General features: G+C 52.5%; 38 protein-coding genes. 25 read left to right on the forward strand and 13 right to left on the reverse strand.

Going from position 1 to position 44,124, the window contains the following annotated elements; all coding sequences use genetic code 11:
- The first annotated feature begins 210 nt into the window (after nt 1–210).
- Both NNO04_RS15600 and NNO04_RS15605 read left to right on the forward strand, forming a co-directional pair.
- Nucleotides 211–996, forward strand: a complete 786-nt coding sequence (locus NNO04_RS15600) for a hypothetical protein (RefSeq protein WP_271445464.1) — start codon at nt 211–213, stop codon at nt 994–996.
- 53 nt (nt 997–1,049) lie between these two features.
- Complete coding sequence (locus NNO04_RS15605; RefSeq protein ID WP_271445465.1) at nt 1,050–1,598, forward strand: NUDIX hydrolase; 549 nt, start codon at nt 1,050–1,052, stop codon at nt 1,596–1,598.
- An 87-nt stretch (nt 1,599–1,685) separates the two neighbouring features.
- Here NNO04_RS15605 and ypfH read toward each other — a convergent pair whose 3' ends face one another.
- From ypfH to dapA, 6 genes are all read right to left on the reverse strand, one after another.
- Nucleotides 1,686–2,384, reverse strand: a complete 699-nt coding sequence (gene ypfH, locus NNO04_RS15610) for an esterase (protein ID WP_271445466.1) — start codon at nt 2,382–2,384, stop codon at nt 1,686–1,688.
- A gap of 72 nt (nt 2,385–2,456) precedes the next feature.
- Complete coding sequence (locus tag NNO04_RS15615) at nt 2,457–4,472, reverse strand: tRNA(Met) cytidine acetyltransferase TmcA (protein ID WP_271445467.1); 2,016 nt, start codon at nt 4,470–4,472, stop codon at nt 2,457–2,459.
- A gap of 15 nt (nt 4,473–4,487) precedes the next feature.
- The gene (gene ypfJ / locus NNO04_RS15620; protein WP_271445468.1) at nt 4,488–5,354 is read right to left on the reverse strand and encodes a KPN_02809 family neutral zinc metallopeptidase; all 867 of its coding nucleotides are present in this window, start codon (nt 5,352–5,354) and stop codon (nt 4,488–4,490) included.
- A gap of 137 nt (nt 5,355–5,491) precedes the next feature.
- The gene (gene purC / locus NNO04_RS15625) at nt 5,492–6,205 is read right to left on the reverse strand and encodes a phosphoribosylaminoimidazolesuccinocarboxamide synthase (RefSeq protein WP_162379056.1); all 714 of its coding nucleotides are present in this window, start codon (nt 6,203–6,205) and stop codon (nt 5,492–5,494) included.
- A 110-nt stretch (nt 6,206–6,315) separates the two neighbouring features.
- Nucleotides 6,316–7,350, reverse strand: coding sequence for an outer membrane protein assembly factor BamC (gene bamC, locus NNO04_RS15630; protein WP_271445469.1), 1,035 nt, complete (start codon nt 7,348–7,350; stop codon nt 6,316–6,318).
- A gap of 16 nt (nt 7,351–7,366) precedes the next feature.
- A complete protein-coding gene (gene dapA / locus NNO04_RS15635; protein ID WP_162379058.1) occupies nt 7,367–8,245 on the reverse strand; it encodes a 4-hydroxy-tetrahydrodipicolinate synthase in 879 nt (292 codons plus the stop codon).
- 145 nt (nt 8,246–8,390) lie between these two features.
- Between dapA and NNO04_RS15640 the strand changes: the two genes are divergently transcribed.
- From NNO04_RS15640 to focA, 14 genes are all read left to right on the forward strand, one after another.
- Entirely contained in the window at nt 8,391–8,963 is a 573-nt protein-coding gene (locus tag NNO04_RS15640) for a glycine cleavage system transcriptional repressor (protein ID WP_202882566.1), read from the forward strand.
- On the forward strand, nt 8,963–9,433 hold the full coding sequence (gene bcp, locus NNO04_RS15645; RefSeq protein ID WP_162379060.1) for a thioredoxin-dependent thiol peroxidase: 471 nt from the start codon (nt 8,963–8,965) through the stop codon (nt 9,431–9,433). The genes NNO04_RS15640 and bcp overlap by 1 nt, the downstream gene beginning before the upstream one ends.
- 260 nt (nt 9,434–9,693) lie before the next feature.
- Nucleotides 9,694–10,311, forward strand: a complete 618-nt coding sequence (locus NNO04_RS15650) for a 4Fe-4S dicluster domain-containing protein (protein WP_271445470.1) — start codon at nt 9,694–9,696, stop codon at nt 10,309–10,311.
- Nucleotides 10,311–12,332 (forward strand): hydrogenase 4 subunit B, encoded by a 2,022-nt coding sequence (gene hyfB / locus NNO04_RS15655; RefSeq protein WP_271445471.1) that lies wholly within the window; start codon nt 10,311–10,313, stop codon nt 12,330–12,332. The genes NNO04_RS15650 and hyfB overlap by 1 nt, the downstream gene beginning before the upstream one ends.
- A gap of 10 nt (nt 12,333–12,342) precedes the next feature.
- Nucleotides 12,343–13,290 carry a respiratory chain complex I subunit 1 family protein gene (locus NNO04_RS15660; RefSeq protein ID WP_271445472.1) on the forward strand — a complete coding sequence of 316 codons (948 nt, stop codon included), beginning with the start codon at nt 12,343–12,345 and terminating at the stop codon, nt 13,288–13,290.
- Nucleotides 13,291–13,306: 16 nt separating this feature from the next.
- Nucleotides 13,307–14,746 (forward strand): hydrogenase 4 subunit D, encoded by a 1,440-nt coding sequence (locus tag NNO04_RS15665; protein WP_271445473.1) that lies wholly within the window; start codon nt 13,307–13,309, stop codon nt 14,744–14,746.
- A gap of 11 nt (nt 14,747–14,757) precedes the next feature.
- Entirely contained in the window at nt 14,758–15,408 is a 651-nt protein-coding gene (gene hyfE / locus NNO04_RS15670) for a hydrogenase 4 membrane subunit (protein WP_271445474.1), read from the forward strand.
- Between the two features lie 4 nt (nt 15,409–15,412).
- Nucleotides 15,413–17,005 carry a hydrogenase 4 subunit F gene (hyfF, locus tag NNO04_RS15675; RefSeq protein ID WP_271445475.1) on the forward strand — a complete coding sequence of 531 codons (1,593 nt, stop codon included), beginning with the start codon at nt 15,413–15,415 and terminating at the stop codon, nt 17,003–17,005.
- Complete coding sequence (locus tag NNO04_RS15680; RefSeq protein WP_271445476.1) at nt 16,983–18,710, forward strand: hydrogenase large subunit; 1,728 nt, start codon at nt 16,983–16,985, stop codon at nt 18,708–18,710. Before hyfF ends, NNO04_RS15680 begins: the two co-directional genes overlap by 23 nt.
- Before the next feature lie 10 nt (nt 18,711–18,720).
- The gene (hyfH, locus tag NNO04_RS15685) at nt 18,721–19,269 is read left to right on the forward strand and encodes a hydrogenase 4 subunit H (protein WP_271445477.1); all 549 of its coding nucleotides are present in this window, start codon (nt 18,721–18,723) and stop codon (nt 19,267–19,269) included.
- Entirely contained in the window at nt 19,266–20,033 is a 768-nt protein-coding gene (locus NNO04_RS15690; protein ID WP_271445478.1) for an NADH-quinone oxidoreductase subunit B family protein, read from the forward strand. The genes hyfH and NNO04_RS15690 overlap by 4 nt, the downstream gene beginning before the upstream one ends.
- Complete coding sequence (locus NNO04_RS15695) at nt 20,026–20,439, forward strand: formate hydrogenlyase maturation HycH family protein (protein ID WP_271445479.1); 414 nt, start codon at nt 20,026–20,028, stop codon at nt 20,437–20,439. The genes NNO04_RS15690 and NNO04_RS15695 overlap by 8 nt, the downstream gene beginning before the upstream one ends.
- Nucleotides 20,440–20,548: 109 nt before the next feature.
- Nucleotides 20,549–22,564 carry a sigma-54-dependent Fis family transcriptional regulator gene (locus NNO04_RS15700; RefSeq protein WP_271445480.1) on the forward strand — a complete coding sequence of 672 codons (2,016 nt, stop codon included), beginning with the start codon at nt 20,549–20,551 and terminating at the stop codon, nt 22,562–22,564.
- A 124-nt stretch (nt 22,565–22,688) separates the two neighbouring features.
- Entirely contained in the window at nt 22,689–23,537 is an 849-nt protein-coding gene (focA, locus tag NNO04_RS15705) for a formate transporter FocA (protein WP_271445481.1), read from the forward strand.
- 61 nt (nt 23,538–23,598) lie between these two features.
- Here the strand turns inward: focA and NNO04_RS15710 are convergent, their stop codons facing one another.
- Complete coding sequence (locus NNO04_RS15710) at nt 23,599–24,663, reverse strand: AI-2E family transporter (protein ID WP_271445482.1); 1,065 nt, start codon at nt 24,661–24,663, stop codon at nt 23,599–23,601.
- Between the two features lie 224 nt (nt 24,664–24,887).
- Between NNO04_RS15710 and bepA the strand changes: the two genes are divergently transcribed.
- Both bepA and arsC read left to right on the forward strand, forming a co-directional pair.
- The gene (gene bepA, locus NNO04_RS15715; RefSeq protein ID WP_271445483.1) at nt 24,888–26,351 is read left to right on the forward strand and encodes a beta-barrel assembly-enhancing protease; all 1,464 of its coding nucleotides are present in this window, start codon (nt 24,888–24,890) and stop codon (nt 26,349–26,351) included.
- Nucleotides 26,352–26,362: 11 nt separating this feature from the next.
- A complete protein-coding gene (gene arsC, locus NNO04_RS15720) occupies nt 26,363–26,722 on the forward strand; it encodes an arsenate reductase (glutaredoxin) (RefSeq protein ID WP_271445484.1) in 360 nt (119 codons plus the stop codon).
- On the opposite strand, the gene NNO04_RS15725 is transcribed toward arsC, so the two are convergent.
- Nucleotides 26,719–27,564 (reverse strand): XRE family transcriptional regulator, encoded by an 846-nt coding sequence (locus NNO04_RS15725; RefSeq protein WP_271445485.1) that lies wholly within the window; start codon nt 27,562–27,564, stop codon nt 26,719–26,721. The genes arsC and NNO04_RS15725 overlap by 4 nt on opposite strands.
- Before the next feature lie 155 nt (nt 27,565–27,719).
- Between NNO04_RS15725 and celB the strand changes: the two genes are divergently transcribed.
- Genes celB through NNO04_RS15740 form a run of 3 tightly spaced genes read left to right on the forward strand, consistent with a single transcriptional unit; the run spans nt 27,720 to nt 31,429 of the window.
- Nucleotides 27,720–29,039: a PTS cellobiose transporter subunit IIC gene (celB, locus tag NNO04_RS15730; protein ID WP_271445486.1), complete on the forward strand. Its 1,320-nt coding sequence runs from the start codon at nt 27,720–27,722 to the stop codon at nt 29,037–29,039.
- Nucleotides 29,040–29,042: 3 nt separating this feature from the next.
- Nucleotides 29,043–29,999, forward strand: coding sequence for a N(4)-(beta-N-acetylglucosaminyl)-L-asparaginase (locus NNO04_RS15735; RefSeq protein WP_271445487.1), 957 nt, complete (start codon nt 29,043–29,045; stop codon nt 29,997–29,999).
- Nucleotides 29,999–31,429, forward strand: a complete 1,431-nt coding sequence (locus tag NNO04_RS15740; protein ID WP_271445488.1) for a leucyl aminopeptidase family protein — start codon at nt 29,999–30,001, stop codon at nt 31,427–31,429. The genes NNO04_RS15735 and NNO04_RS15740 overlap by 1 nt, the downstream gene beginning before the upstream one ends.
- A 43-nt stretch (nt 31,430–31,472) precedes the next feature.
- On the opposite strand, the gene NNO04_RS15745 is transcribed toward NNO04_RS15740, so the two are convergent.
- The 4 genes from NNO04_RS15745 to NNO04_RS15760 form a co-directional block, all read right to left on the reverse strand.
- Complete coding sequence (locus tag NNO04_RS15745; RefSeq protein WP_193568552.1) at nt 31,473–32,174, reverse strand: DnaA inactivator Hda; 702 nt, start codon at nt 32,172–32,174, stop codon at nt 31,473–31,475.
- A 95-nt stretch (nt 32,175–32,269) separates the two neighbouring features.
- Nucleotides 32,270–33,559, reverse strand: coding sequence for a uracil permease (gene uraA, locus NNO04_RS15750; RefSeq protein ID WP_192613048.1), 1,290 nt, complete (start codon nt 33,557–33,559; stop codon nt 32,270–32,272).
- Nucleotides 33,560–33,645: 86 nt separating this feature from the next.
- Nucleotides 33,646–34,272, reverse strand: coding sequence for a uracil phosphoribosyltransferase (gene upp / locus NNO04_RS15755; RefSeq protein WP_162379081.1), 627 nt, complete (start codon nt 34,270–34,272; stop codon nt 33,646–33,648).
- A gap of 212 nt (nt 34,273–34,484) precedes the next feature.
- Complete coding sequence (locus NNO04_RS15760) at nt 34,485–35,915, reverse strand: 6-phospho-beta-glucosidase (RefSeq protein ID WP_271445489.1); 1,431 nt, start codon at nt 35,913–35,915, stop codon at nt 34,485–34,487.
- Between the two features lie 287 nt (nt 35,916–36,202).
- Between NNO04_RS15760 and purM the strand changes: the two genes are divergently transcribed.
- The 4 genes from purM to ppx all read left to right on the forward strand — a co-directional run bounded on the left by purM (nt 36,203) and on the right by ppx (nt 41,705).
- Nucleotides 36,203–37,240: a phosphoribosylformylglycinamidine cyclo-ligase gene (gene purM, locus NNO04_RS15765; protein WP_271445490.1), complete on the forward strand. Its 1,038-nt coding sequence runs from the start codon at nt 36,203–36,205 to the stop codon at nt 37,238–37,240.
- Nucleotides 37,240–37,878, forward strand: a complete 639-nt coding sequence (gene purN, locus NNO04_RS15770; protein ID WP_271445494.1) for a phosphoribosylglycinamide formyltransferase — start codon at nt 37,240–37,242, stop codon at nt 37,876–37,878. The genes purM and purN overlap by 1 nt, the downstream gene beginning before the upstream one ends.
- Before the next feature lie 211 nt (nt 37,879–38,089).
- Entirely contained in the window at nt 38,090–40,156 is a 2,067-nt protein-coding gene (gene ppk1 / locus NNO04_RS15775) for a polyphosphate kinase 1 (RefSeq protein ID WP_271445491.1), read from the forward strand.
- 4 nt (nt 40,157–40,160) lie between these two features.
- Nucleotides 40,161–41,705: an exopolyphosphatase gene (gene ppx, locus NNO04_RS15780; protein ID WP_271445492.1), complete on the forward strand. Its 1,545-nt coding sequence runs from the start codon at nt 40,161–40,163 to the stop codon at nt 41,703–41,705.
- Between the two features lie 3 nt (nt 41,706–41,708).
- Here ppx and NNO04_RS15785 read toward each other — a convergent pair whose 3' ends face one another.
- Nucleotides 41,709–43,952, reverse strand: a complete 2,244-nt coding sequence (locus tag NNO04_RS15785) for a bifunctional diguanylate cyclase/phosphodiesterase (protein ID WP_271445493.1) — start codon at nt 43,950–43,952, stop codon at nt 41,709–41,711.
- Between the last annotated feature and the right edge of the window lie 172 nt (nt 43,953–44,124).

The raw sequence follows: 44,124 nt of genomic DNA on the forward strand, positions 1-44,124 counted from the left end.
AATAAGTAATGACGACTAACATCAGCGATGCAGATAAGTCCATCTTAATTAAATCATTTTCTCAGATGTATCATGCAATTACTTCCGCCCATTACACTCTCAATGGTACATTATTAGGTTCAGCCACTGCCACTTCAATTTTGGGCGACCCCCCCCGCAGGCACGCCTTCCCCGGATTCATTAAATGACATTCTGAATAATGCAATAAAAGTGCCTTCCACAACATCTATTGTTGCTGTTCCATCTTCAGTAACGAACCCCAGTTCTCCACCTGATACTGTATTACTTAAAATGCTCAGTCAGGTGAGAACACTCGAATCATATATTTCGACACTCACTGCTTTTTGTATTTATAATGAACACCCTGCGCCTTATGATATAACCAAACCCGATCAGGCCAGCGCATTTGCTGTGGCCATGACAAAATGGCGGAGTTACGTCATTACCGGCGGTGCCGTTAAGGCAATGGCGGCATATTTACCGGTAACCAGTCTGGTCGCTCAAAACTTTTCGAAAAATGTCACCAGTGCCGATTTACATCTGGGATTCCTGACCCAGTTGTTCGGTGGTTTCGGTCTCCCCGGCGCAGCAATAAAGCAACTCGACAGTATACTGACTGGCGTTGTCGATCAGTTGAAGCAGGTACAATTGTCTTTTCAAACACAGTCCTCAAGCCTCGATCATTTCCTTACTTATTATTACTTTGCCACCGTTCAGGGGACAGGGGGAGATTCAGGTATCCCAGCGATGTACGACTGTAAAGTAAGAACCATGTTTTTACATATCGATCAGTCTTCCTGGAAAGCCGCTATTGGGAAATCGTCAATTAATCATTTTACTTTCAATATGAACTACTTTGATATGGATACGACGATGGGGGATCTCACTGACGATGTTTCCGCTATCAATGCCTCCATTAAGCAGCTAACAGGTAAATCGGATGTGGAAATCAGCGCAATCATGTCCCCAAAAGCGATTACTGCCGATCCTCAGTAATTAATTCAACATCGTAATATACAAATCCCAACTAATTAATCAGGAGTCTAACCATGTGTGCAGACTATGTTTATGCGTGCGTCCTCTCTGAGGATAAAAAAAGCTTTCTGGTTGCCAGAAAAAAACAGTACGGATATTTCTTTCAATATAAAAGTGTACCAAGGAAAGTTCTGAATTTCTCGGGACAGGATGTATTACCTGGCGGTGGATTACCTTCTAATTACACTCCGGAAATTGGCGCATTAAAGGAGTTTCAGGAAGAGACTGGTATTAATATCAAATCCCCACAAATAAACGCCACCACTCTCGGCCAGTGTGAATTTGATTATGAACATGAAGGTCAGACAGGTAAGTATTACGGTGTATTTTTTACCGTCCCGGATCTGGTTAGCCTGCGCAACCAGATTAACAGGAATCTGGAAATGGACGTCAGTGAAAAAGTAAAATATGTTGAAGATGATGAGCTTAACAATATAGAAATCTATAACTTCGACACTGCAATGAAAATGCTGAGTACATTTAACCCGACTCAAGCTGCCCCTGGTTATAATAAGCAGACAGATAAAAGTTGGTTTGCTAACATTTTGAATCAACTAAAATAGTTGATATTCAAAATATTATATCCTTTGATAAGCAGATAATAATAAGTACCGCGACCTTGCGGTACTTATTTTGCTGCGTACTGAATGCTAGATCATCTCAATCACATCATCATCATGGGGCGTACCGCCACTCAGCGCTTCATCGAAGTAATGCTTCGGTACGGTATAGCGCAAATGATCGAGTGCAAACTGCATACTGCGGCCATCAATGGCGTGACCTAAATCGTCCACAATATCCAGCGTGACATCGCCACCCGCCCGCAATAAAGCTTCCTGGGCCGCCACCGCATGCGATAACTCAATCACCCGATCCTCACCGCCGTGAATCAAATGCACAGTCGTCGCGGTTGTCGCCGTTTCCGGCAGGCTGGCGTAGCGACCATTAAACGCAATCACTCTGGAAGCCAGGCCCGAATGCGCTTTCACGCTTTCGAGCGACATAATCGCGCCTTGTGAAAAGCCAATCAGCGCCGTGGCTTTCGCGCCTACCCCGCTCTGCTGTTGCCAGTAGCGAATAGTTTCAACGAATACCGGCATGATAGCGTCTACCCGCGCCTGACGATTTTCTTCCGTCACGCCCTGCACGGAAAACCACTGGCGTCCCGGTGCCGGACCACAGGGTTCTGCACCCCCAATGCTGACGATCAGCGCATCCGGGAACAGAGGAATAAACCAGCGCCCCAGTTCTCCCATCGCAACCGGATTGTCCCCCACGCCATGAAACAGCAGCAACAACTGTTGCGCGGGTTGGGCAGGACTTTGAACAACAAAGTGGTCATGTTTCATGGCAATCTCCTTAACTGATGGGTCGATTCTACGCCGCTTAATCACAATGACCATGCCAGGAAATTGAAGGAGTTAGTGAAAAAATTGCCATTGCAAAATACGATCATGTAACCGCTGTGCACGTCCGGCATCCAGGGTTGCCAGCGCCTGCGCCACTTCCGTTCTCTGCATGGCCAGTAGCGCCTTGCGCCCTGGCAGATCCAGTCTGGCGCACAATTGCATTTCACTGTCTTTGTCCTGCAGACGTCCGCGTAACGCAGGAAGCGGGAGATTGCAGGTTTCCAGCAGACGGCGAAGGCAGCCTACCGACGTCAGCAGCGGGCGATGGGCAAAAGCAAAACCTGCCAGCGCCAGCCAGTCATCATCATTAAGCGTAGACTCTTTCAGCGGGATAACCGGAACCGCTTCACCGTTCCAGTGAGCCAACGCCACCGCATCTCGTCGCAGCCGGTGATGTTCACGCTCTGCCAGTTGTTTTCCCGCCTCGCTGATCGGGAAAATAGCCATCGCCGTAAAACACCCACTACTCGCTTCCCGATGATTACCCATCCGAACCAGTATGAATCCACAACGTCGCCAGAAGCGCCACAATGTCGCCGTGAAACCAAAGCTGACGGAGAGATAATCCAGGTTCGATGCGTCGGCACAGGCCCGAGCGATCAACTGTTGACCGAGGCCTTCACGTTGCCTTGTGGGATGTACGGCAATGCGACTCACACGTCTCCCCGTCAGCGTTGCTGCCAGCGGACAACCTCCATGCGCCGCCAGCGACTGAGCAACCAGATTGCCTCTGGGTCGGCGATAGCCCGCCCAGACAGCCTGACTCAAACGGGCGGATAATCCGCCTTCATCCACCAGCCAGACGGCACCCGCCACACGGTCGGTCCCCGAGGCCTGAAGAAAATGCTGACCGGGAGCATCCATCATGCGGCGTAGATCCAGTGGCGATGTGCGATAGTGCGCACCAGAGAGTAATCGATATACCGCCAGCGGCAGTTCCGGGTTTGTGTGCCAGGCGTCCTGTTCAAACGCCGATATGCGGATATCACCACGAGGGGTCTGCACGAACGTTTCGTCATCAAAAACCAGTGCGTCGCTGACTGTTTTTTCCAACGGGCATCCTTGCGCCCAGCGGATCGGCTGTCGCAGCTCAAAACGCTGCAGATGCGCAAAGTGAGCGCAAAACTTCAGTAAAAAGCCGCGGCCAGTGCCTTCGTAACCCTGAACGGTGGTGGTCAACAGCGTGCGCGGAAACCGCGCAACCAGGCGATGAAGTAGCGGAGCGGGAAGTGCCGCGGCTTCATCAACAATCAGCCAGTCTGCGGACTCAGCGCCCGCCAGTAACGCATCCGGCGCAATAAAACGAAATTTGTCACCCGCGAACTGCGCCAGCACGTCCGTTGCCGCTTTCGCCGGTGCTGTCACAATCGCCGTACCGCCGATTCGCCTGATCAACTGCCCTGCCAGCGCTGATTTTCCCCGACCACGCGCAGCGGTGACCGTGGCCACACCGGAATGCATTTGCAACAACTGCTGCAAAATTTCGGCTTGTTCAGGCTGCGGCTCACCCGATGCGGGTCGCCAGTTGTCACGAGCAGGAAAGTGCGGCCACGAGAAGGGCTGATGTTGTTGCCAGTGCAGCACTTGCTCATCGCAAGCGATGCATCGCATAAAATGTTGGACAAAGTGGGGAGTGGGAATCGGTTGTGGGCAGTCGCTCCAGCGCAGTGAATCTTCATCAGGGTGATTTTCCCAGGTCGCATAGGCTGGCGTCAGCAATACCAGCCAGCTTCCCGCCTGCAGCGTACCACTCAACGCGGCAAACGCGGCGGCATCAAATCCCTGGTGCGCATCAAATACCGCATGACGAAACTCTCGCCCCAGCAATGTTTGCAGCGCCTGAGGCCGACAATACGGCTCAACAGGCGCTTCAGATGCGACCCACAACCAGTCGCCCGGTAACGCGTCACGAAGCATGAGCGCCTGTTCAGCACACCAGCGTTCATCACCACTGAGTACCAATAGACGGCGTATTCCCTGCTGCGTCATTTGCGCAGTTAAGGCACTCAGCACATTGTTTTCCGACATCCCTGCCCCGGTCGTTTAGAAGCCTTTGCCAAAGGTATTACATTGTGCTGGGTCTCCGCTATCAAATCCGCGTTTAAACCAGGTGTAACGTTGCTCAGAGGTTCCGTGCGTGAAGCTATCCGGGACAATACGTCCCTGCCCCTGCTGTTGCAGACGATCATCGCCAATCGCCTGAGCGGCATTCAGCGCTTCTTCCAGATCACCCGATTCCAGCACGCCCTGATGTTTCATGCTGTTGCCCCAGACTCCGGCAAAACAATCCGCCTGTAATTCCATGCGTACAGAAAGCTGGTTTGCTTCTGTTTGCGTTGCGTTCTGCTGCAACTGACGCACTTTCGGTTCAATACCCAGCAGTTTTTGCACATGGTGTCCCACTTCGTGGGCAATCACATAACCCTGAGCGAAATCGCCATCGGCGCCCAGTTTGTTCTTCATGTCATCATAGAACGAGAGATCGATGTAGACGGTACCGTCCGCCGGGCAGTAAAACGGCCCCATCACCGACTGGCCCGCGCCGCACCCTGTACGCGTCGCGCCACGGTACATTACCAGCTTCGGTTGCTGGTAGATTTTCCCCATTTTTTCAAACTGTTGCCCCCAGGTATCTTCTGTTGTTGCTAGGATCACCGAGGTAAATTTTGCCGCTTCATCATCATTTGGGCTGATAGAACGTGTCGATTGTTGCTGTGAGACCGGCTCACCGGTCATTAACCCGGTTAAATCCACACCGTAATAACCCGCCACCAGCACCACAATCAGTAGAACGATGCCGCCTTTGCCACCCGGTAAACGAAAGCCAGGACCGCCCATAGAGGGGCCACCACCGGTGCTATTACGCCTGTCTTCCACATTGTCACTTTCACGACGCCCTTGCCAGCGCATAGTCATACCTCATCAATATATTCGTTATAGTGATGATCGTAGGCGCTCAGGGAGAGGATTACCATAGGAAACAGCTACCAGAATCGGCTGTTCGGGAAAACCGGAGAGTTTTTACCTCTCCGGTTTAAGAGAAGATGTTAGTCTAACTTTACACCCAGGCGGTGTGCGACGGCTTCATAGGCTTCGATCAGGCCGCCAAGACTCTGACGAAAACGGTCTTTATCCATTTTATCCAGCGTCTCTTTATCCCACAGACGACTGCCGTCCGGAGAGAACTCATCACCCAGTACCACTTCGCCTTTGTACAGACCGAATTCCAGTTTGAAGTCGACCAGAATCAGGCCAGCGTCATCAAACAGTTTTTTCAGCACATCGTTGGCTTTGTAGGTTAACTCTTTCATCCGTGCCAGATTCTCTTTGCTCACCCAGCCAAAGGTTTCGCAGTAGGATTCGTTAACCATCGGGTCATGCATCGCGTCGTTTTTCAGGAACAGGTCGAACAACGGTGGGTTCAACTCAATGCCTTCCTCTACGCCTAAGCGTTTTACCAGAGAGCCTGCCGCGCGATTACGTACCACGCACTCTACCGGCACCATATCCAGTTTTTTCACCAGACACTCGGTGTCAGAAAGCAGTCGTTCCATCTGGGTCGGGATACCCGCTTCTGCCAGTTTGGTCATAATGAAATGGTTGAATTTGTTGTTCACCATCCCTTTGCGATCAAATTGTTCAATGCGCGCGCCATCCCCTGCTGACGTATCATTGCGGAATTCGAGCACCAACAGGTCCGGGTTTTCCGTGCTGTATACGGTTTTCGCTTTACCACGATACAACTCAGCTTGCTTTTGCATCTTTAACACTCCTGGGTGTGAATTAACGATAAAAATTGCGTTTTTCTGCCGACGCACACGTTTGCGTATCATATCAGAAAAAAGGGCCGGATATCTCCAGCCCTGTTTTATTACTTACTGAATGCAGCCTGGAAGACAGCAACCAGGGCATCGTTTTGCGATTGCGTCAGGGTATGCCCCTTTGGATCGATAAACTGCAAGCTACTACGGTTATCTAAATCACCGACCTGCAATTTATAATCGCCGGAAACCAGTCCCGGATCGCTTGCGCCCAGTTCCTGCCAGTCGCTGTCAGAAAGGGGTTTATAGGTCACGGCGAGGCTACCCTTCGAGCGCGTGCTGTCGGTCACTTTCATGCCCACTTTTTCAAGCGCTGCCGGCAGACGCTGCCAGACGATGTTAAACGGACCGCGTACTACCAGCATCGGCAGACCGGTGTCGTCGGCCGCGCTCTGTACGTCCATGGTCGCAGCAGAACGATTCTGCGCCGCATTCGCCGCGTCAGTGGCCGTCTTATCGAGGCCCGCAGAGATGACGTTCATCATTTCCGCGCTATAACGCTGCAACGACGCTGCATCGGCAACCGGTTTACCCGCCTGTTCCAGGTTAACCAGTTTCACTGAGACAGCCTGTTGATAACCTTGCGGTTTAACAGAGATTTGATAGCGTCCGCGATACTGCTCGTCTTCATCCAGACGGTTCCAGTCAACCCAACCGGTCGTCAGCGTCTGAGTGGCGTCGTCACGTTTGTCAATCGGGTAGTTTTTAGACTGAATCAGACTAACAACCTGCGGCCACAACGTGTTGCCACGACCATTTTCCACCAGCAGGGTTGCGGTATCGCCAGTAAACTGGGTCCGCGCGCCGCTGACCAGCGCTAACGGCTGAGCGGGCGGGCGAATGTCCAGCGCTTTACCCACTGCACCGCTGCCGTTGGTCACCGGAATGTTATAGTCGCCTGCTTGCACCGGCAGAATCATCCCTGCAGGAGCATGAAGTTCAGCAAGCGGCGCTGCATCCAGATAGGATTCATCACCACTCACCTGGCGCTTGTAGCGCGAGTCAGAACTACAGGCAGCGAGCAGCATAACAAGCGAAACACCCGCAACCTTGGCCAGGCGCGACTTTTGTACTGAGTAAGCCATCAAATCTCCCTAAACTTTACAGCAAACCGGCATGCTTAAGCGCCGCTTTGACAATCTCACGACCATTATCCGTGATTGGCGTCATTGGCAGGCGCAGCGTATCGGTCGCCACAAGACCCAACTCCTTACATGCCCATTTCACCGGGATAGGATTGGGTTCGACAAATAGTTTGTTGTGTAACGGCATCAGACGCTGGTTGATCACGCGCGCCTCAGCAAAACGCCCTTCTGCCGCCAGTTTGCACATTTCAGCCATATCGCGCGCTGCAACGTTAGTCGTTACAGAAATCACGCCATGACCACCGAGCTGCATAAAGTCCATCGCGGTCGCATCATCGCCGCTAAGCAGCGCGAACTCATCTGAAACCAGCTCTTTGATCTGGTGAACGCGACTTAAGTTCCCTGTCGCCTCTTTAATAGCGACAATATTTTTCACCTTCGCCAGGCGACCAACGGTTTCCGGCAGCATATCGCAGCCAGTACGGGATGGCACATTATACAGAATCTGCGGCAAGTCGGTGTGCTCAGCGATGGCTTTGAAATGCTGGAACAGCCCTTCCTGCGTTGGACGGTTGTAGTACGGCGTCACCGTCAGGCAACCGACAATACCGCTGTCGTTGAAACGCTGAGTCAGGCTAATGGCTTCCGCAGTCGCATTGGCGCCCGTTCCGGCGATCACCGGAATACGCCCATCCGCCAGATCCAGCGTCATCATCACCACGTCGCCATGCTCATCATGACTCAACGTGGCAGACTCGCCGGTGGTGCCAACAGAAACAATCGCCGAAGTGCCGCTAGCGACATGATAATCAATCAGTTTTTTAAGGCTTGACCGGCAGACATTACCTTTTTCATCCATCGGTGTAACAAGCGCGACAATACTTCCCGTGAACATGGGCCATCCTCTGTGCAAACAAGTGTCTCAATGGTACGTTTGGTACGACAATAAAAGCAAGTGACCAGAGCCGTTCTGATTGTTGTATGCAGGTTTTTTTTATGCTTTCCTTATGATTACCTCACCTCTCAAAGGAAGAACAGGATTGACATCGTCATCGCAACATTATCTGGTCATCACTGCGCTGGGTGCCGATCGCCCGGGAATTGTGAACACTATCACCCGCCATGTCAGCAGTTGCGGCTGTAATATCGAAGACAGTCGACTGGCGATGCTGGGGGATGAGTTTACGTTTATTATGTTGTTATCGGGTTCCTGGAACGCCATCACCCTGATTGAATCGACCTTGCCGTTGAAAGGCGCAGAGCTGGATTTATTGATTGTGATGAAGCGCACGACCGCCCGTCCTCGCCCGGCAATGCCCGCCACGGTGTGGGTGCAGGTCGACGTGCCAGACTCTCCACATTTGATTGAGCGTTTTACCGCCCTGTTCGACAACCACCAAATGAACATCGCCGAGCTGGTTTCACGCACTCAACCCGCCGAAAACGAAAAAGCGGCGCAACTTTTTATTCAAATTACCGCACATAGCCCGGCATCGCAGGTTTCGGTAAATATTGAACAAGCGTTTAAAGCACTATGTACAGAACTCAATGCGCAAGGCAGTATAAACGTTGTCAATTACTCACAACATGATGAACAGGATGGAGTTAAGTAATGAACCCACTGAAAGCCGGTGATACCGCACCGAAATTTAGCTTGCCGGATCAAGACGGAGAACAAGTAAATTTAACCGACTTCCAGGGACAGCGAGTTTTGGTTTATTTCTACCCTAAAGCCATGACGCCCGGCTGTACCGTTCAAGCCTGTGGCTTACGCGATAACATGGACGAGTTAAAAAAAGCAGGTGTTGAAGTGCTGGGGATCAGCACCGATAAACCTGAGAAGCTCTCCCGATTTGCTGAGAAAGAAGTCCTTAACTTCACGCTGCTGTCAGATGAAGATCATAAGGTATGCGAGCAATTTGGCATCTGGGGTGAAAAATCCTTTATGGGCAAAACCTACGATGGCATCCATCGCATCAGTTTCCTGGTCGATCCCGACGGGAAAATTGAGCATGTGTTCGATGACTTTAAAACCAGCAATCACCACGACGTGGTGCTGAACTGGTTAAAAGAAAACGCGTAACTCCTCTTCCCGGCGCTGGCGGCAAGGTGTCGCCAGCGCCGTTTTTCTCTGCGCAACACCCCCCAATGTGACTAATATCACAGTGTTATTTGCCCTGCCGACACTAATGCCGACACACGAAATAGCGGACGGTATTGACCATCACTTTTGTTCTGCATTGGCGATGAAAACCACATAACCAATTGATTTTAAGATAATTTAAAAGATGGCATCCTTTGTGCATAAGAGGCGTAACGTTTTGTTTTGTCTCAAGGAGCCACATGAACCGCTTTGTGATAGCCGATCCTCAGTGGTGTATTGGATGCAATACCTGTCTTGCTGCGTGTTCGGACGTACATAAAAAGCAAGGCTTGCAGCAACATCCACGACTTGCTCTGGTGCGAACCCCCACACAAACCGCGCCAGTGCTTTGTCGTCACTGCGAAGACGCCCCCTGCAAGCAGGTGTGTCCCGTTAATGCGATCACGCGCCATGATGACGCCATTCAGCTCAATGAAAGCCTTTGCATTGGCTGTAAACTTTGCGGCCTTGTCTGCCCGTTTGGCGCCATTGTCCCTTCCGGCAGTCGTCCTGTTGACGTTCCCACTCAGTTTGCCCATCAGGCACAAGGACAACTCAATGACGTGCCAGAAAGCGCTCCGGCGCTCAGCCCCTTCTTACGCTGGGATGCGGGGGTACAAGCCATCGCCGTTAAGTGCGACCTCTGCTATTTCCTCCCCGAAGGTCCGGCGTGCGTCTCCACCTGCGTCACGCAGGCGTTGCACCTGGTCACCGATGATGTCCTGCACCAGCAAACCAGACTAAAACAGCAACTGGCTGTCGACGCGATGCAGGACCTCGCGCTGGATCCTCTTTCATTGGCTCAGGAGCAACGTTAATGGATGCCCTGCAATTATTGATGTGGTCGCTGGCGCTCTATGTCGCTGGTGGCGTGATGTCATTGCTATCCTCAGGACGCGATCGGGCAGCGATTAATATCGCCGGTTTATCGGGCGTTTTAGGGGGACTTACCGGTATCAGCAGTGCGATAGCGCAGCTAAAAACCGGCGCGACGCTCACCTGGGCGATTCAGACCCCCTTCTCATTTGCTGCGCTGTCGGTTCGAATGGACAGTCTGTCCGCCTTTATGGTGCTGGTGATTTCACTGCTGGTCACCGTCTGTGCGCTCTACTCTTTGGCCTACATGCGCGAATACGTCGGTAAGGGCGCAGCCGCGATGGGGTTCTTTATGAACCTCTTTATCGCCTCGATGGTCGGTTTACTGGTGATGGACAACGCCTTCTGGTTTATTGTGCTGTTCGAAATCATGTCGCTGGCCTCATGGTTCCTGGTGATTGCCGAACAGGATGAAGAGTCCGTCAGCGCGGGCATGCTCTATTTCTTCATTGCCCACGCCGGTTCAATTCTGATAATGATCGCCTTCTTCCTGATGTGGCGACAAAGCGGCAGCCTCGACTTCGCCAGCTTCCGGGAATTGTCACTCTCGCCCGGTCTGGCTTCTGCCGTCTTCCTGCTGGCATTTTTTGGCTTTGGCGCAAAAGCCGGGATGCTACCACTGCACAGTTGGTTACCCCGCGCTCACCCTGCCGCACCGTCACATGCTTCCGCGCTGATGTCAGGTGTGATGGTGAAGATCGGTATTTTCGGCATTCTCAAAGTCGGTATCGATCTCCTCGCGCATAGCGGCATTCCGCTGTGGTGGGGCATCGTCGTGCTGGCGTTTGGCGCCGTGTCTGCCGTGCTCGGCGTACTTTATGCCCTGGCGGAGCATGACATTAAGCGCCTGCTGGCCTGGCACACGGTTGAGAACATCGGCATTATTTTGCTCGGGGTCGGGGTCGGTATGATTGGCCTGTCGATACACCAGCCCATCCTGGCGGCGGTCGGTCTGCTGGGCGCCCTCTTTCACCTGCTCAATCACGCCTTGTTCAAAGGGCTGCTGTTTCTTGGCGCCGGGGCCATCATCTGGCGTTTACACACCCGCGATATGGAAAAAATGGGTGCGCTGGCAAAACGGATGCCCTGGACTGCAGGCGCGTTTCTGATTGGCTGTCTGGCCATTTCGGCGATGCCGCCGCTGAATGGGTTTATCAGCGAGTGGTACACCTATCAGTCTTTATTCGCCATGACCCGGTTTGACGATGTGGCATTACGCCTGGCGGGTCCCATCGCCATCGTGATGCTCGCCATTACAGGTGCGTTGGCCGCTATGTGTTTCGTTAAAGTCTACGGAATCAGTTTCTGCGGCGCGCCGCGCAGCGAAAAAGCAGAGCAGGCGCAGGAAGCGCCCTGGCAGATGGTGGCGGCAATGGCTGTACTCGCCGCGCTGTGTGTCTTTACCGGCGTCGGCGCAAGCAGGGTCGCACCGCAAATCATGCAGATTGTGCTCTCGTTTACGGCAGCCAGCACCGCGCCTGTCGCAGAGGGACTTTCGCTGATCCCAGGAGAAATGCATGAAACCTTGATGACCCCATCAACCGTTTTCCTGTTGCTGCTCGCCTTGCCTCTCCTACCGGGTCTGTACTGGTGGATCTATCGCTCCAGACGCGGCACGTTTCGCCGCGCCGGGGATGCCTGGGCCTGCGGCTACGGCTGGGAAAGTGCGATGGCGCCTTCTGCGGGCAGCTTCACTCAGCCGTTGCGGGTGATGTTCTCCACACTCTATCGGTTACGCAAACAGCTCGATCCGTCACCACCGCTCGCCAGTGGCTTACTCCACGCCACGGCCGCTGCGCGGAACACGGAACCGTTCTGGGATGAGTACATCATCGCTCCCATCGTTCGTATGACACAGCGCCTGGCGCAAAAAATACAGTATCTGCAAAGCGGCGATTTCCGCCTGTATTGCCTGTATGTCGTGGCGGCGCTGGTTATTTTGTTACTGATTATCGCCGTCTGAGGAAACGACCATGACACCCACACTCTTCGACGGATATCTGGCAGGTTTTGCGTTGTTGCAGGCCATCATTTTATTGGCACTGACGCCGTTGTTCACCGGGATCTCCCGGCAGATCCGCGCCCGTATGCACTCACGTACCGGACCGGGGATCTGGCAGGACTACCGCGACATCAACAAACTGTTAAAGCGTCAGGAAGTCGCGCCCTCCTCATCAGGCCTGATGTTCCGCGTCATGCCTTGGGTATTGCTCAGCAGCATGTTGGCAGTGGCAATGGCATTGCCACTCTTCATCCGTACATCCCCCCTCGCGGGCGGCGGCGATTTGATCACCCTGATCTATCTCTTTGCCTTATTCCGCTTCTTTTTTGCCCTTTCCGGGTTGGATACCGGAAGTCCGTTCTCAGGGATCGGGGCCAGCCGGGAAATGACGATGGGTATCCTGGTGGAACCCATTTTGATCCTCTCTCTGCTCGTCATCGCGTTGATGGCCGGTTCCACGCATATTGCCGTCATTAGCAACGTGCTGGCCGCCGGTTGGGCATCGCCGGTCGCCACGCTGCTGGCGTTGCTCGCCTGCGGTTTCGCCTGCTTCATTGAAATGGGAAAAATTCCTTTTGATGTTGCAGAAGCCGAGCAGGAACTTCAGGAAGGGCCGTTGACGGAGTATTCCGGTGCCGGACTGGCGCTGGTGAAGTGGGGACTTGGGCTGAAACAGGTGGTGATGGCCGCGTTGTTCATCTCGCTGTTCCTGCCGTTTGGTAACGCAACAACCCTGACTTTCAGCAGCTTACTGATCTCGCTGGTCGTGACGTTGGGCAAAGTTCTGCTGCTCTTCGTGCTGGCGTCTTTCTTCGAAAATACTCTGGCGCGCGGCAGATTCCTGCTGACGCACCACGTTACCTGGCTCGGTTTTAGTCTCGCCGCGCTGTCGTACGTTTTCTGGTTAACCGGTCTGTAAGGAGCATCGACATACCATGGAATCTCTTGCTCTAACGACGCTGCTGCTACCGTTTATCGGCGCGCTGGTCGTTTCGCTTGCCCCACAGCGCCAGGCCGCCACATTGGGGACGCTCTTTGCCGGACTGGCGACGCTCAGTATGCTGGCGCTGGAAGTTATGTTTTACCAGACCGGGAAAGCGACCGTTGTTCTTCCGCTGGCGAGCGTCAATGACATCGCGCTGTTTGGACTGGTGATAGATCGCGTCAGTACGTTAATCCTGTTTGTGGTTGTTTTTCTCGGCCTGCTGGTTTCACTTTTTTCCAACGGCTATTTGACCGAAAAAAACCGCGAACACCCGCACAACGGTAGCAACCGCTATTACGCCTTTCTGCTGATTTTTATCGGCGCCATGTCCGGACTGGTTCTCTCTTCCACCATTCTGGGGCAACTGCTGTTTTTTGAAATCACCGGCGGCTGTTCTTGGGCGCTGATCAGCTACTACCAGACAGCAAAATCACAGCGTTCTGCATTAAAAGCGCTGTTGATTACTCACATTGCCTCACTGGGGTTGTACCTCGCCGCCGCCACGCTGTTTCTGCAGACCGGCACCTTTGCGCTCAGCGCACTGAGTGAAGTGCAAGGTGACGCCCGCTATCTGGTCTACGGCGGCATTCTGTTCGCCGCATGGGGGAAGTCGGCACAATTGCCGCTCCAGGCCTGGTTGCCGGATGCGATGGAAGCGCCAACGCCAGTCAGTGCCTATTTGCATGCGGCATCGATGGTCAAAGTGGGGGTCTACATTTTTGCCCGCGCGATCCTCGACGGCGGCCAGATCCCTCCTGCCATTGGCTGGACGGGGGTGGTGATGGCGCTGGTAACGCTTATCTACGGTTTCATGATGTATCTGCCGCAACACGATATGAAGCGCCTGCTGGCCTGGTCGACCATTACTCAACTGGCCTATATCTTTCTCGCGCTGTCGCTTGCCACCTTCGGTTCTCATCTCGCTTTCGAGGGCGGTATTGCTTACATCGTCAACCACGCGTTTGCCAAAAGCTTGTTCTTCCTGGTTGCGGGTTCTCTGAGTTATAGCTGCGGAACACGTCTGCTGCCGCGCCTGCGCGGGATATTACGCACATTACCGCTGGTGGGAATTGGCTTCTGCGTGGCAGCGCTGGCCATCACCGGCGTACCGCCATTTAACGGATTCTTCAGCAAGTACCCGCTTTTCGCCGCCGGTTTCATGCTCTCCAGTCAGTACTGGCTGCTGATACCGATCCTGGTTCTGGTGCTGATTGAGTCGGTCGCCAGTTTCGGTTGGTTTATTTATTGGTTTGGTCGCGTCGTGCCGGGCAAACCGAGTGACGACGTTGCGCAGGCCGTGCCGCTGCCGTTCTCAATGCGTCTGGTTTTGATGGTACTGATTGTGATGTCGCTTGTGTCCAGCGTCATCGCCGCAACCTGGCTTCAGTAAGGAGGTGAAGGATGACGGGAACAATGCTCGTAAATAATCTGGCGGGACTGATGATGCTGACGTCACTTCTGGTGATCTGCGTCAAAGGCTATCGCCTCTCATGTATTTTTTATGCCGTCCAGTCGCTGGTTCTGGTGTCCATCTTCGTGACGCTCTCGCGGGTGTTTGCGGCAGAACAATTGATGATGTGGTCGGTCAGCGCCTTCGTCACCAAAGTGGTGATGGTGCCTATTATCATGAGTTTTGCCGTACGCAAAATCGCCCCGGTCAGCACAGAGAAGAACTTGTTCGGTCCGGCAACCATGGCGTTACTGGCCGCACTCATTGTGCTGCTCTGCGCTTTCGTCGTACAGCCGGTGAAACTGCCGATGGCGGCGGACCTGAAGCCTGCGCTGGCAGTGGCGCTGGGGCATTTCCTCCTCGGACTGCTGTGCATTATCAGCCAACGCAATATCTTGCGGCAGATTTTCGGCTACTGCCTGATGGAGAACGGCTCCCATCTGGTGCTGGCGCTGATCGCCTGGCGTGCGCCGGAGCTGGTCGAAATAGGCATTGCTACCGATGCCATTTTCGCCGTTATCGTGATGGTACTGCTGGCCAGAAAGATTTGGCGAACCCACGGCACGCTGGACGTGAACAACCTGACTGCGTTGAAGGGATAATGAAATGAGTCATTCTGTCATGTTCACCTTACTGTTGCTGACGCCACTGGTTATCTCATTGCTCTGTTTTGCCTGTCGCATGACGGGCGGGTCAGCACGCAACGCGGTCACCCTGATCCATACCGTGGGGATCGCATTGCTGCTGATTCTGACGCTATGGACGGTAAAAGAAGCGCTGAGCGAAGGTGAAATTTTCGCCGGGCATCGCTGGCTGCATATTGATAGCCTGAGCGGACTGTTTTTAGCCATTCTGGGCATCATTGGTTTTCTCACGGGCCTCTATTCAATTGGTTATATGAATCATGAGGTGAAACACGGAGAAATCACCGAACTCACGCTCTGCAACTATTACGGTTTCTTCCATTTATTTTTGTTCACGATGCTGCTGGTAGTGACCAGTAATAACCTGATCGTGATGTGGGCGGCGATTGAAGCCACCACCCTCAGCTCCGCATTTTTAGTGGGTATTTACGGCCAGCGATCCTCACTGGAAGCGGCCTGGAAGTACATCATCATCTGTACCGTAGGCGTCGCTTTCGGTCTGTTTGGCACCGTTTTGGTATACGCCAACGCCGCGAGCATCATGTCCGATCCTAATCTGGCGATTTTCTGGACCGAGGTGTTGAAGCAGGCGACGTTGCTTGACCCGACGCTGATGCTGCTGGCGTTTGTGTTTGTCCTGATTGGTTTCGGTACCAAAACCGGTCTGTTCCCGATGCACGCCTGGCTGCCGGATGCGCACAGTGAGGCGCCAAGTCCGGTGAGCGCCCTGCTTTCTGCGGTACTGCTTAACTGTGCGCTGCTGGTGTTGATCCGTTATTACATCATTATCTGCAACGCCATCGGCAGTGATTTCCCCAATACGCTGCTGTTGATCTTCGGTCTGTTGTCCGTCGGGGTTGCCGCCTTCTTTATTCTCGTGCAGCAGGATATGAAACGTCTGCTGGCCTATTCCAGCGTGGAAAACATGGGACTGGTCGCCGTCGCGCTGGGTATCGGCGGGCCGCTGGGTATTCTGGCGGCGTTGCTGCATACGTTAAACCACAGTCTGGCGAAAACGCTGCTGTTCTGCGGTTCCGGCAACGTACTGCTGAAATACGGCACGCGCAATATTGATGTGGTCTGCGGGATGCTAAAAATCATGCCGTTTACCGCCGTCCTGTTTGCGGGTGGCGCATTGGCGCTCGCGGGCATGCCTCCGTTCAATATCTTCCTCAGTGAATTTATGATCGTCACGGCGGGTCTTGCCCGCGATCATATCGTGCTCACCATTGTGCTCTTGCTGCTGCTGACGGTGGTGCTGGCGGGTCTGATCCGCATGGTTGCCCGGGTTCTGTTTGCTCGCCCGCCAGAGGCGGTGAGTCGCGGTGAACTGGGGTGGCTGACGACGCTACCCATGGTGGTTCTGCTGGTCATGATGCTGGTTATGGGTACTCACATACCGCAACCGGTAAGCCGAATTCTGGAAAATGCCTCCGCGATCGTGCTTTCAGGCTCCTCTGAACGCCCTGGTCAGCTAAACGGCTGGCGTGATTTTGTTAACCCCACTACTGCATCGGTACCGGAGAGTAAAAGTGAATTATTCAGACAGCGTTAATAACCAGTCAATCCGCGGCGAAGCCTGTCTGGCCGCAGTAAGAAATCAGTTTCCTGGCGCGGTGCTGGACGAAGAACGACAAACGCCGACGCAGGTGACGATTACGGTCAAAACGAATCTGCTGCCCGATATCGTCCATTATCTTTACTACCAGCATGAAGGTTGGTTACCGGTGCTGTTTGGTAACGACGAACGCAGCCTGAACGGACACTATGCGGTTTACTATGCGCTCTCTATTGAAGGCGCGGAAAAATGCTGGATCGTGGTGAAAGCGTTGGTCGATGCCAACAGCCGTGAGTTCCCTTCTGTGACGCCACGCGTCCCTGCTGCGGTCTGGGGCGAGCGAGAAATTCGCGATATGTATGGCCTGATTCCGGTCGGTTTGCCCGATCAGCGCCGACTGGTGCTGCCAGATGACTGGCCTGACGATATGCACCCGCTGCGTAAAGACGCCATGGATTATCGCCTGCGCCCAGAACCGACGACCGATAGCGAAACCTATCCGTTTATTAATGACGGTGGCGATGACGCGCGCGTGATCCCCATCGGTCCGCTGCATATTACTTCCGACGAACCTGGACATTTTCGCCTTTTTGTCGATGGTGAGCGGATCGTCGACGCCGATTACCGCTTGTTTTACGTGCATCGCGGCATGGAGAAACTGGCGGAAACGCGGATGGGCTACAACGAAGTGACATTTTTGTCGGACAGGGTATGCGGCATTTGTGGATTCGCCCACAGCGTGGCTTACGCCACTTCCGTCGAAAATGCGCTTGGGATCCACGTCCCGCAGCGTGCGCATACCATCCGTTCGATATTGCTGGAAGTCGAACGCCTGCACAGCCATCTGCTTAATCTGGGTCTTTCCTGCCACTTTGTCGGCTTCGATACCGGCTTTATGCAGTTCTTCCGCGTACGTGAAAAATCGATGACGATGGCGGAACTGCTGACGGGTTCGCGTAAAACCTATGGTCTCAACCTGATCGGTGGCGTTCGCCGCGATATTCTCAAAGAGCAGCGTCTGCAAACGCTGAAGCTGGTTCGTGAGATGCGCGCCGAGGTCTCGGATCTCGTCGAAATGCTGCTCGCGACTCCTAATATGGAACAACGCACCCAGGGCGTCGGTATTCTCGACCGACAAATTGCCCGCGACTTTAGTCCCGTAGGACCGTTGATTCGCGGCAGCGGTTTTGCCCGCGACCTGCGTTTTGACCATCCTTATTCTGACTACGCCAACATCCCAAAAACGCTGTTCAGCTTCCCAGGGGGCGATGTTTTTTCCCGCGTCATGGTGCGCGTGAAAGAGACCTTCGACTCGCTGGCGATGATCGAATACGCCCTCGACATGATGCCAAATACGCCGCTGCTCACCGAAGGCTTCACCTATCGTCCGCATGCTTTCGCGCTTGGTTTTGTGGAGGCGCCACGCGGCGAAGACGTGCACTGGAGCATGCTCGGAGACAACCAGAAGCTGTTCCGTTGGCGCTGCCGCGCCGCCACCTATGCAAACTGGCCGGTTTTGCGCTACATGCTGCGTGGCAATACCGTTTCCGATGCGCCGCTGATAATCGGCAGCCTCGATCCTTGTTATTCCTGCACTGACCGCGTGACGCTGATTGATGTGCGTAAGCGCAAGTCAAAAACCGTGCCGTATAAAGAGATCGAGCGCTACAGCATTGACCGCAGCCGTTCACCGCTGAAGTAAGGACAGAAAAATGCTGAAATTACTCAAAACCATCATGCGGGCTGGAGAGCCCACGGTGAAATACCCTTTTGCTCCGCTGGAGGTCAGCCCTGGCTTTCGCGGAAAGCCGGAGCTGGACCCACGTCAGTGCATTGCGTGCGCAGCCTGTACGTCGGCGTGCCCGGCCAACGCACTGACCATGGAGACTTCCGCGCAGGATAACACCCGCACCTGGCAGCTCTATTTGGGGCGCTGTATTTATTGCGGTCGTTGCGAAGAGGTGTGTCCAACCCGGGCGATACGGTTGTCTGAAAACTTCGAGCTGGCGGTCACCTGTAAAGCGGACCTGTTCACCCGCGCAACGTTCCGCCTGCAACACTGCACTGAGTGTCAGCGACCGTTTGCGCCAGAAAAGTCGATCGACATGGCCGTCGCGCTACTGGCGCAACAGCAAAATGCGCCGCAAAACCTGGAATTACTGCGTCAGCAGGCAGGAATATGCCCGGAGTGTAAACAACGAGCCGCGCTGTTTCATGGCGGCTGCAAAAATATATCTTTTGCCATTAAGGAGAAGCAATGACTTCGTTGACGGCAACGCATCGCCACCACGTCAGTCAGCCCATTACGCTGGACGACCAGGCGCAACAAATGAAGCAGCTCCTCCTGAAGGATATTCGCCGCTCAGCGTATGTTTATCGCGTTGACTGTGGCGGATGCAATGGCTGCGAAATCGAGATCTTCTCTGCGATCACCCCGCTGTTCGACGCTGAACGATTTGGTATTAAGGTGGTGGCATCTCCCCGACATGCCGATATTTTGTTATTTACCGGCGCCGTGACCCGTGCAATGCGCATGCCTGCGCTGCGCGCATATCATTCAGCGCCAGACCATAAGATCTGTGTCTCCTATGGTGCCTGCGGCGTCGGTGGCGGGATTTTCCACGATCTGTACTGCGTGTGGGGGGGCAGTGACACGATTGTGCCTATCGACGTGTGGATACCGGGTTGTCCGCCCACGCCAGCCGCTACGATCCACGGTTTTGCTGTGGCGCTGGGATTACTGCAACAGAAAATTCATGGAGTGGATTATGTCGATGCCGCAGCCGAACCCTCTCAACCGCTGTGGCCGCAGATTCCGCCCACCCAGCGTATCGCCCTGGAAAGGGAGGCGCGACGCCTGGCAGGTTATCGTCAGGGAAGGGAGATCTGCGATCAGCTCTTACGGGCGCTAACTCAGGATCCTTCCGGTCAACAAGTGGCGACGTGGTTACAAGAAGCGGACGATCCGCGCCTGAATGACATCGTTCACCAGTTATTACAGACGCTCAGGGGGCAACATGGCTGATCAGCGCGGCGAAATTGTCTTCTGGACGCTGCGACAGAAGTTTCTCGACAGTACTGTCGCCATGCCGGAAAAAAGCCGCCAGGTCATGTATTACTCACTGGCGATTGGCCATCACGTTGGCGTGATCGACTGCCTGAACGTGGCATTAACCTGCCCGCTGGCAGACTACAACCAATGGATAGCGCAAGTGGAAGATGAAGAGGCGCGCCGCAAAATGTTGGGCGTACTCCGTTTCGACGAGATTGTTATCGATGCCAGTCACGTAAACATGCTCAGCCGCGCCTTCTCCCCCCTCGCCGATGACGCCGCGGAACCGTGGCGTAATTTGAGTATCCAATTGATTCATTTGCTGGATGATATTGTTCGTGAGCCCGCCATTTATCTGATGGCGCGGAAAATCTCGTGAGACGGATAACATTACGAAGTGAAGGGATAAGGTAAAGTGTCGCGTTGCCATGTTCGCTACCAAAACGCAGTCGCTACACAATCTGTCTCTTCAGTAAAAAGGACCGTTGATGACAAAGTTTGACGAGGCAATTTTTGCCCCGCCTGTAGGTAAGTTGTTGGATGATGTAGTCAGTACGCTTATGCACTCCCTGACTCGGCAGAATGATAAGGCCTCTCTATTGCATGCCTTCGTTCCGCTCCCCCCACCCTTCAGCCCACTACAACTCATTGAACTCCACTTCCCGGACAGCAGCTTCTATTATCGCTGCTTCGACGATGGAACCGACGAGATAGTCGAAGAGCCTTACTTGCGCGACGTCAGCGACTCTTCGCTACACGCCACGCTGCTTGGCGATACTCTGATGGCGGAATTGCGCTTCATTCGTACGGATAAAGGAACGTTTACCCATCAGGACACCAGCTTATTCAACTGGTTAGTCCGCGTTATGACGCCTGCGCTGGAGTCTATGCTTACCCAGTCAAGCCAACAGGAATCCCTTCATACCATCACGAAAGAACGCGATCATCATCGTATACTGGTCGATATTACTAACTCGGTGCTCTCCCATTTAAATCTGGAAGAGTTAATCGATGATGTCGCCAGAGAGATTAACCACTTCTTTGGTATCACTTTCGTCAGCATGGTACTGCGGGATACGCGACGGACAGACAAGTTCTGCGCATGGAGCACCGATTTCTCTCAGGAAGAGCAACCGGAACGCCTGCAGTTTATCCTGCAAGAACAGAGCATCATGCTGATGCAAACTCTGCGCGACAAGCACGCCTGTTTGCTGCATCTGGCAGACGATCCCGTTTTGTGGGAGCACGACCCACTGTTGCTGGATCTGAAAAACAGTCGCATCGAAACCGCCTTCTTTCTGCCGCTGACCTTTGGCAGCCATACGCCGGGCGTCTTACTTCTCGCGCACCCCTCGCGATCGCTGTTCAGCGAAGAGAATTGCGAACTTCTCCAGCATATAGCCGACCGCATTGCTATCGCCGTTGATAATGCCGACGCCTGGCGCAGCATGACTGACCTGAAAGAGAGCCTGAAACAGGAAAATTTTCAGCTAAGTGAGCAACTGTTCGCCAGCCAGGGCGCCGGTAATATCATTTATCAAAGCCAGGCGATGGATGACCTGCTTTCGCAAATCAACATTGTGGCGGAAAGCGACAGTACCGTGCTGATCTGCGGTGAAACGGGAACAGGGAAAGAAGTGATTGCCCGCGCGATCCATCAGTTAAGTCTGCGTCGGGATAAACCGCTGGTAAAGATTAACTGCGCCGCGATCCCCGCCAGCCTGCTGGAAAGCGAGCTATTCGGACACGATAAAGGCGCCTTTACCGGCGCAATTAATACCCATCGCGGACGGTTTGAACTTGCCGACGGCGGGACCTTATTTCTTGATGAAATCGGCGACCTTCCCCTCGAATTACAGCCCAAGCTGCTGCGTGTATTACAGGAAAGAGAGATCGAACGCCTGGGCGGAAACAAAACAATACCGGTCAACGTGCGAATGATTGCCGCCACCAATCGCGATCTCTGGCAAATGGTCGAAGACCGGCAATTCCGCAGCGATCTGTTTTATCGGCTGAATGTTTTTCCCCTTGAGATACCACCACTGCGCGAACGTCCGGAAGATATTCCGCTACTGGCGAAACACTTTACGCAAAAAATGGCGAAGCGGATGAACAGGAACATTGACGTGATCCCGACAGAGGCGCTACGTCAACTGATGACATGGGACTGGCCGGGGAACGTGCGCGAACTGGAAAACGTGATCGAGCGTGCGGTATTGCTCACCCGGGGCAATAGCCTGAATTTGCATCTGAATACCCGCCAGACCCGACTCCTGCCTCCGCTGGGAAGCGATTCCCCCGTTACCGAAGCTATGTCGCAAATGCTTAATCCCGCCACACCGGAAAATGATGAAGAGGAGCGTCAGCGTATTGTTCAGGTTCTGCGGGAAACAAACGGCATTGTCGCCGGACCTCGTGGCGCCGCTACGCGGCTGGGCATGAAACGCACAACGTTATTATCGCGTATGCAACGACTGGGCATTACCGCGCGTGAGGTCTTGTAACTCTGCAACGCTGTGAAGTGTGAAGGGATTCACATTTCATTCTCGTAAGAAGTTTCCACTCTGGTACGCACTGTGCATGAAGGTATGCAGTCTTTGATATCTCAGTGCTATTCAGGAGCATCTTATGAAGAACAGCGTTTCTTTAGATTTGAGAATGCCTGCAGAAATGGCAAAAGTCGCCGAACAGGCAGGCGTTTATAAGGCGACAAAGAAAAAGGAATTGGCATTTTTTCTGGCAATTACCGCCGGTGTGTTCATTTCTATTGCCTTTGTCTTTTATATTACCGTAACGACTGGTGCAGGGCCGACAACAGCATTAACAAAACTGGTTGGTGGTCTCTGTTTTTCCCTTGGCCTTATTTTTGTCGTCGTTTGTGGTGCTGATTTGTTTACATCGACAGTAATGACGGTCATGGCCAAAGCAAGTGGGCTGATCACCTGGCGACAATTAATCCTCAACTGGTTCATCGTCTATTGCGGTAATCTGGTCGGAGCGCTCTTTTTTGTATGCCTGATTTGGTTTTCCGGGCAGGCGATGAGCAGCAACGGTTTGTGGGGTCTGAACGTTCTGCAAACTGCCGATCATAAGATGCACCACACCTTTATCGAAGCGGTTTGCCTGGGCACACTGTGTAATTTAATGGTCTGCCTTGCGGTATGGATAAGTTATTCCGGTCATTCACTCACCGATAAAATTGCCGCCATGTTATTGCCGATCAGCATGTTTGTCGCCAGCGGTTTCGAGCACAGCATCGCCAATATGTTTCTTATTCCTCTGGCTATTCTGATTCGCGATTTTTCACCGGACACATTCTGGAATCTCACACAGACTACAGCGGATAATTTCCCGGCATTAACGATGAGCAATTTCATTACTGATAATCTAATCCCTGTGACTATCGGTAATATTATCGGCGGTGGTTTACTGGTCAGCGTGACGTACTGGATCATTTATTTGCGTAAAACAAAATAATAATTCAGAAAAAAATAGCCCGGTGTGCAAAGTATCACCGGGCTATTTTATGGGCTAAAGATTACTCTTCGAGAGTGGTCTGTCCGTCTGGCCAGGCGTGGACTACCGCTTTGATTAACGTTGCCAGCGGGATGGCAAAGAAGACCCCCCAGAATCCCCACAAACCGCCAAAAATGACCACCGACAAAATTATCACTAAGGGGTGCAGGTTAACGGCTTCAGAGAACAGTACTGGTACCAGCAGATTTCCATCCAGCGCCTGAATAATCAGGTAGACGCCAAAACAGCTCCAGAACTCCGTCCCTAAACCAAACTGGAATAACGCCACTCCCACGACCGGAATCGTCACCACAAATGCGCCGATATAGGGGATCAGCACCGAGAATCCGACCAGCACTGCCAGCAACAATGAGTAGTTCAGGCCAAACAATAAAAAGCCGAGCCATGTCGCCACGCCAACGACCACCATTTCCAGCACTTTGCCGCGAATATAGTTGGTAATCTGCTGGTTCATCTCTTTCCAGACCTGGCCTGCCAGGCCCCGATTTCGCGGCAGAACCCGACGCATGGCATTCAGCATCTGATCTTTATCTTTAATCAGGAAGAAAACCATCAGCGGCACCAGCACCAGATAGACCGCCAGCGTCAACAGCCCCACCAGTGACGCCAGCGAATATTTCACCACCGAATCGCCCATTGACAGCATTCGGGTACGTAAATTTTCTGCCATGGCATCAATGATCCCGGCATCCATCAACGCCGGATAACGACGCGGCAACGTCGCAGCAAAGTCGGAGAGTTTATTCAGCATGCCCGGCATGTCGCGGATTAAATAGATCCCCTGCTGCCATGCCACAGGCATGACCACAAATGCCATCAGAAGCAATATGCCGCCAAAGACCACCAGCACAATCGAGGTCGCCCATCGCCGGGAACAACCAATAGCTTCCAGACGCACTGTCGGCCATTCGAGCAGATAGGCCAGGACAAGAGCGACCAGCAGTGGCGCTAAAAGCCCACTAAAAAAGAACAGGATGCTAAAACCAGCCACCAGAATAACCAGCAAAGCAATCGCCTCCGGGTCGCTAAAGCGACGGCGATACCATTGCATTAACATTTCGAGCATAAAAAACCTTCCCTGAACTCAATAGCGGGATTGCGATCCCGAATTGTATCGAAATGTCTCAAAAAAGACTTCGCTTTTTATGGCTGATTCAGGAAACTGAAAAGCGTCCCGGTTCGGGTGTTCATTGTCGGGGTTCGCAGTTACACTCCCAATGTCACCGACGCGGGAACGATATTTCGCAGCATCGGTCAAATGGCTATCTTAAAGAATACAGGACAGAGGTCATGTTCAGGCAGTTTAAAAAAAACCTGGTTGCTACCCTCATCGCTGCGCTGACCCTCGGTCAGATGACGCCCGCGTTTGCAGATCCAACGGACACATTGCCCGATATGGGGACCTCAGCAGCAAGCACGCTTTCCATCGGTCAGGAAATGCAGATGGGCGATTATTATGTTCGCCAGCTGCGTGGCAGCGCGCCGCTGATTAACGATCCGCTGCTGGTACAGTACATCAATACTCTCGGGATGCGCCTGGTCTCCCATGCCGATTCGGTGAAAACCCCCTTCCATTTCTTTTTGATTAATAACGACGAAATTAACGCCTTTGCCTTCTTCGGCGGCAACGTCGTTCTGCATTCCGCGCTTTTTCGCTATTCCGACAACGAAAGCCAGCTGGCTTCCGTTATGGCGCACGAAATCTCCCACGTGACCCAGCGTCACCTGGCGCGTGCGATGGAAGATCAACAGCGTAGCGCCCCGCTCACCTGGGTTGGCGCGTTAGGCTCGATATTACTGGCGATGGCCAGCCCGCAAGCGGGCATGGCGGCGCTCACCGGGACTCTGGCAGGCACGCGCCAGGGAATGATTAGCTTCACGCAGCAAAACGAGCAGGAAGCCGATCGTATCGGTATTCAGGTTTTGCAACGTTCTGGCTTCGATCCCCAGGCGATGCCAACGTTCCTGGAAAAACTGCTCGATCAGGCGCGTTACTCCACCCGACCGCCTGAGATTTTGCTCACCCACCCCTTGCCGGAAAGCCGTCTCGCGGACGCCCGTAACCGTGCGAACCAGATGCGGCCAGCGGTGGTGCAATCTTCAGAAGACTTTTATCTGGCAAAAGCGCGTACGCTTGGGATGTACAATTCAGGGCGCAACCAGTTAACCAGCGACCTGTTGGATGAATGGAGCAAAGGCAATGTTCGTCAGCAACGCGCTGCGCAATACGGGAAAGCGTTGCAGGCGATGGAAGCCAACAAATATGACGAGGCGCGTAAAACGCTGCAGCCTTTGCTGACGGCGGAGCCGAACAATGCGTGGTATCTTGACCTGGCGACCGATATCGATCTGGGGCAGAAGAAAACCAGCGACGCCATTAATCGGCTGAAAAATGCCCGCGATCTGCGCGTTAACCCTGTCCTGCAGCTCAACCTGGCGAATGCCTTATTGCAGGGAGGACAAGCGAAAGAGGCTGCAACCATTCTCAATCGCTATACCTTCAATAATAAAGATGACAGCAACGGCTGGGACGTGCTGGCGCAGGCAGAAGCGGCGATAAATAACCGCGATCAAGAACTGGCTGCGCGTGCTGAAGTGTATGCACTGTCGGGGCGTCTGGATCAGGCGATCTCCATGCTCAGTAGCGCAAGTTCTCAGGTCAAACTGGGGAGCCAGCAGCAGGCGCGTTACGATGCCCGCATCGACCAGTTGCGCCAGTTGCAGCAGCGCTTCAAGCCGTATGAAAAGATGTAAAAGGAGAAATCATGTCTGACACGGTAAAAATCTACCATAATCCTCGCTGCTCGAAGAGCCGCGAGACGCTGAACCTACTGAAATCAAACGACGTGGAGCCGGAAGTGGTGCTCTATCTGGAAACCCCCGCAGATGCCGCCACCCTGCGCGAACTGTTACAGATGTTGGGAATGTCCAGCGCGCGTGAGCTCATGCGTCAGAAAGAAGATCTTTATGCTTCTCTCAACCTGGCAGACAGCCAGTTGAGCGAAGCGGCGCTGATTCAGGCAATGGTAGAGAACCCGAAACTGATGGAGCGCCCGATTGTGGTCGCCAACGGCCAGGCGCGAATCGGTCGCCCGCCAGAACAAGTACTGGACATCGTCCGCTAATCCTCATGCCGCAGCGCTTCAAGAAAAGCCTGCGGCGTCTTATCTCCCAATTTTTTTTGCGCCCTGCCTGCGTTATAAAATTCACATATCTGAATCAGTAACTGACTGGCCGATTCGGTTTGCAATCGCGGAATGACCGTCATTAAAGGAACAATCACCTGCACTCTGACCGGTGAACCTGGATTGATTTTATGGTGGATTCCGCGCAGCTTTAGCGCGCTTCTCACGCTGGCGCTGTCAGCCTCAAAAAGAAAAGTCTCAATAGATTGTATATCAGCAGGACACTCACTCAGCAATTCTGCCAGCCAGTTCACCACACGCTGTGGTGAGAGCCCGGCATACAATCGGGCAAAACACCACCCGCTTAACGGTTCACGCGCCCACAACAAATGATGCTCGCCACCATCGTCCATATGTAGTGACAGCAGAAGGTGATGCACCTCCAGCTCACGTGGCAACATCCCCGCTTTTAACGCCTTTTTCCCCACTAACGGCGCGTCCCGATGTTTAGGGGTAACCGGTTTTAAATAACGGTTCAACGTCGCACGGGAGACCGGTATCCCCAAAACGTCATTCACCAGCAACAACAGTTCATCGAGTGGCATACCCAACACATCGCGCAATGCATTAACCAAAGAAACCTGTTCTTGTCTCATTGCTTTGTGTATCACACCTGGCGTTGTTTTTTTGTCTAAAACCTCTTCACGACAACGCCAGCGCCTCACGGTAGTCACAGATATACCAAGTTCAGCAGCGAGTTCCCTGTCGCTTTTATCAGAGTTCTGAAGATAACGGCGAATACGTGGTGTAGTCGTGGCGTTGGCGTGTAATTTGATTTCCATCGTAAGAATTTCCGCATATTCGTAACTAATCACATGAGATTTATAATAGCACAGCGATTACTTTGTGACCTGATTCACCTTTCAGCCGCCATGCTTCACTGATAATCCGCAGACATATCACACATCACGTCACCTGATCTTGTACGGAGTTCACAATGAACAATGTTCTGGGATTTCTTGAAGCAAAACTAATGCCCATCGCCGCGAAAACGGCGCAGCAGCGTCATTTAGGGGCAATTCGCGGCGCATACGTCTCGTTCATGCCCTTTATTATCGTCGGTTCTATCCTGCTGGTGATCTCGTCGTTTCCCAATGAGGGTTACCAGCATTTCATGTCCAGCACCTTTGGCGAAAACTGGGGCAACATCGTTGAGATCCCGTTTAATGCCGTTTTTTCTACCATGTCGCTGTTTATCTGCTTCCTGGTCGGCTTCCGACTGGCAGAATATTATGGTGACGACCGCCTCTCCTGCGGGATTCTGTCGCTGGTCAGTTTTCTTATCCTCACCCCGTTTATGAAAGTCGCTGAAAACGGCGGTATTACGGTGATGCCGGTTGAGTGGATCGGCAGCAAAGGGCTGTTCGTGGCGATGATTGGCTCACTACTCTGGACAGAGTTGTTCTGCTGGCTGAAGCGTAAAAAACTGGTGATCAAAATGCCCGATGGCGTGCCGCCAGCCGTGCAGGAGTCCTTCGCCGCGCTGATTCCGGCGTTGCTGGTGATGATTCTGGTACTCGCCATTCGTATTCTCTTCCAGAACACCCATTACCAGACCATTCATCAGTTTATTTACGAAGTCGTCGCCACCCCGGTACGCCACTTTGGCACTTCTTATATTGGCGCACTGCTGACGGTATTTAGCATCACCATTTTGTGGTCGGTGGGGATTAACTCCGGTTCGATGGTTAACGGAATCATTCGTCCATCATGGATGGAAAATCAGACCGATAACATCGCCGCGATTCAGGCGGGCATCACCCCGCCGCACATTATCACTGAACAGTTTTTTGACATGATCTGGATGGGCGGCGCAGGCGCGACGCTGTCGCTGGTGATCGCCATGTTGATTTTCGCCCGTAGCAAAAACATGCGGGAAGTGGCCCGCCTGGGCGCGAGCGCATCACTGTTCAATATCAATGAACCGATTCTGTTTGGCCTGCCGGTGATCATGAACCCGATCATGCTGATTCCATTCAATCTGGTACCGCTGGTGCTGGTGACTATCCAGTATGCGGCCATGAAAATCGGCATGGTGGCAGTGACGACCGGGGTGTTTATCCCCTGGACGCTGCCACCAGTCATCAGCGGCTTTATCGTTACCGGGCATATCAGCGGTAGCATCATGCAGCTTATTAACCTGCTGATAGGCGCCATGCTGTATTTGCCTTTCCTGCGCATTCTGGACAAGCAATACCGCGCTGCAGAAATCATCTCTATTACGCAAACCGAAGCCACGCTGGCTAAACAGGAGTAAACCATGTGGGGAATTATCGCCACCTGGCGAATGGCGCTTGAAGGCGTCACGGAATCTGCATCTGCGTTGGCTGCGGGAAAAACTGCTGCCTCAGCCGTTGTTGACGCCGTCGCCGCCGTTGAAGACTTCCCGTTATATAAATCCGTCGGCTACGGTGGTTTGCCCACTGAAAATGGCGAGGTCGAACTGGATGCTGCTTTTATGGATGGCGACACGCTGGCGTTTGGTGCGGTGGGCAATCTTACCGATATCGCCAACCCGGTACGGGTGGCTCACGCATTAAGCCGTCAGCGATATAACAATCTGCTGGTGGGTCAGGGTGCTCGTGAGTGGGCGTTGAATCAAGGATTTGCGAGCAAAACGATGCTCACGGACCGCGCGATGCAACATTATCGAAAGCGCTGTCGCGAAACGCTGGACAAAGGTCTGAGCCCCTATGACGGCCACGATACGGTCGGAATTATCGGGCTTGATAAGCACGGCTCAATGAGTGTCGCGACCTCCACCAGCGGCCTGTTTATGAAAAAACGCGGACGCATTGGAGACTCGCCAATCATGGGTTCCGGTTTCTATTGTGACAGCGAAACAGGCGCGGCGACCGCAACAGGCGTCGGCGAAGATCTGATGAAAGGCTGCGTCAGTTATGAAATCGTGCGCCGCATGGCGCAGGGTATGACGCCGCAACAAGCCGCCGATTCCGTGGTGTTCGAACTGGAAGACAAGCTGATGTCGCGCTTTGGCCGCGCAGGAGATCTGTCTGTTGTCTGTATGAACAATCAGGGTGAGTTTGGCGCCGCCACCAATATCAAAACCTTTTCATTCACGGTGGCCTCCGCCCACCATCCGCTTACCGTTTATCGCGCCGAGCGCCAACGCGAAAAGACGCATTACCAGCCTGTCGATGAAGAATGGATGCAGACTTACGCTGCGCGAATTCGTGCCCCGATAGAGGAAGAATAATGATTACCTACCAGTTAATTAATTCACTCACAGAGACGCAACCGGAAAGTCATCTTATCGCACGCACATCCTGCCCACTGCTACCCGATACTCAGCTCATCAACGAGATGCGTCAGCAGGATAAAACGGCTGATACCTGTTTTGGTTGCGCGCCATTCGCGCGTATCACACTACTCCCCGAAGCCCTCTGGCACGATCAACTGACCGAAAGTTTGCTAAGTGCGCTGCGCCCGTTACTGGCAGCACCTGTCAGTTCTCGTGTGGTCATTGATGTGACTGACATCAATGACACCGTCCTGATGCAGTTATTGCGTTTTTTGTTCAATCAGGCGCACCGGCTCAGCGATTTACAGCTCAAAAAGGCAGAAAGTGCGGCAATGCGAATTTGTCACATAGACGCACTTTGTCTGCCCGTGCAGCAAAAAAGGTTAGAGGCGCTATTTCGTCAACAACAGGCGATTGCCAATGGCATGCTTGCTGCACGCCGCCTGGCAGATATTCCGTCAGACCGCTGTACACCGCAATTTGTGGTCGAAGAAGCGCAAAAACTGTGCTCTGCCTTCCCTGCCCTTCGCTGCGAAATACTTGATGAAAAACAGATTATTGAACAACGTTTGGGTTTGCTGTATGCCGTAGGTAAAGGCGCAACCCGCCCGCCTCGTTTGCTTGCCATTCACTACAATGGCATAGCCGAAGGGCCGGTACGCTGTTATGTAGGTAAAGGCATTACATTTGATACCGGTGGCCTGTGGCTGAAAGAAGGCGCGGGTATGTACACCATGAAGTACGACATGTGCGGCGCAGCCAATGTGTTGGGATTGCTGCTGACCATCGCGGAGTTAAATTTACCGATTCGCGTCATGGGCGTGCTGGCGCTGGCTGAAAACGCCATCGGCCCTGATGCCATGCAACCGGGTAGCGTGGCGCATGCCTGTAACGGTCTGACGGTGGAAATCAATAATACGGATGCAGAAGGAAGACTCGTCCTGGCAGACGCGATTGCCTGGGCCAGCCAGCGACATCCACAAGCCAGGTATCTTATTGATATGGCGACCTTAACCGGTGCGGTAGTGAAGGCGCTGGGTTATGAACTGAACGGACTCATGACTCAGGATGAACCCTTACGTCAGGCGTTAAACATAGCCGGAAAACAGTGCGGTGATGAAGTCTGGTCGCTACCGCTTGATGCGCGGTTGAAAAAACAGACCGAAAGCACCATTGCCGATCTGTGCAATACGCCCGGCAATAACGCGGCAATCAGTGCTTCCGCCGCCTGGTTGCTGCACCACTTTTGCCCACCAACAATTCCGTGGGCGCATCTGGATATTAGCGGTACGGCGCTATGGCGGGAAAACGGGAAGAGCGTTGCGTCAGGCAGGCCGATACCCCTGCTGGTAGAGCATCTCCTGCAAGATATGCGTCAGGATTGAGTCTGTGTGTCGCCGGTTAAGGCAGAACCGCCGCCCGGCAGGATTACAACTTGAGGATCTCTTTTACGAATGGGATCGTGAGCTTACGTTGTGCGGTAATGGATGCATGATCGAGCTGATCCAGCGTATCAAAGAGTGTGCGCATTTCTCTGTCCAGTCGTTTTAGCAGGAACCGCCCCACATCTTCCGGCAGTTCAAATCCGCGCAATCTCGCCCGCAGCTGTAGAGCCTGAAGTTTATCTTCATCTGAGAGCGGCTGAAGTTTATAGATTTGCCCCCAGTCCAGACGAGAAGCCAGATCGGGCAACCCGAGATTTAACTGGCGCGGTGGGCGATCGCCGGTGATCAGTAAACGGGTTTTCCCCGACTCCAGGATTCGGTTGTAGAGATCAAAGATTGCCATCTCCCACAGTTCGTCACCCGCAACGCATTCAATATTATCAATGCACACCAGTGATAAATGTTCCATCCCGTCGAGAACTTCGGGCACAAACCAGGTACGTTTATCCAGCGGAACATAACCAACCGCATCGCCACGCTGAGACAACTCGGCGCAGGCCGCATGCAGCAGATGGCTTCTGCCCGCACCTTCGCGTGACCAGAGATAAATATATCCGCTATGTTCCTGACGCAGCACGTTTTGCAGTGCGGCCAGTAAAGAGGCGTTATCCCCCGGCCAGAAACTTGCAAACGTTTCATCGTCAGGAAGATAAAGTGGCAGAGAGAGCTGTGCCGGTGTGTTCAGAGATACCTCAACCCAGGATTTCACAAAATCGCAGTGAGTTTACCACAGAATTCCGTCGCGATAGAACCGGGCAGCGTCGCTGCCCGGTCAGAGAGTTAGTGCTGAGGACGATCGGCATCCTGCGCATCCAGTACGACTTCTTCCGGACGTAACAGCGTGATCACTTTGAAAATCAGGCTCAGGCCAATCCCGACAATGGTCGCCAGCGCCATACCTTTCAGTTCAGCAGCGCCAATGTGCACCTTCGCGCCGCTGACACCGATTATCAGAATGACCGATGTCAGGATCAGGTTTTGCGCTTTGTTGTAATCGACTTTTGATTCAATCAATACGCGGATCCCCGATGCGCCGATCACCCCGTACAGCAAAAGCGACACGCCGCCCATTACCGGCAGTGGGATAATCTGAATGGCGGCCGCCAGTTTACCCACGCAGGAAAGCAGAATCGCAATAATGGCTGCGCCGCCAATAACCCAGGTACTGTACACACGCGTAATCGCCATCACGCCGATGTTCTCACCGTAGGTAGTGTTTGGCGTGGAGCCAAAAAACCCGGAGATAACGGTCGACAAACCGTTGGCAAACATTGAGCGGTGCAAACCCGGATCGCGGATCAAATCTTTCTTCACGATATTCGCCGTGACCACCAGGTGGCCCACGTGTTCCGCAATTACCACCAGCGCAGCGGGCAGAATCGTCAGAATGGCAAACCACTCAAAACGCGGAGTATAAAAGGTCGGCAGCGCAAACCAGTGTGCCTGCGCAATCGGCGTGGTATCCACAACGCCCATCGCAAACGACAGCGCATAGCCCGCCAGCACGCCGATCAGAATCGGGATGATCGCCATAAAACCACGGAACAGCACGGAGCCGAATACCGTGACCGCCAGGGTGACCATAGAAATGATGATGGTTTTCGAGTCCGGCGTTTGACCTTCGGCAGGCAGTAATCCCGCCATCCCTGCGGCGACACCCGCCAGCTCCAGACCGATGACGGCGACGATGGCGCCCATCGCTGCAGGCGGGAACATCACATCCAGCCAGCCAGTCCCCGCTTTCTTCACAATCACTGAAACCAGGCAGAACAGTACGCCGCACATAATAAAGCCGCCTAACGCGACTTCATATCCCAGAGGCAGCAACAGCAGAACCGGGGAGATAAAGGCAAAGCTTGAACCCAAATAGGCAGGAATTTTGCCTTTACAAATAAAGAGGTACAGCAAGGTGCCAATGCCGTTAAACAACAGGACAGTGGCCGGGTTAATATGGAACAGAACTGGCACCAGCACGGTTGCGCCAAACATGGCGAACAAGTGCTGCAAACTAAGCGGGATAGTCTGTAAAAGCGGCGGTCTTTCACTCACCCCGATAGCACGGCGCGTCATAGTGTTTTCCTCTGAGTGTTGTATGTTATTGGTGTTTTATTCAAAAAAAAGCCGACTCTAAAAGTCGGCTCTTTTTATTATTTCGTTTACTTCGTACCAAAGATCTTATCGCCGGCATCGCCGAGGCCCGGAATAATGTATCCGTGCTCATTGAGTCCCTGATCAATCGACGCCGTGTACAGCTCAATGTCCGGGTGCGCTTTTTCCAGCGCCGCGATACCTTCCGGTGCCGCAACCAGTACCAGCACCTTAATGCTGGAACAGCCCGCTTTCTTCAGCAGGTCGATGGTGGCGATAACGGAACCGCCGGTTGCCAGCATCGGGTCAACAATCAGCGCCATACGCTCGTCGATGTTGGAGACCAGTTTCTGGAAGTACGGTACCGGCTCCAGCGTCTCTTCGTCACGGTACATGCCCACGACACTGATACGCGCGCTCGGGACGTTTTCCAGTACGCCATCCATCATGCCCAGGCCTGCGCGCAGGATCGGCACAACGGTAATTTTCTTACCTTTGATCTGGTCAATTTCTACCGGGCCGTTCCAGCCTTCGATAGTCACTTTTTCCGTTTCCAGACCCGCAGTGGCTTCATAAGTCAGCAGGCTGCCAACTTCGGAGGCGAGTTCACGGAAGCGTTTAGTACTGATGTCATGCTCGCGCATCAGGCCCAGCTTGTGTTTGACGAGTGGGTGTTTCACTTCCACAATCTTCATTCTCTTTCTCCTCAGAATAGGGCAGCCACAAAAAAAATCGACGGATTATACCGCCATTCTTTTAGTGGGCAACATTTATTTACTTGATGTTGATCAAGCATAGGAGGGGTTAGCGCGAATAGAACAAATATTCGACAAACGAATATCTCAGCGCTGGGCATGAAAACGAAAAGGGAGAGCGGCCAACCCATGCTGACCGCTATTTGTGCGGATTACAGTTTTTCACCGTTAGAAGCAATCACCTGCTGATACCAGGCAAATGATTTTTTGGGATAGCGTGCTAACGTCCCGCTGCCGTCATTATTTTTGTCGACATAGATAAAGCCGTAGCGTTTTTTCATTTCGCCCGTCCCCGCAGAAACTAAATCAATACAGCCCCACGGGGTGTAACCCATCAGATCAACGCCGTCTTCCACCACCGCTTTTTTCATTTCGCGGATGTGCGCGGCCATATAATCAATGCGGTATTGATCGTCTATAGAGCCGTCGGCCTGCAGGACATCAATCGCGCCAAAGCCGTTTTCGACGATAAACAGCGGTAGCTGATAGTGATCCCAGAACCAGTTCAGCGAATAGCGCAGCCCCACCGGGTCAATCTGCCAACCCCAGTCGGACTTCTGCACATACGGGTTAGAGACCAGACTGGTGCTTTCGTCGTACTCCAGTTGCGGGTTATCCGCCGTCGCTTTGGTGGCGAACGACATATAATAGCTGAAACCGATATAGTCGACGCAGCCCTGCATCAGCGCCTGTTTATCCTCTTCGGTGATATCCAGCGTAAAACCACGGCGCGCAAAGTAATTCAGCAGATGCTGCGGATATTTCCCCCGCACGTGTACATCAGTGAACCAGTAGCGGCGATGCATGGCGTTCATCGCCATCATCATGTCGTTCGGCGCGCAGGTCAGCGGATAGATTGGGCACATGGCGATCATGCAGCCGATTTGCAGTGATGGGTTAATTTCACGCCCCGCTTTCACCGCCAGCGCACTGGCCACCAGTTCGTAGTGCGCCGCCTGGAACATCACGGGCTCACGGTCTTCACCTGGCTGGTATTTCAGGCCGGAGTTGGTGAAGGGCGCAAAGTCTTCGTGGAAGTTAGCCTGGTTGTTGATCTCATTGAACGTCATCCAGTATTTCACTTTGTGCTGGTAGCGTTTGAAGACCACTTGCGCAAAGCGAACGAAGAAGTCGATGAGCTTACGGTTGCGCCAGCCGCCGTATTCTGTCACCAGGTGATACGGCATCTCGAAATGCGACAACGTAATGACCGGTTCAATGCCGTGTTTCAGACATTCATCAAAGAGGCAGTCATAAAACTGCAGACCCGCTTCATTCGGCTGGGATTCGTCGCCCAACGGAAAAATACGCGTCCAGGCGATGGAGGTGCGAAAACATGTAAATCCCATTTCAGCAAAGAGTGAAATGTCGTCTTTGTAGCGATGATAGAAGTCGATGGCTTCGTGATTGGGGTAATTCTTACCGGGAATAACGCCGGGGGTGATCTCTCTGGGAATACCATGCGCTCCGGCAGTCATGACATCCGCCACGCTGACGCCCTTTCCCCCTTCCTGCCAGCCGCCTTCTAACTGGTGAGCCGCCACCGCGCCGCCCCACATGAAATTTGCTTTAAATCCAGACATATTTCTTCCCTCATTCGTCGCAATTTGCTGGTCACAGTCTCAGCCCACGCTCACAGAAACCGGTTTCATTACGATACTGTGCATTTATAAGACGGGTTTCAAGCACGGGAATGAAACCGGGTTCATTTTCGTGGCACAGTTCAAATAACCAGAATTTCGAGGGCGAAATGCTGAAAAAATCAGCAGATATATGCCGATGCAAAGCAGGCTCGCAAACGTTTGCTTTCCCTGTTAGAATTGCGCCGAATTTAATTTTCACCGCAAGTAAACGCGTGGGGACCCAAGCAGTGACCGATAAAACCTCTCTTAGCTATAAAGATGCCGGTGTTGATATTGACGCGGGCAATGCTCTGGTTGATCGAATCAAAGGCGTAGTGAAGAAAACCCGTCGTCCCGAAGTGATGGGCGGTCTGGGTGGCTTCGGCGCGCTGTGCGCATTGCCGCAAAAATATCGTGAGCCTGTACTGGTTTCCGGCACTGATGGCGTAGGGACAAAACTGCGTCTGGCAATGGATTTGAAACGTCACGACACGATTGGTATCGATCTGGTGGCGATGTGCGTGAACGATCTGGTGGTTCAGGGCGCTGAGCCGCTGTTTTTCCTGGATTACTATGCCACTGGCAAACTGGATGTCGACACGGCCTCCAGTGTCATCAGCGGTATTGCCGAGGGCTGTCTGCAGTCTGGCTGCGCGTTGGTTGGCGGTGAAACCGCTGAAATGCCGGGGATGTATCACGGCGAAGATTACGACGTGGCCGGGTTCTGCGTGGGTGTGGTCGAAAAATCAGAAATTATCGACGGCTCGAAAGTGGCGGATGGCGATGTGCTGGTAGCACTCGGTTCCAGCGGCCCGCACTCCAACGGTTACTCTCTGGTGCGTAAAATCATCGAAGTCAGCGGTTGCGACCCTGAAACAACAGAACTCGACGGCAAACCGTTAGCCGACCATCTGCTGGCGCCAACGCGTATCTATGTGAAGTCAATTCTGGAACTGATTGAACAAGTTGATGTACACGCCATCGCGCACCTGACGGGCGGCGGCTTCTGGGAAAATATCCCGCGCGTGCTACCCGACAACACACAGGCAGTAATTGATGAATCTTCCTGGCAGTGGCCGGCCATCTTTGAGTGGCTGAAAACCGCAGGTAATGTCAGTCAGCATGAAATGTATCGCACCTTCAACTGCGGCGTCGGAATGGTGATTGCCCTGCCGGAAGCGGAAGTCGATAACGCGCTCACGCTGCTGAAGGCCAAAGGTGAAAAGGCGTGGCGAATCGGTATCATCAAAGCCTCTGATTCCGAACAGCGTGTGGTTATTGAATGATGAATATTGTGGTGCTTATTTCCGGTAACGGAAGCAATTTGCAGGCAATTATCGACGCCTGCAAAGAGCAGAAAATTAAAGGCACCCTCAGGGCAGTATTCAGTAACAAGGCCGATGCGTTCGGCCTTGAACGTGCCCGGGAAGCAGGTATTCCAGCGCATGCGCTGACCGCCAGTGAATTTGCCAACCGCGAAGCGTTCGATCGCGAACTGATGCGAGAAATTGATGCTTATGCCCCCGATGTGGTGGTGCTGGCAGGTTATATGCGCATTCTCAGTCCGGCGTTTGTCGCGCACTACGAAGGTCGTTTGCTCAATATTCACCCTTCTCTGCTGCCGAAGTATCCAGGCCTGCATACACATCGTCAGGCGTTGGAAAACGGCGATGAAGAGCATGGCACTTCTGTCCATTTTGTGACTGATGAACTGGATGGCGGCCCGGTCATTCTTCAGGCTAAAATTCCGGTTTTTGAGGGCGATAGCGAGGATGACATCACCGCACGCGTTCAGGCGCAGGAGCATGCAATTTACCCGTTAGTGGTTAGCTGGTTTGTTGATGGGCGTCTTGAAATGCGCGAAAACGCAGCATGGCTTGACGGCATCAAACTCTCTCCTCAGGGACACGCATCAGACGAATAACGTCTCTCAGTTCCCCGTTAGCAAACACTGACGGGGAACGGCACTTGTCTCTCTTGTTTGTCACCCCATCCTTTTCGCAAAAATGCGCTGGTTGCTCACATGCAACAGACGGTTTATTGTCATACTCTTCTGGCGCAGTTGGACATCTGACAGAAATGCTCGCCATAATAACCAGGCAGTGTCCCGTGATTGAAACGGAGTAAAAGTTGTAATGGGTCAGGAAAAGCTATACATCGAGAAAGAACTGAGCTGGTTAGCGTTCAATGAACGCGTACTCCAGGAAGCAGCGGATAAATCAAACCCGCTGATTGAACGGATGCGTTTTTTAGGCATCTATTCCAATAACCTTGACGAATTCTACAAAGTCCGCTTTGCCGAATTAAAGCGTCGCATCATTATCAGTGAAGAACAGGGTTCAAATTCTCATTCTCGTCACCTGTTAGGCAAAATCCAGTCCCGCGTATTGAAAGCCGATCAAGAATTTGACGGTCTGTACAACGAATTACTGCTGGAGATGGCGCGTAATCAAATTTTCCTGATTAACGAACGCCAACTGTCGGTAAACCAGCAAGAGTGGTTGCGCCACTACTTTAAACACTATCTTCGCCAACACATTACGCCGATTTTAATCAACCGGGAGACGGATTTAGTTCAGTTTCTCAAGGACGATTACACCTATCTGGCGGTGGAGATTATTCGCGGAGATACCATCCGCTACGCGCTACTGGAAATTCCTTCCGACAAGGTTCCGCGTTTTGTGAATCTACCACCGGAAGCGCCGCGCCGTCGCAAGCCAATGATTTTGCTTGATAACATACTGCGCTATTGCCTCGACGATATCTTCAAAGGGTTCTTTGATTACGATGCCCTCAATGCGTATTCCATGAAGATGACCCGTGACGCCGAATACGATTTGGTGCACGAAATGGAATCGAGTCTGATGGAATTGATGTCCTCCAGCCTGAAGCAACGTCTGACGGCAGAGCCCGTTCGCTTTGTCTATCAACGTGACATGCCCAATGCGCTGGTGGAAGTTCTGCGCGAAAAACTGACCATTTCCCGTTATGACTCGATTGTTCCCGGCGGGCGTTACCATAACTTCAAAGACTTTATTAATTTCCCCAATGTGGGCAAAGCCAATCTGGTCTATAAACCGTTACCGCGGCAGCGTCATATCTGGTTTGATAAAGAAAAGTTCCGCAATGGATTTGACGCCATTCGTGAGCGCGATGTACTGCTCTATTATCCTTACCATACTTTTGAGCACGTGCTGGAACTGCTGCGTCAGGCCTCTTTTGACCCGAATGTACTGGCGATAAAAATTAATATTTATCGCGTGGCGAAAGACTCGCGCATTATTGACGCAATGATTCACGCAGCCCATAACGGCAAAAAAGTGACTGTGGTTGTGGAATTGCAGGCCCGTTTCGATGAGGAGGCCAATATTCACTGGGCTAAACGCCTGACCGAGGCTGGCGTCCATGTGATCTTCTCTGCGCCGGGGCTGAAAATCCACGCCAAGCTGTTCCTAATCTCACGTAAAGAAGGCGACGATGTGGTGCGTTACGCACACATTGGTACCGGGAACTTCAACGAAAAAACAGCGCGTCTGTATACCGACTATTCATTACTGACCGCTGATGCGCGGATCACCAACGAAGTGCGTCGGGTGTTCAATTTTATCGAGAACCCCTATCGTCCGGTGACATTCGATTACCTGCTGGTTTCGCCGCAAAACTCCCGTCGTCTGCTGTACGAAATGATTGACCGGGAAATTGCTAATGCACAACAGGGCTTACCGGCGGGCATCACGCTGAAGCTCAATAACCTGGTCGATAAAGGGTTAGTTGACCGACTGTACGCCGCATCCGGTTCTGGCGTGCAAATTAACCTGCTGATCCGTGGCATGTGTTCGCTGATCCCAAATCTGGAAGGCATCAGCGACAATATTCGGGTGATCAGCATCGTGGATCGCTACCTTGAGCATGACCGGGTCTATATTTTCGAGAATGGCGGCGATAAGCGAGTGTATCTCTCCTCGGCCGACTGGATGACGCGCAATATCGATTATCGAATTGAGGTTGCCACGCCGTTGCTTGACCCTCGCCTCAAACAGCGGGTCCTTGATATTATAGACATTCTGTTCAGCGACACGGTCAAAGCCCGTTATATCGATAAAGAACTGAGTAATCGCTACGTACCGCGCGGAAATCGCCGTAAAGTGCAGTCGCAATTGGCGATCTATGACTACATCAAATCACTTGAGCAACCAGACTAACGCTATGCCAATACATGACAGGACACCCCGCCCACAGGAGTTTGCTGCGGTCGATCTCGGTTCAAACAGTTTCCATATGGTCATTGCGCGCGTTGTGGATGGCGCGATGCAAATTATTGGTCGGCTGAAACAGCGTGTACACCTGGCCGATGGTCTCGGCGAAGACGGCAGGCTAAGTGAAGAAGCGATGGAACGCGGCTTAAGCTGTTTATCTTTGTTTGCTGAACGCCTGCAGGGGTTCGCGCCGTCGAGCGTCTGTATTGTCGGTACTCATACGTTACGTCAGGCGCTGAATGCCACTGATTTTCTAAAGCGTGCGGAAAAGGTCATCCCCTACCCGATTGAAATCATTTCCGGTAATGAAGAAGCCCGTCTGATTTTCATGGGAGTGGAACATACACAGCCGGAAAAAGGCCGCAAGCTGGTGATCGATATCGGTGGCGGGTCAACAGAACTGGTTATTGGCGAAAACTTCGAACCGAAGCTGGTTGAAAGCCGCCGTATGGGCTGCGTTAGCTTCGCGCAGATCTATTTTCGGGGCGGTGTGATTAGCCAGGAGAACTTCCAGCGTGCGCGGATGGCCGCAGCGCAAAAACTGGAAACGTTGACCTGGCAGTTCCGTATCCAGGGATGGAACGTTGCGCTGGGCGCTTCCGGCACCATCAAAGCAGCACACGAAGTGCTGCTGGAACTGGGTGAGAAAGATGGTTTTATCACGCCTGAGCGTCTGGAGAAGCTGAAGACTGAAGTGCTCAAACACCGCTCATTCGACGCACTTAGTCTTCCGGGTCTTTCGGAAGAACGCAAAGCTGTTTTTGTACCGGGTCTGGCGATCCTGTGCGGTGTTTTTGACGCGTTGGCCATCCGTGAACTGCGACTTTCCGATGGCGCGCTGCGTGAAGGTGTCTTGTATGAAATGGAAGGCCGATTCCGTCATCAGGACGTACGCAGCCGTACCGCCAGCAGCCTGGCGAACCAGTACAATATCGACAGCGAACAGGCAAGAAGGGTGCTGGACACCACGATGCAGATGTATGAACAGTGGCAGTCGCAGCAACCTAAACTGGCGAACCCGCAACTGGAAGCTTTACTGAAATGGGCGGCAATGCTGCATGAAGTCGGGCTGAACATCAACCATAGCGGTCTACACCGTCATTCCGCTTATATTCTTCAACACAGCGATCTGCCCGGTTTTAACCAGGAACAGCAAATGATGATGGCGACCTTAGTGCGTTACCATCGTAAGGCCGTAAAACTGGATGATTTACCCCGGTTTACACTGTTTAAGAAGAAGCAGTTTCTGCCGCTCATCCAGCTCTTGCGCCTCGGCGTCCTGCTGAACAATCAGCGTCAGGCCACGACCACGCCGCCAACGCTAACGCTGATAACCCACGACAGTCACTGGATTTTACGTTTCCCGCATGACTGGTTCAGCCAGAACGCGCTGGTTTTGCTCGATCTGGAAAGAGAGCAGCAATACTGGGAAGCCGTCACCGGCTGGCGTCTGACTATCGAAGAAGAAGAAAGCTCGCCCGATATTGCGGCATGATCCTCATTCAGGCGCCAACTCTGGCGCCTGTTTCACCAGCGTGTCCTCCAGTCGTTGCGGCTCCCCTATCAGATACCCCTGCAGATAATCGATACCCAGCGAGATCACCACATTACGTATCTCTTCACTTTCCACGTGCTCTGCCACTACCAACATCTTTTTCATGCGCGCCAGATGGCAAATGGAAGCCACAATCTGATAGTCGAGACTGTTCGAGACGATATTGCGAATAAAGCTGCCGTCGATTTTAAGGACATTCGCGTTCACGTTTTTCAGACGTGCGTAGCTGGCGTACCCGGTGCCAAAATCATCAATGGCAATCTGACAACCCAGTTGCTGCAATTGCGACAGAGTCGTTTGCGCATGCTCGGCATCGGCGAGAGCGTTACTCTCCGTCACCTCAAATATCAGCTGCCAGGCTTCGACCTGATAGTGACTCAGCAGTTTATTCACCTCAATGGGGAATCGGGCACGGCACACTGATGCGGGCGAAAGATTGATGGCAAAACGCTGGGCAGGCATTTTTTCCCGATTCACCGCCATAAATTGCAATGTATGTTCAATAACCCAGAGATCGATACTGGAAGACAAACCAAACTCATGGGCAACAGGTAGAAAAATATCGGGATTAACCATCCCGCCGCTCTGATCTTTAAGTCGCAGCAGAATTTCATGGTAGACATCACCGCGAACGCCTTCAATGGGTTGAGCCATCAGGCAGAAGCAATCGTACTCAAGCGCCCGTTGCAAAAGATTCATCATCGCCACTTTGTCTTTCAATCCGCGCTGCAGATTCATGGCGCCGCGACGCTGTAGATTCTCTGGCGTATTTGTCACAATCGAAAGCTCGGCAACGGTGCTTAATTCGCCCAATAACAGATAGATATGGTTAACAGGTGAACGGACATAGCAGTAACTGACCCCAACCTGCGGCTGCATTGGCATCCCATCCCATGCAAATCGAAATTGTTTTATATGATTATGCAGTGCTTCTATCCGCTGCTGGTGGGATTCGGTGTTCAGGCGTAGCACCAAATCATTGCCGGACAACTGAAAAACATTCTCATTTTGCGCCAACAAGGGGGAGATCCAGTGGGATAGCTGTTGCTTGTATTGAATACGCAACATAATCCCATAATTTTTAATGAGTAATTCCATTCCTGGCACACGTAAATAACAGAGAGCAGACCAGGGTGCGTTTTTGAGAGACCGATTCAGAGCGCGTAAATTGGGAAGGTGTACCACAGGATCAAGATAGGCGAGACGGCGAGCACGGCTACTAACAATCCTCTGACGCGTCGCCAGTATCGCCATATAATTCACAATAAACGAAAAAACCAGATAGCTCGAAGAAGTAATAGCCAGTTGGGTATCGTATCCTGAATACGAAGGCATATAACGGTGATAATAATTTATCGATACTATGAGTATTATTGCCCATAACGGCGAAATAAACTTATAACCGTAGCGCATTGCCCCCCATAACATCACAGGCAACAGGAGTGACAACGTATAGTTTGTGCTAAGTATTGAGCTATCTTCATTTAAAGGCATGCATAACAAAATCATTAGCATACCCAATACAATCAGCCAGATAGCTATTTCTTTTTTCGTTACTTTCGTATCTATTTGTAGTTTAAGCTGTGAAAAATAACTATATACATAACAAGGGTTTCGGATAATACGAATGATTAAATAGCACAGCGGAACCCCTACAAGATTTCCGACCAATAGCGCCTGATAATCAATCAATGCGTTGATATTGAAAGGCATGACCCCCATCAGATGGGGTTTACTGTCATACATTCCAACAAAGGCTGCAAATTGAAATATGACTAAAAAAAGTGATGCAGGGAAAAATACCTGCCAAAACATACGCTGAAAGACTAATCGTACATCGCCATGATAGACCTGCCCACGCCGCGGGGCGAACACGTGATACCCTCCCCAACTGAGCACAACCGTTACCACAAAGTGAATGATAACGGGCAGCGTCTCGTACCATCCTACTTGCGAAAATTTATACCAGAAAATGGCAATTGCCATTCCGGGTAACGCCGCCCAGCCGAAAAATAGCATCAGGCTTAACATTAATGCCAGAGGCAGATAAAACAGCACAACATTACCTGTAGCGGTACTTGCAAAGGTATTGGTATTGCTCAATAAAGGTAATAAAAAAGAAGGCAAGATGAGAGGCAGTGCCCACCATTTATCTCTGATACGAATATATAATTTTTTAAGGTCCATAGATGCTCAGCAGAACCTCCGTTTCCTGAAGGCTTTATTCAGACAGGCATCCCACCTGACGTCAGAACAATGATGAAAAACTCATCACAATTGTGGAGCATAGATTTTAGTTATCGTCAGCGTGTAACATTTGACTTATGTCAAATAACTTACGCATCATTAATTACTTATT

Source organism: Citrobacter sp. Awk 4, from assembly GCF_028069725.1.
Lineage (GTDB): Bacteria > Pseudomonadota > Gammaproteobacteria > Enterobacterales > Enterobacteriaceae > Citrobacter_D.

Bases quoted from the DNA above. Each gene is read 5' to 3' on its own strand.
- NNO04_RS15605 (WP_271445465.1), top strand. From the start codon at position 1,050: ATGTGTGCAGACTATGTTTATGCGTGCGTCCTCTCTGAGGATAAAAAA.
- ypfH (WP_271445466.1), bottom strand. From the start codon at position 2,384: ATGAAACATGACCACTTTGTTGTTCAAAGTCCTGCCCAACCCGCGCAA.
- NNO04_RS15615 (WP_271445467.1), bottom strand. From the start codon at position 4,472: ATGTCGGAAAACAATGTGCTGAGTGCCTTAACTGCGCAAATGACGCAG.
- ypfJ (WP_271445468.1), bottom strand. From the start codon at position 5,354: ATGCGCTGGCAAGGGCGTCGTGAAAGTGACAATGTGGAAGACAGGCGT.
- purC (WP_162379056.1), bottom strand. From the start codon at position 6,205: ATGCAAAAGCAAGCTGAGTTGTATCGTGGTAAAGCGAAAACCGTATAC.
- bamC (WP_271445469.1), bottom strand. From the start codon at position 7,350: ATGGCTTACTCAGTACAAAAGTCGCGCCTGGCCAAGGTTGCGGGTGTT.
- dapA (WP_162379058.1), bottom strand. From the start codon at position 8,245: ATGTTCACGGGAAGTATTGTCGCGCTTGTTACACCGATGGATGAAAAA.
- bcp (WP_162379060.1), top strand. From the start codon at position 8,963: ATGAACCCACTGAAAGCCGGTGATACCGCACCGAAATTTAGCTTGCCG.
- NNO04_RS15650 (WP_271445470.1), top strand. From the start codon at position 9,694: ATGAACCGCTTTGTGATAGCCGATCCTCAGTGGTGTATTGGATGCAAT.
- hyfB (WP_271445471.1), top strand. From the start codon at position 10,311: ATGGATGCCCTGCAATTATTGATGTGGTCGCTGGCGCTCTATGTCGCT.
- NNO04_RS15660 (WP_271445472.1), top strand. From the start codon at position 12,343: ATGACACCCACACTCTTCGACGGATATCTGGCAGGTTTTGCGTTGTTG.
- NNO04_RS15665 (WP_271445473.1), top strand. From the start codon at position 13,307: ATGGAATCTCTTGCTCTAACGACGCTGCTGCTACCGTTTATCGGCGCG.
- hyfE (WP_271445474.1), top strand. From the start codon at position 14,758: ATGACGGGAACAATGCTCGTAAATAATCTGGCGGGACTGATGATGCTG.
- hyfF (WP_271445475.1), top strand. From the start codon at position 15,413: ATGAGTCATTCTGTCATGTTCACCTTACTGTTGCTGACGCCACTGGTT.
- hyfH (WP_271445477.1), top strand. From the start codon at position 18,721: ATGCTGAAATTACTCAAAACCATCATGCGGGCTGGAGAGCCCACGGTG.
- NNO04_RS15690 (WP_271445478.1), top strand. From the start codon at position 19,266: ATGACTTCGTTGACGGCAACGCATCGCCACCACGTCAGTCAGCCCATT.
- NNO04_RS15695 (WP_271445479.1), top strand. From the start codon at position 20,026: ATGGCTGATCAGCGCGGCGAAATTGTCTTCTGGACGCTGCGACAGAAG.
- NNO04_RS15700 (WP_271445480.1), top strand. From the start codon at position 20,549: ATGACAAAGTTTGACGAGGCAATTTTTGCCCCGCCTGTAGGTAAGTTG.
- focA (WP_271445481.1), top strand. From the start codon at position 22,689: ATGAAGAACAGCGTTTCTTTAGATTTGAGAATGCCTGCAGAAATGGCA.
- NNO04_RS15710 (WP_271445482.1), bottom strand. From the start codon at position 24,663: ATGCTCGAAATGTTAATGCAATGGTATCGCCGTCGCTTTAGCGACCCG.
- bepA (WP_271445483.1), top strand. From the start codon at position 24,888: ATGTTCAGGCAGTTTAAAAAAAACCTGGTTGCTACCCTCATCGCTGCG.
- arsC (WP_271445484.1), top strand. From the start codon at position 26,363: ATGTCTGACACGGTAAAAATCTACCATAATCCTCGCTGCTCGAAGAGC.
- NNO04_RS15725 (WP_271445485.1), bottom strand. From the start codon at position 27,564: ATGGAAATCAAATTACACGCCAACGCCACGACTACACCACGTATTCGC.
- celB (WP_271445486.1), top strand. From the start codon at position 27,720: ATGAACAATGTTCTGGGATTTCTTGAAGCAAAACTAATGCCCATCGCC.
- NNO04_RS15735 (WP_271445487.1), top strand. From the start codon at position 29,043: ATGTGGGGAATTATCGCCACCTGGCGAATGGCGCTTGAAGGCGTCACG.
- NNO04_RS15740 (WP_271445488.1), top strand. From the start codon at position 29,999: ATGATTACCTACCAGTTAATTAATTCACTCACAGAGACGCAACCGGAA.
- uraA (WP_192613048.1), bottom strand. From the start codon at position 33,559: ATGACGCGCCGTGCTATCGGGGTGAGTGAAAGACCGCCGCTTTTACAG.
- upp (WP_162379081.1), bottom strand. From the start codon at position 34,272: ATGAAGATTGTGGAAGTGAAACACCCACTCGTCAAACACAAGCTGGGC.
- NNO04_RS15760 (WP_271445489.1), bottom strand. From the start codon at position 35,915: ATGTCTGGATTTAAAGCAAATTTCATGTGGGGCGGCGCGGTGGCGGCT.
- purN (WP_271445494.1), top strand. From the start codon at position 37,240: ATGAATATTGTGGTGCTTATTTCCGGTAACGGAAGCAATTTGCAGGCA.
- ppk1 (WP_271445491.1), top strand. From the start codon at position 38,090: ATGGGTCAGGAAAAGCTATACATCGAGAAAGAACTGAGCTGGTTAGCG.
- ppx (WP_271445492.1), top strand. From the start codon at position 40,161: ATGCCAATACATGACAGGACACCCCGCCCACAGGAGTTTGCTGCGGTC.
- NNO04_RS15785 (WP_271445493.1), bottom strand. From the start codon at position 43,952: ATGGACCTTAAAAAATTATATATTCGTATCAGAGATAAATGGTGGGCA.